Here is a 57,671-nt window from a genome sequence, read left to right on the forward strand (position 1 = left end):
TCATAAGTGCCTTTTAATGTACTTTTGTCACTATTAGGTTCGTCTTAATATATAAGTTCACTATAACTCACTTTTGTTGTGACTGTATAAGAAATTATCTATAAGTGCAATTTAAGTTACTTATGGTTGGTTTGCGAGTTCAATCCCTCTCTTTGTTCTCTATGAGAGAGTTTTATCAGCCAGAACGACATATTTGGCAACAGCGTAGTATTCGGATTAGTATTGGAAGAAGGCAGAGAAGAGTGCGTGATCGGGGCTTACCTGACCCATTACCTGACCCAAAATCGTCAGGTACAAAAAAAGGTTAGTAAACACTACGCTTACTAACCTTCTTGAATTTGGTGGCCCCTCCCAGACTTGAACTGGGGACCAATCGATTATGAGTCGACTGCTCTAACCACTGAGCTAAGGGGCCTTAATAGGTCAACGATTATAGGGGAAGCTTGGCTAGGTGTCTAGATACCAACTAGGGCAATTGCGCTTAGTTTTTATCCACTTAGCACGGTAGGCAATAAAAAAGTGACTTAGAGTCACCTTTTTGCGTTTTTTAGCGCTTGGTTTATTCGTCCAGGAAGCTGCGCAGAGTTTCTGAGCGGCTAGGGTGGCGAAGTTTACGCAGTGCTTTTGCTTCGATCTGACGGATACGTTCACGAGTAACGTCGAACTGCTTACCTACTTCTTCTAGAGTATGGTCAGTGTTCATGTCGATACCAAAGCGCATACGAAGTACTTTCGCTTCACGTGGCGTTAGGCCTGCAAGCACGTCTTTCGTCGCGCCTTTCAAGCTTGTCGCTGTGGCAGAATCTAAAGGCAATTCTAGCGTTGTATCTTCGATGAAATCACCTAGATGCGAATCTTCGTCGTCACCGATTGGTGTCTCCATTGAGATTGGCTCTTTAGCAATTTTCAGCACTTTACGAATTTTATCTTCTGGCATTTGCATGCGTTCTGCCAGTTCTTCCGGTAACGGTTCACGACCCATCTCTTGTAGCATCTGACGAGAGATACGGTTGAGTTTGTTGATCGTTTCGATCATGTGTACCGGAATGCGAATCGTACGAGCTTGGTCCGCGATTGAACGAGTGATTGCCTGACGGATCCACCACGTTGCGTAAGTCGAGAACTTGTAACCACGACGGTATTCAAATTTATCAACCGCTTTCATCAGACCGATGTTACCTTCTTGGATAAGATCCAAGAACTGTAGACCACGGTTGGTGTACTTCTTCGCGATAGAAATAACCAGACGTAAGTTCGCTTCAACCATCTCTTTCTTCGCACGGCGTGCTTTCGCTTCACCGATAGACATACGACGGCTGATGTCTTTGATGTTTTGAACGTCTAGAGAAGTCTCGTTTTCAATCATTTTTAGTTTCGCGATTGAACGACGGATTTCTTCTTCGTTACGTTTGATTTTCTCTGCGTACGGCTTATCAGACGCAAGCACTTCATCTAGCCAAGCTTCAGACGACTCGTTGCCGGTGAATAGGCTGATGAATGATTTCTTCGGCATTTTGCCGTATTCAACCACTGACTTCATGATCAGTCGTTCTTGAGTACGGACGCGATCCATAGCAGTACGCAGTTCATTCACTAAGTGATCGAACTGTTTTGGTGTTAGACGGAATTCTTTGAACACGTCTAGCATCATTTCGTTTGCGACGGTTGCTTTCGGGCTATTGAAGCCGTACTCGTTGATCGCTAACTGAAGATTTTGGTATGTGCTGCGTAGCTGATTGAATTTATCAAGCGCTAACTCAGGGTCGATACCTACATCTTCTTCAGAATCATCTGAATCGTCATCGTCTTTATCTTCGTCGTCGTCATCATCAACGTCTTCGTTATCTTCATCTTCTAGTTGAGATTCAGATAGCTCAGAGCCGATGTGCGTTGCTGTTGGTGCTGCAGTGTCGTCAGCGTCAGGGTCGACAAAACCTGAAATTAGGTCTGTAAGACGAAGCTCTTCTGCTTGAACTTTATCAAACTGTTCAAGAATGTATGGAATCGTGCCTGGGTATTCAGCAACGGACGATTGAACTTGGTTAATACCTTCTTCAATACGTTTTGCGATGTCGATTTCGCCTTCGCGGGTCAGTAGCTCTACAGTACCCATTTCACGCATGTACATGCGCACTGGGTCTGTTGTACGACCAATTTCACTTTCTACGCTAGAAAGTGCAGCGGCTGCGGCTTCGGCAGCATCTTCATCGGTAATATTTGTGTCATCATTGAGTGCTAAATCATCAGCATCAGGAGCAGTTTCTACTACCTTAATGCCCATGTCATTGATCATCTGAATGATGTCTTCTACCTGTTCTGAATCTACGATTTCAGCAGGTAGGTGGTCATTTACTTCGGCGTAGGTCAGATAGCTTGTTCCTTGCCTTTAATAACAAGTGACTTTAGCTGTGACTGCGGATTTTGATCCATAGACGGTATCCAACTTCGTAATCTGGTGAAGGAATCAGTATGCGAAATGCAAACCACTAACTATAACAAATTAAATTGTTGCTGACTAATTAAACAGGGTTACGCTTTTAAATCTAGCATCAATGCTAGCAGCTCCCTTTTCTCTTCGGCTGATAAACCGACACTTCTTGCTTTGGCCTGCAGGTTTTCAATTTGCTTTTCTACGCACTGGGCGATAATTTTGTCCAGTGAGTCTAAAAATATTTCTTCTTGGTTGTCTTCTGCGAGCGGAATGTTCCAACTCGCAAGACGAGACAGAAGTGCCTCATTCTGACTGTTTCGCCAGTGCTCTATCAATTGGCCTGTGTTGATATGGGGATGCGCCTGGCATTTATCAAGGACATCAACAAATAAACTTAGACCAGGAATGGATAAATCTCTAACGCTTGAGAGATCTGGAACCATACTTGCGTATTCTGGGTTTTGGATCAGTAACGCGATAACTTCTCGCATTGGCGTTCGTTTAATTTCTTTATGCGGCTGAAGCTTTTTGTCTTCTTGGCCTTGTTTAGAAATAAGCTGCTGTAACTGTCGTTCATCAACTAAACCTAGACGGCGACCCAGTAACTCTCTCAAGTATAGTCTTAATGTGCCGCCTGGCACTTTATCTATTAAAGGAACCGCGAGCGTGCTCAATTTTGCCATGCCTTCTTTCGAACTCATGTCCACTTGTTGTGTTAAAGAGCTAAACATAAACTCAGACAGTGGCATAGCTGTCGCAACTTGTTGCTCAAACGCTTGCTTGCCTTGCTGTCGAATGAAAGAGTCAGGGTCCTCACCATCAGGTAAGAACATGAACTTCAATTGTCGGCCATCGGTTAAATAGGGCAAGGCGTTTTCCATGGCTCGCCATGCGGCTTCTCGGCCTGCACGGTCACCATCGTAGCAACAAACAACCGTACTTGTCTGACGAAACAACACTTGCAGGTGGTCGCCAGTGGTTGAGGTGCCCAATGAAGCCACAGAATAGTCGACACCATATTGCGCGAGTGCGACGACGTCCATGTAACCTTCGACCACTAAAATTTGTGGTGGTTCGCGATACGCTTGTAACACTTCATATAGGCCATATAATTCTTTGCCTTTATGAAATATCGGCGTTTCTGGTGAGTTGAGGTATTTCGGGGTCCCGTCACCTAATACTCGGCCACCAAAACCAATCACTCGTCCTCGACGGTCGCGAATCGGGAACATGATGCGACCGCGAAAACGGTCATAACGGTTACCTTTATCGTTTTCAATCAGCATGCCGCCAGTGACGAGCATGTCTTGCGCTTCTTTTTGTTGGCCGAAATTTTTACGAACTAAATCCCATTCGTCAGCGACATAGCCGATGCCAAATTTCTGAACGACTTCACCGGATAGACCACGGTTTTTTAAGTACTCAATGGCAACCTTGCTCGCTGGTAACTTGAGCTGATTCCGGTAAAACTGACCAATGCTGCCCATCAAATCATACAGCTACGTTTTTCGCTGCTGCTGACTTGAGGCCCTGATTGAAAATTTCCGCTGCCACCACTGCGCTGCTCTCGGGGGACATCTAATCCTAAGTAAGAGGCAAGCTCTTCAATCGCTTCGACAAACTCTAGGCGATCGAACTCCATTAAAAAGTCGATTGCGTTGCCGTGCGCACCACAGCCAAAACAGTGATAAAACTGCTTTTCTTGACTGACGCTAAAAGAAGGGGTTTTCTCGTTATGAAAAGGACAGCAAGCGCCGTAGTTTTTGCCTTTTTTCTTAAGTTTTACACGCGCGTCGACGATGTCGACAATATCAAGTCGAGCGAGGAGATCATCAATAAAACTGCGAGGGATGTGTCCAGCCATAAAACCTAACAAAAAAAGAAAATCATGATTGGTGCGGATGAAGAGAAAATACGTGTATCAAGCTTTATGTAATTTCGTTCATCCAGATACAAACAAGCCGTGCGTTCCAAAGGATAGCACGGCTTGCTGCAATTGGGTGGGGTCGTTAAGCCAATTTAGCGCGAACTAAACCGCTCACTTTACCCATGTCTGCACGCCCTTGAATTTGCGGTTTCAGAACACCCATTACTTTGCCCATGTCTTGCATGCCAGCTGCACCAGATTCGGCAATTGCATTCTCAATAAGAACAGCAACTTCTTCATCGGTCAGTGGTTGAGGCATAAAGTCCTCAAGAACCGTAATTTCTGCTTGTTCCGCATCAGCAAGATCTTGTCGACCCGCTGCTTCATACTGCGATACAGAATCGCGACGTTGTTTAACCATTTTCGTTAATACCGCAATGATATCGTCGTCGTTCAGAGTGATCCGCTCGTCGACTTCACGTTGCTTTATTGCTGAAAGTGCTAAACGAATAGTACCAAGGCGCAATTTGTCCTTGGCTTTCATCGCTAATTTTTGCTCTTCTTTGAGTTGATCAATCAGAGCCATAACTAAATTCCTTCTGGAGCTCAGTTATTAGTACAGGCGAACGCGACGAGCGTTTTCGCGAGCTAGCTTCTTAGCGTGACGCTTTTGAGCTGCTGCTTTAGCGCGTTTGCGAACTGTAGTTGGTTTTTCGTAGTGCTCACGACGACGCACTTCAGAAAGGATACCTGCTTTTTCGCAAGAGCGCTTGAAACGACGTAGAGCAACGTCGAACGGTTCGTTTTCACGTACTTTAACTACTGGCATATGCCTTTCACCTCAGGGGTTATTCGTTAATGCTGGAATTCGACAGACCAAATCACAATTATTCGGCCATTTACCAGCTAATCAAAAATGGTGCGGAATTTTAATCCGATCATAACCGCTTTGTAAAGCCTTTTATCGATTATTGTCTGTACAAAATTTGTTTGCAGCACCAAGGCAAGGTAATATGACGCCCAAATTTCCTCTATACAGAAAGCATACTGAGAAAACCATGCGCATTATTGGTATTGAAACCTCTTGTGACGAGACTGGCATCGCGATTTATGACGATGAGAAGGGTCTATTGTCACACAAGCTTTATAGCCAAGTAAAACTCCACGCGGATTATGGTGGTGTCGTGCCTGAATTGGCTTCACGTGACCATGTAAAAAAAACCATACCTCTTATTAAAGAAGCGCTGAAAGAAGCACACCTTACCTCAAAAGACATTGATGGTGTGGCCTATACCGCAGGCCCAGGTTTGGTCGGTGCGCTCTTGGTTGGAGCCACCATTGGCCGCAGTATTGCTTACGCATGGGGTGTGCCTGCCGTACCTGTACACCATATGGAAGGTCATTTACTGGCTCCAATGTTAGAAGATAACCCACCGCCATTTCCGTTTGTCGCGGTATTGGTCTCTGGTGGTCATTCAATGATGGTGGAAGTAAAAGGCATTGGTGAGTACCAAATTCTGGGTGAGTCGATTGATGATGCCGCTGGAGAAGCGTTTGACAAGACGGCCAAGTTAATGGGGCTCGATTATCCTGGAGGGCCGCTGCTTTCCAAGTTAGCTGAAAAAGGCACACCAGGTCGTTTTAAGTTCCCACGTCCGATGACCGATCGTCCGGGTCTCGACATGAGCTTCTCTGGCCTAAAAACATTCACTGCCAATACCATTGCTGCTAATGGGGATGACGAGCAGACTCGTGCCGATATCGCATTAGCGTTTGAAGAAGCTGTGTGTGCGACCTTAGCGATCAAGTGTAAACGAGCACTAGAACAAACAGGCATGAAGCGCATTGTGATTGCGGGTGGTGTCAGTGCCAACCGTCGTTTGCGTGCAGAGCTAGAAAAGCTGGCACAAAAAATAGGTGGAGAAGTGTACTATCCACGCACTGAATTCTGCACTGATAATGGTGCAATGATCGCCTATGCTGGTATGCAACGTTTGAAAAATGGTGAAGTTTCGGATATGTCGGTAGAGGCAAGACCTCGTTGGCCGATCGATCAACTCACGCCAATTGCATAACCCACCGCATACCGTTCAGGGCCTCTATCGATAGAGGCCTTTGTTTTAACCGAGATGTTTTAGCTGAAATGTTCGGTACGAGAAACAGAATAAATGGATAGAACAATGAATACATTTGAAATTGAAGGTCAGCAACTTGCTTATTTAGATAAAGGTGAAGGCCCTGTTCTGCTCTTTGGTCACAGCTACTTGTGGGATAGCCAAATGTGGGCACCGCAAATCGAAGCGTTGAGCCAGAACTATCGTTGCATTGTGCCGGATCTGTGGGCGCATGGTGAGTCTGATATCGCACCTACTTCGATGTGCTCTTTGGTCGATTACGCAAAACACATGTTGGCGTTGATGGATCATCTACAGGTTGAGCAATTCTCTATCATTGGCTTATCGGTTGGCGGAATGTGGGGCGCAGAATTGACGGCTCAGGCGCCCGAGCGGGTTAAGTCATTAGTGCTCATGGATACGTTTATTGGTTGGGAGCCCGAAGTCACCCATAAAAAATACTTTGCGATGCTTGATACCATTAGCCAACTTCAAGCAGTGCCTGCTCCGATAGTTGAGACGGTTGTGCCGTTATTCTTTGCTAACAATGCTGAGCATGATAATCCAAACTTGGTGGCGTCTTTTAAGCGTCACTTAGAAACGCTGCAAGGAGAGCGCGCAGTAGAAGTCGCTCGTATTGGTCGTATGGTATTTGGTCGTCGTGATGTGATCGATGACTCGGAAAAGTTTGCCTTACCAACGTTGATTGCCGTGGGTTGTGAAGACAAACCTCGCCCGGTCTTTGAATCTTATCTGATGAAGGATTGCATTACGGGCAGCGAGTTGGTTGAAATTCCTGCTGCTGGCCATATCAGCTCATTAGAGCAACCAGAGTTTGTCAATCAGATGCTATTGAACTTTTTAAATAAAGTTTACTCTTAAGCTTAAATTAGGAAGAGACTCGGTATTATGCCGAGTTTTTTTCTGTCAGCTTTTTATCACCGATTTTCGGTTCTTCGCCGGCAACTAGGCGGCGAATGTTTTGGTGGTGTTTAAACACGATCAAACAGCACAGCATGGCAACTGGCAGGGTGTACTGCGGTTTGAACATCCAAGTATAAAAAGGGGTCATTAAGACAGTGACCAAGGCGGCTAGGGATGAGTAGCGGAAAATAACCGCAACTAAGAGCCAAGTGAACATGACGATCACGGTAAGGTCCAAGCCAATTGGAGCGATCGCGCCAAGGGCAGTGGCGACACCTTTTCCGCCTTTGAAGTGGAAGAAAATGGGGTACATGTGACCTAAGCAGGCGGCAATGGCAATAATACCAAGAATGATGGGTTCAATGCCTAAAAAGTATCCGCCCCAAACCGGAATCGTGCCTTTGAGCATGTCGCACAGCAAGACAGCGACTGCCGCTCCTTTTCCGCCAATGCGTAATACATTGGTTGCCCCAGGGTTATGAGACCCTACGTTGCGTGGGTCTGGCAGTTTTAACACGCGACAAATTAAGACAGCACTGGAAATAGAACCCAGTAAATAGGCGGCCATTGTCATTATTAGTGCCAGTGCGTCCATAGAAGTCCTTGGTGGATTGGAATTTCATGCTCAGATCCGGTGTGATTGTTATCATAGCCCGAATTGGGTTTAAGCAGAAATATTCTCTGCGTTTGAGCTTGCATTATGCGAGTTCCTGTATATAAAGGTGTTCGCAGTTTATTTACCTAAGTGCTCTGGTTCTCGCGATCGTTCGAGTGCTTAGGTAGAGAATATTACGATCAAATTACCCCTCACGGGTATCCGACCTCTGTTATAGAAGGACATAAGATGGCTCTGGATAAAGTCTTTATTGAACAGCTAGAAGTAATCACCACCATTGGTGTGTACGACTGGGAGCAACAAATTAAACAAAAGTTGGTGCTGGATATTGAAATGGCACACGACAATAAACCTGCTGGTAAAAGCGATGATGTACAAGATGCCCTTGATTACTCGCAAGTCAGTGATGCCGTTCTGAGTCATATTGAAAATGGTCGTTTTCTGTTAGTCGAACGCGTTGCAGAAGAAGTGGCTGAAATCATTATGCAGCGCTTCTCAGTGCCCTGGGTCAAAATCCGTTTGGCGAAACCTGGCGCGGTTCCTCAAGCGCGGGCGGTGGGTGTTGTGATCGAGCGAGGCCAGGCATGATCACCACGTATATCGGTGTTGGAACGAATATAGAGCGGGAGCGTCATTGCATGGCGGCTTATCAAGAGTTACAAAAGCTTGATGAAGACCTTGTTGTTTCTCCGATATACGAATGTGCACCTATTGGCTTTAATAGTCAGAACTTCTACAACTTTATCATTAGGTTACGTACAGGTTTATCAATAGAAGAATTGAGGTCTCATCTTCGTGGGATTGAATTTAAGTGGGGACGAGAGGAAAACGCACAAAAGTATCAGGATCGAACACTGGATCTCGATATAGTGTTGTTTGGTGAGTGCGTTTCAAAGCAAAGCCCAGAGTTACCTCGCAGCGATATCTATAAATATCCCTTTGTAACAAAGCCTCTCTATGATTTGGAGCCTAACTTGGTGATCCCCGGTGATGGCCGCACTGTTGCTGAAATTTGGCAAGCAATGCAGCCAGTTGATTCACTCAAACCTGTTTCTTTTTCACTTTAATTTGAGTTATTTACATGAGTTATTTTGAAGCCTTTATTTTGGCTCTTATTCAGGGACTGACTGAGTTCCTACCTATTTCGAGCTCTGCTCACTTGATTTTACCTTCTGCCATTTTTGGTTGGGCAGACCAAGGTTTAGCGTTTGATGTTGCGGTTCACGTTGGTACTTTGATGGCGGTGGTGATTTACTTCCGTAAAGAGGTCATTTCGTTGTTCAGCGCATTATTTGGCTCAATATTTAAAGGTGAACGAAGCAAAGAAGCGACGTTAGCATGGATGATTGTGATAGCGACGATCCCCGCTTGTTTCTTCGGCTTTTTCATGAAAGACCTTATTGAGGTTTACTTGCGCAGTGCTTACGTGATTGCTACCACTACAATTGTGTTTGGTCTGTTGTTATGGTGGGCAGATAAAAATGCTCAACAGAATGCCGATGAATACCAAACTGGTTGGAAAAAAGCGGTCTTTATCGGTGTCGCGCAAGCATTAGCAATGATTCCAGGGACGTCGCGTTCAGGGGCAACCATTACTGCGGCACTGTACCTTGGTTTTACTCGCGAAGCTGCGGCGCGTTTTTCATTCTTAATGTCGATTCCGATCATTGCACTTGCTGGTAGCTATCTAGGCATGAAGCTGGTCACCAGTGGTGAACCGATTCATATTGGCTTCCTTCTCACCGGAATTATCACTTCGTTTGTGAGTGCGTATATCTGTATTTTCTTCTTCCTTAAGATGATTTCACGTATGGGGATGACGCCATTTGTTATCTACCGCCTCATCTTGGGTGTGGGTCTGTTCGCCTTCTTGCTGAGCGCCTAACTTGCTCTTTTTCACGAAAAGATCATGATCGACCAAATAACGTCCGCTCAGTAGAGCGGGCGTTTTTATTGGATTAGAGGCTATCTATCGATTTAAGTTATCTATCGATTTAAGTTATTTATCTAGATTAAGCTATTTATCTAAAACGACTCTTACCGCTTCAATGCGGCGTTTTTCTTGCTCATCCCTAATCGAAGGGCCTTTGAATCCATCCCGAATGATTGCCTGAACATCAACGGCAGCAGCAGCCTGATAGGCCTTCCTGAATAAATCCGCTTGCGGATAAGGTTTATCGGCCAGTCCTTTACGTCCTGCATGATCTGCCTGGCAGCAAAGGAGAATGTCTTCCAGACGTTCAGCTTTACGCCACACATCAAACTTGTTGAGAATCTTAACCACGGTTTGCGGTTTTAACTCTGCTGCTCGATGAACATTTGAGTGTTGCTCGCACACCATTAAGGCGAGGTCTCGAAACTCGTTAGGGACACGAACTCGCGAACAAAGTTTTTTAATTAGGTTTAAGCCCGTATGGCAATGCATTTTATGGCTTGGCCATTCGCTTTTCGGTGTGACACCTTTACCAAGATCGTGGACTTGTGCTGCGAATCGGACAGGAAGAGAACGGCTGATCTTTGCGGCTTGCTCTGCGACCAATAATGTATGAATCCCTGTGTCGATCTCAGGATGCCACTGCTCTGGTTGTGGGACGCCAAACAGCGCATCAATTTCGGGTAGCACAACACTCAGAGCACCACAATCACGGAGTACAGATAAAAAGACATCTGGTCTTGGTGTTGAGAGAGACTTATGCCACTCTAACCAGACGCGTTCTGGCGTCAGCGTTTCGAGTTCTCCCGACTCCGCTATTTGGCGCATCAATTGTTGAGTTTCTTCTGCGACGGAAAATCCTAATGAGGCTAATTTCGCGGCAAAGCGGGCGACCCGTAACACTCGCAGAGGATCTTCGGTAAAGGCATCGGAGACATGTCGGAGTAGGCGATGATTAAGGTCGTGCTGGCCACCATAAGGGTCATAGATCTGGCCTTTATCGTCCATTGCCATTGCGTTGATAGTGAGATCACGACGGATGAGGTCTTCTTCTAATGTGACGCTTTGATCAAAGAAACATTCAAACCCAGTATAACCAGCACCGGATTTTCTTTCTGTTCTGGCAAGGGCGTGCTCTTCTTTCGTCTCAGGGTGGAGAAATACGGGAAAATCTTTCCCAACCGCGGTATACCCTTTAGCCAGCATCATTTCTGGTGTAGACCCGACCACTACCCAGTCTTTATCATAGCTATCAAGACCGAGCAATTGATCTCGGACCGCACCACCTACTAAGTAAACTTGCACGAATTACCTCTTAATTTATTCATATGCCGTTGGACATTGTAGCAAGCAATGGTACTTTTCTTTACTCCCAACAGCAGATGTATTTATGTTTAGATTGCAAATGAATCCTGTGTGTGGGGATTTTTAGCTGGAGAGCTTAATGTATAAAGATTTTTTCGGGTTTGTAGAGCAGCCGTTTTCGATTGTTCCAAATTCACGTTATTTATATCTGAGTCAACGTCATAAAGAGGCGATTACGCATCTCAAAGCTGGGTTGGGAGATGGGGGCGGGTTCGCGATGCTGACGGGAGAAGTTGGCACCGGGAAAACGACAGTCGCGAAGGCGATGCTGGCAAACTTGGATGACAGCACCAAAGCCGGATTGATCCTCAACCCTACTTTTTCGAGCCGTGACTTACTCGAGGCGATTTGTGATGAGTTTAATGTCGCCTACCCACAACAGGCGACATTGAAACAGCTCAATCAGGTGATTCATCAATACTTGCTGCACAACCACAGTTTTGGTTGGCAAACACTGTTGGTGATTGATGAAGCTCAGCACCTGAGTGCCGACGTGCTTGAGCAGTTACGTTTGCTCACTAATTTAGAAACTGACACCAGAAAGCTACTTAAAGTGTTGCTGGTGGGGCAGCCAGAACTTCAACGCTTGTTGCAAACCACACAGTTGCGCCAGCTCGCGCAGCGAATTACGGGCCGTTACCACCTGTTGCCACTTGATGAAAAAGAGACCACGGACTACATCGCATTTCGTTTGCATACGGCAGGGGGTGATCAGCAGTTATTTAATCACAGCTCGACTAAGCAGATTGCAAAGTACAGTCACGGCATTCCACGTCTTATCAACCTTATCTGTGATAAAGCACTGAACATGAGCTACCACCAGGGCAGTGTGGTGGTTGATAAGAAAACGGTTTTGCAAGCGTGTGAAGAGGTCATGCAATTTCAGGCAGAAATTTATCAGCAAGATGCTAAATCTGGCCAAAGAATAGCACGGCGATCATTTGTGTGGCCTGCGTGGGGAACCGTCATGCTCGGCGTCACCGCTGCATTGGGAATTGGCTGGGCAGCACCAATCATACGCTTGATTTACCCCAATTATCTGTCGCGCATTTTCCGGTGTTTCAGAAAGAAGACGCTCCGATTCATAAGCCCGTTGCTGCCATGGTTCAGGAACAACTCACCAATCAACAACGTGCGTCATTATTGGCTCAGAAACAATCCAACCTTGCTGTCAATGACTTGTACCGATTATGGGGATACCGAGCATCAGTGCGTGACAACCTCTGCTTGTCTGAGCCTCAGTCGACGATGGTTTGCGAAAGGAAAATGGCGACCTGGCCGTTATTGATACAACAAAACCGTCCTGTGATTTTAGAACTGAATTATCAGGGTGAAATCGGTTATGTGATTTTGTATGCCATTGGCAACGATAAAGTCGAGGTATTGAATGGTAAGCAGCGTCTACGTTTACCCGCATCTTGGCTTAAACCGCTATGGCAAGGTAATGTTATCGAATTATGGGAAGCGCCACTCAAAGGCACATTGCGTGTCGACATGGAGGGCCCCGCGATTGAAGTGTTAGATGAATTGCTGTCGAAAGCGGTGAGTGAGCCGCCTTTAGGAACGTCAACGTTTGATGGTGCGATGAAAGAGCGTGTGGAATTGTTCCAGCGTTGGCAAGGTATCGCGGTCGATGGTATAGCAGGGCAACGTACTCTCGAACGCTTGCAACAGAATGTGCAGCTCAACGCACCGACGCTCAATCGTATTGAAGAGGAAGAAGCATAATGTCGATAGCCAAACATCTCGGACTTTTTCTGATTCCCGTTAGTGTGTCTACGTTGGGAGCCGTTTGGTATCTCCAAACGGTAAACTCTGCAAATCATGTAGAACCTTCACCACCGTCATCCGCTGTCGTTGACGTTAAACAGCCATTTACCGTGCTTGAATACCCAGAGGTAACTCAGTTGGCTCAATTGTCGCGAGAGTGGCCTCAAGCAGAGCTGTCGCAAGAGATAGGCTCATACTTAGATTCCGCACAGTATAACAGCAGTACGGAAAGTGCAGACGCACCTGTGGCTCAAAATCAAGCGTCATCGTATTCTAGTGAAGATGATCTAGGGTTGTCTCTGGAGGGCCTTGACTTATCCTCTCTCTCTCCGGATTTAGCGAGAAAGGTCGAAAATGCTATGTCGCAAGGTGATTCACTAGAATCTCGCAACGCGCCAGTCAATGACTTAGAAAGAAATGCGAAGCAATGGCAGGGTCGTTTGCCTGCGCTTAATTTACAAACCCACATGTACACCAGTGATGCTAATCGTCGTTGGGTAAAAATTAATGATGTTGAGTATCATCAAGGGGATGTCGTGGATGGACAAGTGACGTTAAAAGAGATCCAACCGCAAGCCGTGGTCGTGGAGTTTCAAGGAGAGCAGATCCGAATTCCCGCCCTGTACGAGTGGAATGGATAAGTGCTGATCTGAGGCAGAGAATAGAAACACAAAAGGCCACATCGTTGTGGCCTTTTGTTTGTATCCGATGCTTTTGTTTGTATCAGATAATTTGCTGCGGCGGCAGTCTATTATGCCCAGCCAGCAGGTGAGCGTTTTCTACGCGGCACAATATGTGGCAGAATCAAACCGAATAACAGCCCAATCCCAGCAACACCGCCACCGTAAGTAAAGTACTTCAGTAGCATGTCATCTTTTTGTGTATCTAGTTTTGCACGCAATTCGCGGTTTTCTGTCTCAACTGAGGTAAGCTGATCGCTGATTTCAGAGTACTTATGTTCAAGATCTGAAATTTGTTGGTTGCGGGTTTCTAGTGATGTCACTAAGCCTGCTTTTTCGGTATCAGAAGTCTGACGAGCATTGGCCAGTTGTTCTTTCACTTCTTTCAGTTCTTTCTCGATACGAGGAAGACGAATCGCCATGCTTTCTTCATTTGTCACGAACTTACTCTGTACCCAACCAGTACGTCCACGTTCATCCCGAATCTGCGTGTAGCCCGTCTCTCGGTTGGCATTTAGCAGTTGTACTTTAGAGCCAGCATTCACACTACCGATAATGCGGTATGTGTTGTTTGGACCAGAGTGCATGAAAGTGAATAGTTCATCAGAAATATAACGGTCTGCTGCCAATGCTGCAGGGGCAGCAAGCAACGTAAATAGAACCGTGATGATTAGTTTTTTCACAGTAAATCCCTTAACGATCTTTTTGAATACAGCCTTGGCTTCGAATAATGGAAGCCGGAAATAGACGCATAGTATTCAGTTTCAAACTTCGGTGCAACAAAGAAGGGAGGCAAAGCCTCCCTTTCTGTGCGATCGAGTCAATAATGACAAAGCGCTTACATTCTATTGACGGCTCTCTTAAGCGAACATCGCTTGGATTCCGTAAAAGAATACCACTGCCAATAGAGCACCTGCTGGCAAGGTTACAATCCATGATGCCACGATGTTACGAACCACACCAAGGTTCAGGGCCGCAATACCACGAGCAAAACCAACCCCCAGCACTGCACCAACCAGAGTTTGTGTTGTTGAAATAGGTAGACCAGTACCTGACGCAAGAACAACGGTACAAGCGGTTGCCAACTGAGCGGCAAAACCACGGCTTGGCGTTAGCTCTGTAATGCCTGTGCCTACGGTTGCCATTACTTTGTGACCAAGGGTCGCAAGACCAACAACGATACCGATACCACCGAGAGGAAGAATCCACCATGCAATGCTGCTTTTCGCCGTGATCGTGCCCATGTGCTCTACCGTTGATACAACCGCAGAAAGTGGACCAATCGCATTAGCAACGTCGTTTGAACCGTGCGCAAATGCCATCGCACAAGCAGTGATAACCATGAGTACGCTGAAGATACCTTCTACACCTGAGAAGCTGTGGTCATCTTCACGGTTGGCAAATTTCTTCTGGATGTAGAAATAACCGCCGGCCATCACAAGAGCCGACACTGCAGCAGCCCACATCCAGGCTTCACCATTACTAAGGTGCAGACCGACGTGCTTAAGACCTTTCTTGATGGTAACAAGTGCAATGACCATCGTGGTAATAAACATGTACACCGGAACAAAACGCTTTGCATTGAATAAAGGGTTTTCGGTGTCAAATATTAGTCGCTGTGCACTGACAAAAATCACGTAGCAAAAAAGCCTGAAATGACTGGGGTGACGATCCAACTGCCAACAATACCTTGAACACTGCTCCAGTCTACCGCTTCTGTTCCGACCGAAACACAAGCAAAACCGATAATAGCACCGATGATTGAGTGAGTTGTCGATACTGGCCAACCCATGTAGGACGCAAGCAATAGCCAAGTACCCGCAGCAAGGAGCGCAGACATCATGCCATAGACAAGAACATCGGGTTGGCTGGCAAAGAGAGAGGTTTCAATTACCCCTTTTCGGATTGTGTCGGTAACTTCGCCACCTGCCAGGTATGCACCTGCAAATTCGAAAATCATCGCGATGATGATGGCTTGTTTTACGGTTAGCGCTTTTGAGCCTACAGATGTCCCCATTGCATTAGCTACATCATTTGCGCCAATACCAATCGCCATCAGTAAACCAAAAATCGCTGCAACAATAATCAGGACAGTGCCGTAGTTCGCAAGGATATCCATCGTAATACCTAGTTGTTTTATAACAAGCGGAACAAAATTCTACGCACGCCAAATCACAAGACGATGAAAATGGTCATCGTCCTTATGATACGTACAGATAATGCTCTTCGTTATTTTGTTAACTTATGTTTTAAGATCGAGATAGCATGACTTCCAAGCGAGCACCTACGCGCTGTGCTTGGTCGGCAATACCACCTACCCATTCAAAAATCTTATACAAGAACATGACATCGATAGGGTTCATGTCCGATTCAATCGCCATTAATTGTTGGCGCAGTTCAATCTGCATCGTATCGGTATCATCTTCTATGATATCTAACTGATTAATCATTTCTGCAACCAGAGTTACTTCACGGCCTTTAAAGCCCGTCTCAAGTAATTCATCAAGTTCGTTAATGACCTTTTGCGCTTGATTTGCAGCGTCAAGACAACGCTGAACGTAAGCGAGGAAGTTGGAGTGGAGTACCTCAGGAATGACAAGCTGTCGACCATATACACGGCCAGCAATGTCTTTTGCCAAGTTAGCAAGTTTATCCTGTTGAGTCAGGAGCTCAAGCATGTCGGTACGATCGACAGGCATGAACAAACCGCGAGGCAATTTTAGACGGATTTCACGTTTTAGCACATCCGCTTCTTTCTCTAGATGCGAGATTTGAGCACGGATTTCAGCGGCTTTTTCCCAGTCACCCTTTGAAGAAACTTCAAAGAATTTCACTAGGTGTGAGCAACATTCGTTGACACACACAACGTGGCGTTGCAAAGGCTTAATCGGGGACTTTGCAAATAACCCCATAATTGTATTTACTGGCATGGTCATTCAACCTAATAGCTATAACCTAAAAAAAACATACACCATTTCTTTACTCTTGGCGAAATGTTGAACGATGGCTATAAAGGCGCGCATGTTAACGCATTAAATCACTCATTAAAACTGTTTTAGATCATCAATCGGATGATATTTCTCTCTTGCCGTGTGAGAAATTACGCAATATCCTCTTTCTATCTGCGTTGAAAGGTATAGATATGGAAACCGAAATAGAACTGAAGTTTTTTGTTTCTCCCGAGTTTTCAGATATTTTACGGGAAAAAATCTCTGAAACAAAAGTTCTTCAGCATAGTTGTCGTGAATTAGGGAACACGTATTTTGATACGGCCGACAATTGGCTACGAAAGCATGACATAGGCTTAAGAATCCGCCGTTTTGATGATGTATTTGTGCAAACCGTTAAAACCGCAGGACGTGTCGTCGCGGGTTTACATCAACGACCAGAATATAATGCGGAGCACGATTGCAATGAGCCTGTGCTTGCGCTGCATCCTGAAGACATCTGGCCACCAGGCAAAGAGGTTGGAACGCTTCAAGCAGAATTGACGCCACTTTTCTCGACCAACTTTGTTCGTGAGCAATGGCTTATCGGTATGGCGGATGGTAGCCAAGTGGAAGTGGCTTTCGATCAGGGTAACGTCGTTGCGCAAGGGAAAGATGGAGAAGACGTTCAAGAGCCAATTTGCGAAGTTGAACTTGAACTCAAATCAGGCCAAACGGATGCGCTATTTACTTTAGCTCGCAGCTTTTGTGAGCATGGCGGGATGCGCCTTGGTAACTTGAGCAAAGCAGCGCGAGGTTACCGCTTAGCAACCAATCACACCGGTGATGAGGTTAAATCCCTCTCTTTGGTCGACACGAGTCCAACTGATACCGTCGAATATTGCCTGATTAATTCACTCGAACATGCCTTGTCTCATTGGCATTACCACGAACAAATCTATGCTGAGCGTGATTCCGTTCCAGCACTGCGCGAAATCAACAACGCGATTCGTTTTATTCGTCAAACCTTGACGATTTTTGGCGGTGTCGTTCCTCGACGAGCCAGCGCGATTCTTCGTCAAGAGCTTAAGTGGTTAGAAGAAGAGTTGAGTTGGCTGGACGAGCACGCTCACCTTGAAGAATTGCTTGATGATAAAGGCAATGTGCTGCGCAAGCTTGATGCTCGCAAGTTTTTGGTGTCTGAGCTCACGCAACAATTACAAGAACTGCCGAGCCGTGAAGACGTTCTAGAGTTGCTCAGCTCTGCGCGCTATACCGGTTTACTGCTGGATCTTAGCCGCTGGATTTTAGCACGTGGCTGGCAGCCCTTCTTGGATGAGAAAGCACGCGAAAAAATGGCAAGCAACATAATGCCATTCTCTATCAAGCAACTAGATCGTACTTGGGCGGAGCTCATTGAAGCTTTCCCAGCTGAGCGTGAGCTATCGGCACAGGATTATGTTGATCAACGTTACCGCTTGTTACGCAACCTCTATACGGGGATTGGTTTTGCCATTTTGTATAACAACGAAGAGCGCAACAGCTTTCGTCTCCCTTGGGCAGATCTAGTACATGGAATTGATGATCTTTTAATGTTGAATCATCTATTGCCATTAGTTGATATGTTAGAAGATGAAGAGAAAGAACAATTACAGCGTTGGTTGCACCGTCAAGAGCGGTCGATCCTACATGCTATGGATCAAACCCGAGCCATCAGTATTGAAGCGCAGCCTTACTGGCGAGAGTAATGTGGTCTGCAAAGCGTCATATGGCCTTTGCATATAAACAGCGTTAACGTATCTGGACACGATCAGAGCGCATCATCGAAATAGGACCAATGGGTCCTATTTTTTTATCAGAAATTGTTCAAATTGTGCTGTAGTTCAAAGCATTGATGATCCCAAAAAGAAAAAACTTCAGAATCTCCCCCTCTGACCGATAAGCATCTGATGAGCTTTGTTTTCGTTGGGAACGCTGTCAGTTTGGGTCACAAATTTTGCAGCCAATATCCGTGTTAATTATACCAGTACTAACCATACCAGTATTAACCATAACAATGTCTACAAAAACGTGCTCAATCATTTGCTGTTTTTGATATTAGTGTGTCATGCTTATACGTTAAGTGAATGGACAAACAGTAAGATTTTATTAGAACCCGGTGGAGAAAGGACGATGAAAAAGCTGACATTTAAACCATGGGAAAGGGTCATATCCGACATTCGATTGGTGCCTAAAATGATCATGCTAATGGTATTTAGTACGATTTTGATCGTGGTGAAACAATTTTGGGATGCTAATACCTTTTATGATGCCCTGTTGGCGGCAACAGAAAATACCGACGTTGCACAGCAACACTATGATGCGTATCTGGTTCAAGCAGCTTGGCAAACGGCCTTACTTATTGTGATTTTTGTGGTTCTTTTACTGGCGGCATCAAGAGTGATGTTGCGTCAGACTCATTATTTGAGTGACGCCATCAAGTTAATGGCCAGTAAAGATTTGTCTGTTCCATTTGGTATGAATTGTAAAGATGAGTATGGCGATCTGGCGCGTGAACTAGAAAAAACACGATCTCAGTTAAATGATGTCATTCAAATGCAGATCAATGCTTCCGATGAGTTGTCAACGCTCACAGAGGTGATGACAGTCAGCATGTTTGAAACCAAAGAATCTGCGCAAGAAGAGTTTAATGAAATTGATCAGCTTGCGACAGCAATGAGTGAGATGTCATCGACGGTACAGACGGTCGCCGAGCATGCGCAAAATGCCTCCTCTTTAACTGAACAAGCTTCTGCTCAGGCAATCTCTGGTCAACAGTTCCTGCAAAGTACAGTGTTGAAAATGAGTGAACTATCAACAGACATCGCTTCTTCGGCTCAGGCGGTGAATCAAGTGGAAGAGAGAGTTGAAGCGATTGGCAGTGTCGTTGGTACGATTCAGGGAATCTCAGAGCAAACCAACTTACTAGCATTGAATGCAGCCATTGAAGCTGCGCGTGCCGGTGAGGCAGGGCGTGGTTTCGCCGTGGTTGCTGATGAGGTGCGTAACCTGGCACAGCGTACTCAGCAGGCTACGGTTGAAATTCAGGATATGATCGGTCAGCTACAAACCAGTGCCGAGTCTGCCGTTGGCTTAATGGAGAAGAGCGTTGTAGAAGCTGCGGAAGGTAATGAATTGGTTGCGAATGCGGGCAGTGAGTTGGATGGCATTGTTGGTCAGGTAACGCAAATCAACGATATGAATTTCCAGATTGCAACCGCATCGGGTCAGCAAAGCAGCGTGGCAGAGGAAATGAACCAAAACTTAACCAATGTCAGAGAGCTTGTCGAAGCCTCGGTGGTGGTGGTGAGTGAATTACTGGAAACGTCTGAGTTGATGCAAAACAACGCATCAGAGTTGGATAAGAAAATTAAGTCATTCAGCGTTTAATTCGGTCAAGCTTTGATAATACGCCACAAACCTTTTGTGGGCGTTTTTATTTGTCCTAACTCTGGTATAACTTTAATCTCATCTATTCGTGCTTTTCACAAGGAAGAAAAATGCAGCTGCCTTCGTCTCTGATCTCTGTCTCCGAGTCTGCCGTTCAAAATGCTCAACAAGCGGGTTACTTTCAATCATGGCCGCAGGACGTCGCGGAACAATTTCGCTATGTCGCTGGCCTGAGTCAGTTCATCGTAGACGCGGTGCATCGAGATGAAACGCTCGCTCAAGAGCTACCGAATATGTTGGCCGATTCGAGCCGTCAGGAGTCTTACCGAAGCCGACTCGCTACTTTATTAGCAGAGTGCCCGGATGAAATGTCTGGTCATCGTGTGCTGCGTCAGTTTCGTAATCGAGAAATGGTTTATATCGCCTGGAAAGACTTTTTGCACGCTTGGACGTTGGAAGCCTCTTTGAGTCATCTTTCTCAGCTGGCTGAAGCGATGATTTTCGAAACCTATCAATGGCAATATCAAGCGTGTTGCCAAGAGTGGGGCACACCAATGAATGCCGAAGGCGAAGCACAACCGATGCTGATTATTGGGATGGGGAAGCTCGGTGGTGGTGAACTGAATTTCTCCTCGGATATCGACTTGATTTTTACTTACCCCGAAAATGGAGAAACGCAAGGTGCTCGCCGTAGCATCGCCAATGCCCAGTTTTTTACCCGTTTGGGGCAGCGGATCATCAAGGCGCTTGATCAACAAACGTTTGATGGCTTTTGCTATCGCGTCGATATGCGTTTGCGTCCATTTGGTGAAAGTGGCCCTTTAGTGATGAGCTATGCAGCCCTAGAAGATTACTATCAAGAGCAAGGCCGAGATTGGGAGCGCTATGCGATGGTCAAAGCTCGGGTGATGGGCTGTGAGATGTATCCTCAATACCAAGAGTTACGTCAGATGTTGCGCCCATTTGTGTTTCGCCGTTATATCGATTTCGGTGCGGTTCAAGCTCTGCGCCGCATGAAGTCGATGATCAGCAGCGAGGTGCGTCGTCGTGGGTTGACCAACAACATTAAGCTGGGAGCTGGGGGGATTCGTGAGATTGAATTTATCGCCCAAGTTTTCCAGTTGATTCGTGGGGGACGAGAGCCATCACTACGTGGTCGTGGATTACTAGAAACGCTGCAAGGCATCGAAGAGCTCGGGTTATTAACCCAACAAGAGGTTGAACACTTAGAAGCCGCCTACAAGTATTTGCGTCAACTTGAAAACTTGCTACAAGCGATGGCCGATAAACAGACGCAAACATTGCCAGATTGCGACATTGAGCGATTGAAACTGGCGACTGCTATGCGAATGCCATCATGGGATGCGTTGCTCACTCACACGCAGCAACATATGACCAATGTTCATCAAGTATTTGAACTGTTGATCGGTGATGATGAGGATGAGAGCGGCACTGTCGCTCGCCATTACCTAGAACTTTGGGACATGGCGAAAAAGAAAGATGTGTTGGAGAGCATTTTACAACAAGACGTTCAGGTTGAAGACTTTGCTGGCTGTGCCAAAACCATTATTGAGTTTAAAACCGATTTAGCCAAAAAGACCCTTGGCCCCCGCGGTCGTGAAGTGCTCAACAGGTTGATGCCCAAAGTCTTTGAAGCGGTCTTTTCTCATCCTGATGCGCAGTTTGGTCTGCCTAGAGTGCTGCATTTACTTCATAAAATTTGTACGCGCACGACTTATCTCGAGCTACTTGATGAGCACCCAGCTGCATTGGTGCAACTGGTAAGATTGTGTACAGCGAGCCCGATGATTTCAGAGCAGCTGTCGCGCTACCCGATTTTGCTGGATGAGTTAATCGATCCACAACACTTATATAACCCTACTCCGCTCGATAGCTACCGCACAGAGCTACGTGATTTTCTGGCGCGAATACCTGAGGATGACATGGAGCAGCAAATGGAGGCACTGCGTCAGTTTAAGCAAATCAGTATCTTGCGTATCGCTGCCGCCGATATCGCAGGTGCGCTTCCAGTAATGAAAGTGAGTGATCACTTAACTTATTTAGCTGAAGCAATTGTAGAGGCTGTAGTGCAACAAGCTTGGCTTCAGGTCTCTGAGAAGTTTGGTGAACCGACCCACATTAAAGATCGTGACGGTAAAGGATTTGCAGTCATTGGTTACGGCAAAGTCGGGGGATGGGAGCTCGGGTACAACTCTGATTTAGATATTGTCTTTATGCATGATTGTCCGGTCAATGTGTATACCGATGGCAAGAAAGAAATTGATGGTCGACAGTTTTACCTGCGTTTAGCTCAGCGCGTTATTCATATATTCTCAACCCGCACAGCTTCGGGCATTCTCTACGAAGTGGACACTCGCTTACGTCCATCAGGCGCATCGGGTTTATTAGTCAGCCCAACAGACGCGTTTGAAGAATATCAGCATCAAGAAGCGTGGACATGGGAGCACCAGGCACTGGTTCGAGCTCGGATGATTTATGGTGATGAGCCGTTAGCCACCGCGTTTTATAACACTCGCCATGCTGTGCTGTGTAAGAAAAGACAACAACAAGCATTAAAAGACGATGTGGTTAAGATGCGGGAAAAAATGCGCGACCATCTTGGCGGCAAAAAAACGGGTCGGTTTATGCTTAAACAAGATAGAGGCGGGATTACGGATATTGAATTTCTCGCTCAGTACTTAGTGCTTAACTATAGTCATGATAAGCCTAAGCTCACCCGTTGGTGCGATAATGTACGAATTTTTGAAACCTTGATTGCACAAGGGTAATAGAAGAAGAGCAAGCCATGCAATTGATTTTGGCGTATACCTCTATGCGTAATGAAATTCACCGTAGAAACCTGCTCAATTTAGAAGCCGACGTTGTCGAAGATAAGTTCGCAGCAGAAAGGGAATGGGTTAAACAGGCATGGAATCAATGGTTCAATTAGATGCATATATTTAGCCGCAATCAGGGCTGTGTTAAACTCGGTTCGATTTAATTTTTGGAGACCAACAATGAAACCAATTCTACCCGAATACAACAGCGCTGGTGTGCTTATCATCGGTGATGTCATGCTAGATCGCTACTGGTATGGCCCTACTGGACGCATCTCTCCTGAAGCGCCAGTACCTGTTGTTAAAGTAGAAAACAATGAAGAACGACCTGGTGGTGCTGCGAACGTTGCGATGAACATCGCGTCTTTAGGCGGTCATGCTCATATTGTTGGTCTTACCGGAGATGATGAGCCGGCAAAAGTGCTAACGGACACGCTCAGTTCACTCAATGTGAAATGTGACTTCGTGACGCTGCCTGATTACCCAACGATCACCAAATTACGAGTGATGAGCCGTGGTCAACAGCTTATCCGTTTAGACTTTGAGGATAAATTCGAAAATACACCTGCTGAGCCCGTGTTATCTCGTATGGACGCAGCACTGCCAAACGTCAAAGCAGTGATCATGTCGGATTACGCCAAAGGTTCTCTGGAGCATGTACAGGCTTATATCCAAAAGGCTCGAGCAGCGAACATTCCCGTTTTCATTGATCCAAAAGGCGCAGACTTTGAACGCTACCGTGGTGCAACGTTACTGACACCAAACATGAAAGAATTCGAAGATGTGGTTGGTAAAGTCAAATCAGACCAAGAGCTGGTGGAAAAAGCACTCACTTTGGTTGAAGAATTTGATTTTGAAGCTCTCTTAGTCACCCGCAGCGAGCACGGCATGACTTTGATTCGTCGCGGTCAGGAGCCGTTCCACTTACCGACTCAAGCCAAAGAAGTGTATGACGTAACAGGTGCAGGAGATACAGTTATTTCTGTGTTAGCAGCCTCGGTTGCCGCTGGTAAGTCGTTTGAAGAAGCGTGTGCATTGGCGAACGCAGCTGCTGGTGTGGTGGTTGGTAAACTGGGTACATCAACGCTGTCAGAAATTGAACTGGCTGAAGCGGTACATGGCAGTAAAGATACTGACTATGGCGTGATTTCAGAAAAAGCCCTGATTGAGGCGGTCAAGAAAGCGCGCGCTAAAGGCGAGAAGGTAGTGATGACCAATGGCTGTTTCGATATTCTTCACGCAGGCCATGTATCTTATCTCAATCATGCTGCTGAGCTAGGTGATCGCTTGATCGTCGCAGTGAATACCGATGAGTCTGTGAAGCGTCTTAAGGGGCCAGGTCGCCCGGTAAACCCAACGGATCGTCGTATGGCAGTATTAGCCGGCCTTGGCGCAGTAGATTGGGTTGTGCCATTCAGTGAGGATACGCCACAGCGTTTGATTTCTGAAGTCCTACCAAGTTTGCTAGTCAAAGGCGGAGACTACAAACCGGAAGAGATTGCGGGTGGCCAAGAGGTCATCGCTGCTGGCGGTGAGGTGCGAGTTCTTAACTTTGAAGACGGCTGTTCAACCAGCGAAATTATTAACGCCATCAAAGGCGGCAAAGGCTAAGTTATTTACCTAGCGTGTATTTCAAAGGTCACTGTCACTATGAAGTGGCCTTTTTTGATGCCAGCTAAAAACTAGCGTTCATAAAAAACGCCACTTGATCACTCAACTGGCGTTATGTTTACGGTTTGGGATTTCTCCCCGAACGTTTAAAACGAAAATCGTATTAGTTAACCGGCTTCAAACCTGCGTCCACATCCAAAATATCTTGCTCATTAAGCGTACCAACCGCTTGGCGTAACTGAAGACGACTTATAATGTAGTTGTAACGAGCATCAGACAGGTTTTTGTTTGCGTCGTATAGGCGACGAGTTGCGTCCAGTACGTCAACAATCGTACGCGTACCGACATCAAAACCGGCTTCAGTTGCTTCTAGTGCAGACTTCGCAGAAACCACAGATTGCTCATACGCTTTCAGTGCACCAATCGATGCATTGATGTTGTTATTTTGCGCACGAACATCTTTCACCACACTACGGTATTGTGCTTCAAGGTTTTCGCTTGCTGCAACGTAAGCGTATTCCGCTTGTTTGGTCTGAGAGGTCACATTACCACCTGTATATAGCGGTACTGCAAGGTTGACACCGACGTTAAAGTTATCCGTTGTGTTGTCTTGGATACTGTGTGACGTATCACCGTAATTATACCCACCATCGAGCGATAGCGTGGGTAAGTGACCAGAGCTTGCCAGTGAGATATTGTCACGCGCGATATCTTGAGAAATACGTGATGATAGTAAGTTTAGGTTTTTCTCCTTCGCTTCTTCGATCAACATTTCAGCCGGGCTGTTTGACGGACTTGCCGAGAAACGGTCAGTATCAAGGATATTGAGATCTTTATGTTCTTGACCAGTAATTTCGCGTAGCGATTCATAGCTATTGACCAGATTGTTTTGAGCTAATACTTCGTCCGCCAGTACAGCATCGTATTGTGCTTGTGCATCGTGAACATCAGTAATCGCAGAAAGGCCAACTTCAAAACGCTGTTTAGTTTGTTCTAGTTGACGGCCAACCGCGGCTTTTTCGGCACGAACGAAAACTAAATTGTCTTGAGCTCGTAACACTTCAAAATACGCTTGAGAAACGCGCAGGATCAAACTTTGCTGCGTTGCAGCATAAGTCGCGTCTGCTTGACGTGCTGATTTTTCAGCAGTGTCGAGCGCTATCCAAGAAGCTCGGTTATACAGCTCTTGCGAAAAGTTGACACCAGCGGAGAGCTCATTTTTATCATTGGATGTTTTTGGACCGGAATCTAGATCGGTATCTCCACGATTTAAGTTATAGCCAGCAGTTAAATTAATTTGCGGTAAAAGGGCACTGCGGCTTGAAGTGATTGCTTCAAAAGCTTGATCACGCTGCGCTGCTACACTAAGCAATTGTGGGTCATTTTGTTTTGCTAAGTCATAGATTTCTGCTAGCGAGTCTGCATAAGCTGAAACACTAATGCTACCTAGCGCTGCACTGATAAATAGTGGAAGCAATTTTTTCATTTTCTATTCCCGCGATCCATAGATTGGTTAATTCTCAATAGTTTAACTCAATTTGAACGATATTTACTCTAAACTTTGCATTTTTTTACACGTAATTATCCAATTGTGCAATAAAAAACACTGCAATGCTTAAAATAATTTGTAACTATTGTACAAAAAGTTGAGCCAAGTCCTTTGAGCAAGTGATAAACAATGAGTACACTACAAGATTCACTTAGAGAGGTGTTGAATGCAACAGCGCGATAAACAGCAAGCGGATTTCTCTTCGAAAGATATCGAAATCCTGTCAAAGGAGACTGTGTTTAACGGTTTTTTTAAGATGGTTAAATACCGTTTTAAGCATCGGCTGTTTGCTGGTGGCTGGAGTGATGTTGTTGAGCGAGAGATGTTTGAACGCGGGCATGCTGCAGCTATGCTGCCTTATGATCCAAAAGCGGATCAGGTTGTGATCATTGAACAAATCCGTGTCGGGGCGCTTGAGCATGAAAAGCCGTGGCAGCTTGAAATCGTGGCTGGCATGATCGATAGAGACGAGTCTGTCGAAGATGTTGTCCGCCGCGAAGCCGAAGAAGAAGCGGGAATAGAGGTTGGCCGAGTCATACCCGTTACCTCTTATTATCCATCTTCAGGCGGGTGCTCAGAAAAGTTGGATGTGTTTGTCGGAGAAGTCGATGCTTCTAAAGCGCACGGCATTCATGGTTTAGACTATGAGAATGAAGATATTCGTGTTCACGTCATCGATCGTGAAACAGCTTATCAATGGGTGAAAGAAGGAAAACTCGAAAATGGCGCATCAATCGTTGCATTGCAATGGTTACAGCTAAATCATCAAGAGTTAAGAACGCAATGGGGAAGCGCCCCTAAAGGTGGAGAGTAAGTCATGGCACAGGTGGCAGCCAAACAACGATATCATGTTGACTTAGCGGGTCTAATGAGAACTTATGAGACCAACTACGCTAAATTGAATGCCCTATTGCCTGCATCCGCCAAGGTTGGTGATGTACGCTGCTATCAAGCGGCAAGCATGATTTATCAACTGACCGTGAATGAAATCACAAAATACACCACAGTTGTTGAGATATGTCAGAGTGATGAAACTCCAGTGTTCCCATTACCGACAATGTCTGTCAGGCTTTATCATGACGCGAGAGTGGCGGAAGTATGTTCCAGCGGAGAGTTTTCTCGTATACAAGCTAAGTATGATTATCCCAATGACAAATTGATGCAAAAAGATGAAAAGCATCAGTTAAATACGTTCCTTGGTGAATGGCTGACGTTTTGTCTAAGAAGTGGCATCAGTAGAACGCCACTTGCCTTCAATTAACGGTAACGCCATTAGTGAACGATAACAAATAACGAAGGTCTGTTGACCAATAGAGTGGAAGAGTCAGGTTTTCATTTTGCAATCATCGAGTAGTGACAGCATTAAACTTTTACAGATTACAGATACTCATTTGTTTGCATCAGATGAGGGGAGTTTGCTGAGCGTAAAAACCGCCGACAGCTTTAACGCTGTTGTTGATGACATTTTGCGCCGCAAAGTAGAGTTTGATTTTATTTTGGCGACAGGCGATATTTCGCAAGATCATAGTGCTCAGTCTTATCAGCGTTTTGCTGACGGCATTATGCCACTGAGAAAGGACTGTTTCTGGCTGCCGGGTAATCATGATTACAAACCGAATATGGGAAGCGTTTTACCTTCGACCCAAATTCAAGCGTCTGAACATGTTTTACTGGGTGATCATTGGCAGTTGATTTTGCTTGATTCTCAGGTTGTCGGTGTGCCACATGGGCGTTTAAGTGATCAACAGCTAGCACTGCTTGAAGCGAAGCTCTCTGAGTATCCGCAACGTCATACACTGGTCTTATTGCACCACCACCCGTTGTTGGTTGGTAGTGCTTGGTTAGATCAACATACGTTGAAAGATCCTGACGAATTCTGGCAGGTTGTAGAACGTTTCAGTAACGTCAAAGCAGTGTTATGTGGGCATGTTCATCAAAATATGGACGTTTTGCATAATGGAGTAAGAGTGATGGCAACCCCGTCTACCTGTGTGCAATTTAAGCCGAATTCTGACGACTTTGCATTAGATTGCAAGTCGCCAGGTTGGCGAGAGTTAGAGCTGCACGCAACGGGTGATATTACGACGAATGTCAGTCGACTCCCTGACGGTCTCTTTCAACCGGATTTCTCTTCCAACGGTTATTAGACCAACCCAATTCAAGTTAGCCCGAGCCAGTCCTCGGGCTTGCTTTTTTAGGTGAGATATTTATGAGTAAACCTTCATTATTGTTGTATATCCATGGTTTTAATAGTTCGCCACTTTCACTCAAGGCCAATTTAATGAGAGCGTACTGTGAGCAGCATCGTCCAGATATTAAAGTGATTGTGCCGCAGATGCCGTGTTTCCCTCAGCAGGGCGCTCAACTGTTATTAGGCATTGTTGAGCGTTACAAAGATGATTACCAGATTGGCTTAGTCGGTAGCTCGTTGGGCGGTTTTATGTCAACGTGGCTAAATGATAAATTCGGATTTAAAGCTGTCGTGATAAACCCCGCAGTGAAACCTTATGAATTATTGGTAGACTATTTGGGCGAGCAAACGAATCCGTATACGCATGAAACCTATACACTTGAATCGTGTCATATTGACGAGTTGAAAGCTCTTGATGTACAAAGCATCGCATCGCCTCACTGTTTTTGGCTTTTACAGCAAACGGGAGATGAAGTTTTAGACTATCGTCAGGCCGTCAACAAGTTTGCAGCGGCAAAGCAAACCGTGGAGCAAGGTGGCGATCACAGTTTTGTAGGGTTTGAGCGTTATCCTGCAAAGATTATTGAGTTTTTAGAACTGTAATGAGTGAAGGGCATCGTGATTTCGGACTGAGCTCGTATCACAAACTCCCATCGCTGATAGGAATGATTGGAATGCGCTCATAGTTTTTATTGATTTATCCAACCGTTTCTTGACATAGGAAGAATGCTTTCCGACTATGTTTTGCCATAAAATTTTTAGGGCCTTATCTCCAAGCACCTTGGGGGTGACTTGGAAAGAGAAGACCCTCGCTACTTTGTTGAGCATCACTTTTATAAAAACTTAAAGGTGCAAGCAGAGTAGCTTTTTCGTTTTCTGAGGGCGAATACTCCGATTCGTACCACTCAGGCAACAAATAAACGTTGAGAACAATTCCGTATTATGACTGAACAATATAATGCTGGTGCCATTGAAGTACTGAATGGCTTAGAACCGGTGCGTCGCCGACCAGGGATGTATACGGATACAGCGCGCCCAAACCATTTGGGCCAAGAAGTTATCGACAACAGTGTCGATGAAGCGTTAGCCGGGCATGCCTCAAAAGTACAAGTCATCCTGCATGCCGACCAATCACTAGAAGTGATCGATGATGGTCGGGGCATGCCTGTCGATATTCACCCTGAAGAGAAAGTCTCGGGCGTTGAGCTGATTTTATGTAAGCTTCACGCGGGTGGTAAATTCTCCAATAAAAACTATCAATTTTCCGGTGGTCTACACGGGGTAGGTATTTCGGTTGTTAACGCGCTTTCAAAGCGAGTAGAAGTCACGGTTCGTCGTGATGGCCAAGTGTACGAAATTGCGTTTGAACACGGAGATAAAGTCTCTGATCTGACGGTAACTGGCACTTGTGGTCGCCGTAACCGTGGTACAAGTGTGCATTTTTGGCCAGATACAAAATACTTCGACTCAGGTAATTTCTCCGTCACTCGCTTGGTCAATAACTTACGTGCGAAAGCGGTACTTTGCCCTGGATTGGAAATCACTTTAACCGATAAAGTGAATGGCAAAGACTACAAGTGGTACTACGAAGATGGCCTGAAAGACTACTTGGCGGAAGGTGTAAAAGGATATCCTGTTATTCCAGAAGCGCCGTTTACTGGCGAGTTTTTGGCCGAGACCGAAGCGGCAAACTGGGCAGTTATTTGGCAACCTGAAGGCGGTGAAATGATCACCGAGAGCTACGTTAACCTGATACCGACCGCTCAAGGTGGTACGCACGTTAATGGATTGCGCCAAGGTTTGCTTGATGCTATGCGCGAGTTTTGTGAATTCCGTAATCTGTTACCTCGTGGTGTGAAGCTCACTGGTGATGACGTTTTCGACCGCTGTTCTTATGTGTTGTCAGTTAAAATTCAGGACCCGCAATTTGCAGGGCAGACAAAAGAACGTCTTTCGTCACGCCAAACCGCAGCCTTTGTTTCTGGTGTTGTAAAAGATGCGTTCAGCCTTTGGTTAAATGAAAAGCCTCAGCTTGCAGAACAACTGGCGGAAGTCTGTATTGCCAATGCGCACCGCCGTATGCGTGCTGCTAAAAAAGTAGTGCGTAAGAAAGTGGCATCTGGACCAGCGTTGCCAGGCAAGCTGACGGATTGCTCGGTACAAGACTTAAGCCGCACTGAAATCTTCTTTGTCGAGGGAGACTCGGCGGGCGGTTCTGCTAAGCAAGCGCGCGATCGTGAATTTCAGGCGGTGATGCCTTTACGAGGTAAGATCCTAAATACTTGGGAAGTGTCAGCGGATCAAGTGTTAGCTTCTCAAGAAGTGCATGATATCTCGGTTGCTTTGGGGATTGATCCGGACAACGATAACCTTGACGGACTTCGTTATGGCAAAATTTGTATCCTTGCCGATGCGGACTCGGATGGTTTGCATATCGCAACACTGCTTTGCGCTTTGTTCACGCGCCACTTCCGAGCATTGGTTGAAGCGGGTCATATCTATGTCGCCATGCCGCCACTGTACCGCATTGACTGTGGTAAAGAAGTGTTTTACGCACTCGATGATGACGAGAAAGATGGCATTTTAGAGCGTCTCTCGAAGAAAAAAGCCAAAATCAACGTGCAGCGATTTAAAGGCCTTGGTGAGATGAATCCGCTTCAACTGCGGGAAACAACCATGGATCCGAATACGCGTCGCCTGGTCCAATTAACCATTGATGATTCCGTTGCAACCATGGAAATGATGGATATGCTGCTGGGGAAAAAGCGCGCAGATGACCGCCGCTCTTGGTTGCAAAGTAACGGCGATTTGGCAGAGGTTTAACGAATGTCTACAGAAATTACCTACGATGGCGTTGAACAGTTGCCAATGCGCAAGTTCACAGAAGACGCTTATCTTAACTACTCAATGTACGTCATTATGGATCGTGCATTGCCATACATTGGCGACGGTTTAAAACCGGTTCAACGCCGCATCATTTATGCGATGTCGGAGCTAGGGCTTTCGGCTGCTGCAAAATATAAGAAATCCGCACGTACGGTCGGGGATGTGTTGGGTAAATACCACCCTCACGGAGACTCTGCGTGTTACGAGGCCATGGTATTAATGGCGCAACCGTTCTCATACCGCTACCCATTGGTCGACGGTCAAGGCAACTGGGGTGCGCCTGATGATCCAAAATCTTTTGCAGCAATGCGTTATACCGAAGCCAAACTGTCTAAGTTTGCCGAGGTTTTACTTGGTGAATTAGGTCAAGGGACAGTCGAATGGCAGCCTAACTTTGACGGCACGATGAAAGAGCCGCAAATGTTACCAGCACGCCTACCGCATATTTTGCTCAATGGTGTCACAGGTATTGCGGTTGGTATGGCGACCGATATTCCGCCACACAATGTTCGCGAAATTGCTGATGCGACCATTCACTTGATCGACAACCCGAAAGCGGAATTGCCGGATGTGATGCAATACGTCAAAGGTCCAGATTACCCGACTGAAGCGGAGATCATTTCACCTCAGGCGGATATTGAAAAGATCTATCGCAATGGCCGTGGCAGCATCAAGATGCGTGCAGCTTGGCATAAAGAAGGCTCAGACGTTGTTGTTACGTCGATACCACATCAAGTGTCGGGTTCTAAGTTGCTTGAGCAGATCGCTAACCAAATGCGTGCCAAAAAGCTACCAATGGTTGAGGATTTGCGTGATGAATCGGATCACGAAAACCCAACGCGTATCGTTATCGTGCCTCGTTCAAACCGAGTTGACTGTGATCTGCTGATGAACCATTTGTTCGCGTCTACCGATCTTGAACGCAGTTATCGCGTTAACTTGAATATGATTGGCTTGGATAACCGCCCTCAAGTGAAAGGTCTGGTGCAGATTCTCTCTGAGTGGATCGAGTTCCGCCGAACCACTGTTCGCCGTCGACTGCAACATCGACTCGATAAAGTGATGGCTCGTTTGCACATCTTGGAAGGTTTATTGGTTGCTTACCTAAACCTAGATGAGGTGATTGAGATCATCCGTACGGAAGACGATCCTAAAACGGTGTTGATGCAACGCTTTGGTATTACCGATATTCAGGCGGATGCGATTCTCGATACCAAACTTCGTCACTTAGCCAAACTTGAAGAAATGAAGCTTCGTGGTGAGCAAGATGAACTAGAAAAAGAGCGCGAGAAATTGGAGCAGCTATTGGGTTCTGAGCGTCGCCTCAATACGTTGCTTAAGAAAGAAATCAAAGCGGATGCAGACAAGTACGGTGATGATCGTCGTTCTCCATTAGTCGAGCGAGCAGAAGCGAAAGCACTCACGGAACGTGATTTGATTCCGAGTGAGCCAATCACAGTCGTTCTATCTGAAAAAGGTTGGATTCGTCATGCAAAAGGCCATGACGTTGAAGCTGAAGGATTGAATTACAAGTCAGGAGATAAATACCTCGCGCATGCTCGAGGTAAGAGCAATCAACCTGCCGTGTTCCTGGGCAGTGATGGACGAAGCTACTCGCTTGAATCTCATTCCTTACCTTCGGCTCGTAGCCAAGGTGAGCCAATCACGGGACGTCTGAATATTACTGCAGGTAGCAGTATTCGTCAGGTGATTATGAGTGAAGAAGATCAGCTATGGCTGGTGGGTTCTGATGCGGGTTATGGCTTCGTGTGTAAAGGGGCAGACTTGCTGTCGAAAAACCGCAGTGGTAAAGCACTGGTGACGTTACCTGCGAACGCAGAAGTGATGACGCCAAAAGAAGTTGATAATTTAGATGCGGATGAAATCTTGGCTATCACCAATCAAGGCCGCATGCTGTTGTTCCCAATTAAAGATCTACCGCAACTTGCGAAAGGCAAGGGCAACAAGATCATCAATATTCCAGCCGCAAAAGCGAAAGAACGTGAAGAAGTCTTGTCTCATCTTATGGCGTTGCCGCAAGGGGCATCTTTGACACTCTATGCTGGTAAGCGCAAATTGGGCTTAAAACCGGCGGATTTAGAGAACTTCCGTGGTGAGCGTGGACGTCGAGGCAGTTTACTGCCAAGAGGGTTGCAGCGAGTAACGCGCATTGAAGTTGAGCTTGGTGAGTCGAGCAATACGGACGAGTCAACGAGCAGCGAATAACTCGATGAGAAATAAAAAACCCAGCCACTGGCTGGGTTTTTTTATACTTCTTGCATATCTTCGGCAATAGTGACCTTGAGGGTGATCTCTTTGCCTTGACGAATGATACCAACATCGACCGTTGTACCAGGACGTAAGTCAGTGACAATATCCATCACACTTTGGCGTCCTTGAACTTTGTTACCGTCGATGCTGATAATGATATCCTGCTTTTCGAAGCCAGCTTTACTCGCCGGGCCATTCGGGTCAATGCCAAGAACGACAATACCGCCAATGTGTTCGTTACCCAGTAATCTTGCGGTGACAGCGTTGATATCTTGCCCATCAATACCGATATAACCGCGGATCACACGACCATCGGCAATGATTTTATGCATGATTTTATTGGCAAGAGGTGCCGGGATAGCAAATGAGATCCCGTAGGTTTCTAAATCGGTCGCTTGCTGAAAGGAAGCTGTATTGATACCCACTAGTTCGCCTTGACTGTTGACCAATGCTCCACCTGAGTTACCTTCATTGATCGCAGCGTCCGTTTGAATAAAAGCTTGGCGACCATCACTAATAGAAGAACGCCCGGTCGCAGAGATAATACCAAATGTCGTGGTTTGACCTAAGTTATAGGGGTTACCGATCGCGAGTACCACATCACCAACTTGAGGCTGATATTCTGAATTGAGAGGAATGACTGGCAAGTTTGAGCCTTCCACGCGTAAAACCGCAATGTCGGTACGTTTGTCCGTGCCAACAAGCTGAGCCGCCGCCGCTCTACCATCTTGCAATGCAACGACGATTTGGTCCGCTTGAGCAACCACATGATAGTTCGTAATGATGTAGCCCTTTTCACTGACAATCACGCCAGAGCCCAGTCCTTGCGTAGACAGTTTGCTGCGGTCACTCTCAACATACTTTCGACTGTAAATATTCACCACAGCAGGCGCTGCTTTTCTTACCGCTTGATTGAATGAGATTTCAACAGAAGCAAAATTGCTTGGTTGTGTATCGAGGGCGTCAGGGATAACGTTGTGACGTAAAGAAGGGACAGCCAGCAAGACTATGGCAGCGGTTGCTAAGCCTAAAAAGATAGAACGTAATAAAAAGCTAAGCATATCCTCTCCATACAAAAACGCCAAAAGGGCATCGAAAGGAGAAGAATAGCATTACATTGAAAAATAACAAAAGGGCAGTGCGTGATCGCGCTGCCCTTTTAATGAGGTATAAGCGACAAAGAAAATTATCTTTGAGTCTTATCACGCCCTAGCGTGTATTTCTTCATTGATGCTTCTAACGAATAACCAAGTAGATGGTACGGTCATCTCGTTGAATATTCAGTGCGAGTACGCCTTTTTGCTTATCAACGATCGCACGAAGTTCTGCGAGGTTTTTCACACGTTGGCGGTTAACACCAATGATAATATCGCCTTGTTTTAGCTGATACTGAGCCGCAGGTGAATTGTCTTGCACGCTGGTTACTTTAACACCTTGAATGTCATCGCTTGGTGTTGTATTGCTTAACTCCGCACCTTTTAGTCCCTTGTGTAACGATTCCGCTTTGGCTTTCATATTTGTCGATTCGCCAAGTGTCACATCAAAGGTTTTATTTTTGCCGTCTCGGACCACTCCTAAAGTGATTTCCTTGCCTGCACCTAACGTCGCCACTTTTGCGCGAAGCTCAGAGAAGGTACTGATCGGTTTACCATTGACGGATACAATAATATCGCCTGCTTTTAGGCCAGCTTTGTCTGCGGCACTGTCAGGGACTACTTGGCCAATAAAGGCACCTTTGCTTGACTCGTAACCCAGAGCGTCCGCAAGTTCAGATGTCACTTCACCACCTTGAACCCCAAGCATGCCGCGTTTTACTTCACCAAATTCAAGGATTTGATCCGTGAGATTTTTCATCATGTTTGATGGAATCGCAAAGCCGATACCGACGTTGCCACCGTTAGGGCCGAGAATCGCGGTATTAATACCAATCAGTTCCCCATTTAAGTTAACCAGCGCGCCACCAGAGTTCCCGCTGTTGATCGCGGCATCGGTCTGAATGAAGTTTTCAAAATTCTCAACATTCAAGCCACTACGGCCAAGGGCTGAGACAATGCCTGATGTCACGGTTTGACCCAAACCAAATGGATTACCTATCGCGACGGTAAAGTCACCCACTCGCAGTTTATCTGAATCTGCGATGTTAATTTGCGTGAGATTTTTCGCCTTCTCAAGTTTAATGAGTGCGACGTCTGCCATCTCGTCACCACCGATGAGTTCGGCATCGTATTCACGGCCATCATACAGACGTACGCGAATATCATCCGCCCCTTTAATTACGTGATAGTTTGTCACGATAAGGCCCTTTTTGGCGTCAATGATGACACCTGAACCTAAACCCCTAAATGGACGCTCGCGGGTTTGCTCCATTGGAAAGTCAGGGCCAAAGAAAAATTGAAATTGTTCGGGAATACGACTGGTTTGTACTTGTTTTCCTTCCACCGCGATACTGACAACGGCAGGGGTCACTTTATCCAGCATAGGGGCGAGGCTAGGTAGCTGTTGACCATCCATACTCAGTGGTAAAGCTGCGGTAGCCTGTATTGGCACCAGCATAGAACTTAAACTCAGAGATAAAGCGGTTAGTACAAGTAGTGGTTTTTTCATCCATTAACTCCTCTTGAAACATGTCTGCCTAAAAGAAATATCCGAACTGAACTGTTAGTTATTACTCGTTAGTCACATTAAGGTTAATGAGTAATATAAGGGCTAGTTTGGATAATCAAAGGGGAGGGCAGTCCACTTACAAAATTAGAACAACAATGTTCAAGAAAAGTTCAAAAAGGGTCGAAAAGAATGAAGACTTTTTATCGACCCTTCAGAAAGGAGGGGAGTTATGAGGCCTTAGCAGTTACGACTTCAGGAGCATTTATAATCTCCTTTTCTTGTGTTCTCAACAGACCTGTCGCACCGTTTGCATAGTCTTTGGGTTGCTCACTATATTCAGGCTGGGCTTCATTGATCTGCTCAGTCGACATCGCGGTTTTCTTATCAAACGGGTTATCTTGCTCTGGTAAGTTGGGCAAAAGCTCACATGATGTCTTCGCCATATGTTGGTAAAGCTTGGTGTAATCTTTGCCTAATGTATCGAGCATTTCTGCTGTTTGGGCAAAATGATCAACCAATTCCTGACGTTGCTGCTCGATTGAAAATTTAGCCGACTCTAACTCTTTTTGCACAGCTTTTTGTTTTTTGTACTCTGGGGTGGTTAGTCTACTAATGACTACGCCTACTATGGTACCGACCAGCAAACCCACTATGGCATAAATCCAAGGCATAACTGTTCCTCATCTTTGTTTTAACAACTTTTTTACTGCTTAGTTACACGTGGTGTTCCACCATGTTACTATGGGTTTAACAGCCAATAAAGAAAAATAGCAGTATGTCTGCAGGGACTGATAACTAACTCTCTATTCTTTGGTACCCTCTCGAGATTACGTTGTCTTAATATCCTTGCCAGACGTTTCGCCCTACACTCTAATACGACGTTAATGTAATGACACCACTAAAACGATACCAACAAGATATAGCGCAACATGGCTTTCAGCGTGATGAAGCCCAGTATAAAGCGGTCGTTGCACTGGATAAGCTCTACCATGCCATTATTGATTTTCAATCAACGCCTGTGCCGTCGCTTTCAAAATGGCAAAAATTGATGGGTAAAACGGTTGAATTGCCTCAGCCGCCGAAAGGGTTGTACTTCTGGGGCGGGGTGGGGCGTGGCAAAACCTATTTGATGGATGCCTTTTTTGACACCTTACCAACCTCGCGAAAAATGAGAGTACATTTTCATCGTTTTATGTATCGGGTTCATGACGAGTTGAAGCAGTTAGGTGATGTAGAGAACCCACTAGCCAAAGTCGCTGAAAAGTTTAAGCAAGAGGCAGACGTAGTTTGCTTTGATGAGTTTTTTGTATCGGATATAACCGATGCGATGATCCTAGCGACCTTATTGCAGGAAATGTTCAAGCGCCAAATGGTGCTCGTCGCAACGTCAAACATCGAGCCACAAAATTTGTATCGTAATGGCTTGCAGAGAGCTCGGTTTTTGCCTGCTATAGATATGATTTTAGAACGTTGTGATGTTTTGAATGTGGATAGCGGAGTGGACTATCGATTACGAACACTTGAGCAAGCTGAGATCTATCACTACCCTCTTGACGAGCAAGCGACGCTAAATCTCAATCGTTACTACCACCAACTAGTTGGAGAGAGAAAAGACGCTGCACAACAGATAGAGATTAATCATCGAAATATCGATGTAATCGAAGCCAGTGATGGCGTGTTGCATGCGACTTTTGCTCAGTTATGCCAAACCATGCGCAGCCAGAATGACTATATCGAGATCTCGCGTATTTACCACACAGTGTTGCTTGCGGATGTTGAACAAATGAGTGGTAGGATTGATGACGCAGCAAGACGTTTTATTGCATTAGTTGACGAGTTTTATGAACGCCATGTCAAACTGATCATTTCGGCGCAAGTGCCAATGGAAAGCTTATATATACAAGGACAGCTCGAATTTGAGTTTAGGCGGTGCCTGTCACGTTTGACTGAAATGCAAAGTCATGAGTACCTATCAAGGGAGCATTTAGCTTAATTTCCCCACCGCGAAAAAAATGAAGAAAAAATTAGTGATTTGGCGCAAAAAAAGGTGATTTTTTCTTCACTCTTCTCTATAATCCTGCGACCCACCGTTACTGCAGACCGGATTATCGAAGTTATTTCGAGATTGACGGTCGAGAGTACCAACGACTCGAAGGGGTGATGACTGGGCTCTTAGACAGTGTGGGAACACGAAAGGGTGTTCCTTAAAGTTTAAATTTTAATTAACGGGTTATTATTAGCATGAAAACTTTCGTTGCTAAACCAGAAACTGTAAAACGCGACTGGTACGTTGTAGACGCTGAAGGTAAAACTCTTGGTCGTCTAGCAAGTGAAATTGCATCTCGCCTACGTGGCAAACATAAAGCTGAATACACTCCTCACGTTGACGCTGGTGATTACATCATCGTTATCAACGCTGAGAAAGTTGCTGTAACTGGTAACAAAGCTAAGAACAAAGTGTACTACCGTCACTCTGAATTCCCAGGTGGTCTAAAATCTATCACTTTTGAAAAGTTGATCGATCGTAAACCTGAGATGGTTCTTGAGCTTGCAGTTAAAGGCATGCTTCCACGTGGTCCTCTAGGCCGTGCTATGTACCGTAAGCTTAAAGTTTACGCAGGCGCTGAGCACAACCATGTTGCTCAACAACCACAAGTACTAGACATCTAATTGGGGATTTCGAAAATGGCAGAGAATCAATACTACGGCACTGGCCGTCGCAAAAGCTCAGCTGCACGTGTTTTTATTAAACCAGGCAGCGGCAACATTGTAGTAAACAAGCGTAACCTTGACGAATACTTCGGTCGTCCAACAGCTCGTATGGTTGTACAGCAACCTCTAGAACTTGTTGAACTAACTGAGAAGCTAGACCTTTACGTAACAGTAAAAGGCGGCGGTATTTCTGGTCAAGCTGGTGCTATCCGTCACGGTATCACTCGCGCGCTTATGGAATACGATGAGTCTCTACGTCCTGCTCTACGTGCAGCTGGTTACGTTACTCGTGACGCTCGTTGCGTTGAACGTAAGAAAGTTGGTCTACGTAAAGCACGTCGTCGTCCACAGTTCTCTAAGCGTTAATTTCCTTTTATCGGAAATTATGCTTTCCAGAATTATTCTGGGAATCTGTGTACCAAAAGCTCGGCTCTATGCCGAGCTTTTTTGTTTTTAACCGTTAGTGTTTTTTCTCCACCGACAAGAGGATTTAAAGTCTTTTTTGTTTTCTCCTTTCCTCCTTCCTTATAGCAATCGTAGTAAATCACTGTTTATCGAAGATGTTCACCTCATTCCCGCCCATTTACCTACGCTATTTCTGCTCACTTATTTACGCTGATTGGTATTAATATCCCAGCAACATTTATCTTAATTATTGAAAACTTTTTGGTGTGTTTATTGTGCTACAAAAGTGATTAATTATCGGTTTTGACAATTATTAGGTTAGCAAAGGTCTAGCTGGCATAATTCGCTGAAAATAGCCGGGATAAAAGGTATTTGCGGCTTTTTTCCAGCGCGGGATACTGCGCTTTGTTGTTACAAATCACATCAATTTTTTATAATTCTACTGCTTTTGTGACGCCACGAGCGATTTACCTCACAAATGTTACAAAAAGGTAGCTTTATCTTGTCAAAAAGTAGGGTTTTCTTTATCATTTCCTTCCAATAAATAGAACTAAATTCATAACTTGTTAGCCATGCTCTTAGATGCGGAAGAATAACAATCCAAAGGGAGCAAATGGGAGAATGTTTGGATGAGCAACGCGCCTTTAAATAACGGTCGCAGGCGTTTTCTAACCGCTACAACGGCAGTTGTTGGTGGGTTAGGAGCAGCTGCCGTCGCCGTTCCTTTTATAAAATCATGGAATCCGAGTGCCAAAGCGAAAGCTGCTGGCGCACCGGTTGAAGTGGATATAAGTAAAATTGAACCAGGTCAACTGGTTCGTGTTGAGTGGCAGGGAAAACCTGTGTGGATTGTTCGTCGTACCCAAAGTGTGCTGGACAATCTGAAAACTATTCACGATAAACTTCGTGATCCGCAATCGGAGATGGAGCAGCAACCAGAGTACGCTCAAAATGAGTTCCGCTCGATTAAAGAAGAATTTTTCGTTGCGGTTGGCTTCTGTACGCACTTAGGATGTTCACCGACTTACCTACCTGACTCGTTCGCGGAGCAAGTTCAAGGTGTGAGATCGGGTTTCTTCTGTCCTTGCCACGGTTCTAAATTCGATATGGCTGGTCGCGTGTTCCAGGGAGTTCCTGCTCCGTTGAACCTTGTCGTTCCTAAGCACATGTACCTGAGTGACACGAAGCTCATTGTCGGTGTTGATGAGGGGGATGCATAATGCAAGCAATGTTAGACTGGGTAGAAAAACGTATTCCAGCCATGAATGCTTATAAGAAGCATTTATCTGAATACCCAATGCCGAAGAACTTCAACTTTTGGTACCTTTTCGGTTCTCTGGCGATGTTGGTTCTGGTTAACCAGATCCTAACGGGTATTTGGCTGACAATGAACTACGTTCCTTCTGGTGAAGGTGCATTCGCGTCGATCGAATACATCATGCGTGATGTTGAGTACGGTTGGTTACTACGCTATATGCACTCTACAGGCGCCTCGGCATTTTTCGTCGTGGTTTACCTGCACATGTTCCGTGGTTTGATTTACGGCTCTTATCAGAAACCTCGTGAATTACTGTGGATCTTCGGTATGTTGATCTTCTTAGTGTTAATGGCTGAAGCATTCATGGGTTACTTACTTCCATGGGGGCAAATGTCTTACTGGGGTGCACAGGTAATCATTTCTTTGTTTGGTGCGATTCCTGTTATCGGTGACGACTTAACGCTTTGGATCCGTGGTGACTACATCATCTCTGGTGCAACGTTGAACCGTTTCTTCGCACTTCACGTTATCGCGCTACCAATCGTATTGCTTCTTCTTATTGTTCTTCACGTATTGGCATTGCATGAAGTCGGCTCAAATAACCCGGACGGTATCGAAACAAAATTGCCAAAAGGCTCTATGGGCGACAATTACAAAACGCAATTCAAGTTCCACGATTACTACACGAAGAAATACGACATCATTGACTCTATCCCGTTCCACCCTTACGGCACGGTGAAAGACTTGGTGGGTGTAGCAGGTTTCTTGTTCTTATTCTGTTACGTGCTGTTCTTCAATCCAGAAATGGGAGGATACTTCCTTGAGCCACCTAACTTTGAAGCGGCAAACCCACTGAAGACGCCTGCGCACATTGCTCCTGTATGGTACTTCACTCCGTTCTACGCGATTTTACGCGCGGTTCCGGACAAGCTATTAGGGGTAATCTTAATGGGTGCCTCGATTGCAGTGCTGTTTGTTCTCCCTTGGTTAGACCGTTGTAAAGTGCGCTCATACCGTTACCGTAGCAAACTTCATCTGTTGAATATTATCCAATTCACTATTAGCTTCATTGCTCTGGGTATTTTGGGGGCACTACCTGCCACACCAACGTACACACTACTAGCACAGATCTTTAGTTTGGGTTACTTCATGTTCTTCGTATTACTGTTCTTCTACAGCAAAAATGAAGCAACCAAACCATTACCAGAGAGGGTGACATTCAAATGAAGAAGTGGATTGTAATTCTATTTGCTATGTTGCCATCTCTAGCGATGGCAGCGGGTGCCAACGTGCCGCTTGATAAAGCCCATGTGGACCTGACGGACAAAGCTTCGTTGCAAAATGGTGCGAAGCTATTCATGAACTATTGTTTCGCCTGTCACTCGACGCAATATCAGCGTTATGAGCGTGTCGCGACAGATTTAGACATTCCAGCTGACTTGATGAAAGAAAATCTGATTTTTAACCCAGAGGCAAAAATCGGTGATCTGATGGTGAACGCGATGCCACCTAAGCAAGCAGCAAACTGGTTCGGTGCGCCACCGCCAGACTTAACATTGGTTGCTCGCGTTCGTGGTGCGGATTGGCTATACACATACTTACGTTCTTTCTATGTAGACCCTTCGCGTCCATTTGGTGTCAATAACATCGTATTCCCAAGTGTGGGTATGCCACATGTGCTTGAAGAGCTGCAAGGCATTCCAACTCCAATTTACGATACGCATGTTGTTGATGGCGAAGAGGTTAAAGTCGTTATTGGTACTGAAACCGATGGTACTGGTGAGCTTAGCTCTGGTGAATACGACAAAGCTGTGGGTGATCTGGTGAACTTCCTGGTTTACTCTGGAGACCCGGTTCAACTCGAGCGCCATGCCTTAGGTTGGTGGGTTATGGGCTTCCTTGTATTGCTAACGATTGTTGTCATTATGCTCAAGAAAGAATATTGGCGTGATGTGCATTAATTGTGCTAAAATACCCTGCTAAATCCCGATTTTAATTGATCTACAATGGAGGCTTAGCTCCATTGTTTTTATTTGTAAGTGTACTGGAGGGCTCCATGGCTGTCGCTGCCAATAAACGTTCTGTGATGACTCTTTTTTCAAGTGCATCAGATTTGTATAGCCATCAGGTTCGCATTGTACTAGCTGAGAAAGGCGTAAGTGTTGAAGTGGAGCTGGTTGATGAAGCAAACCTTCCTGCTGAGCTTGTTGAACTAAACCCATATAAATCAGTGCCAACCCTTGTAGATCGCGAGCTTGCTCTTTACGATTCAAAAATTATCATGGAGTACTTGGACGAGCGTTTCCCTCATCCGCCTCTAATGCCAGTTTATCCTGTTGCCCGTGGTAACAGCCGCTTGATGATGTACCGAATTGAACGCAATTGGTATACGCTTGCGGAAAAAGTGATGAAAGGTAATGCAGAAGAATCAGAAAAAGCGCGCACAAAGCTACGTAATGACCTTTTAACTCTTGCCCCAATCTTTGCTGAATACGAATACTTTATGAGCGAAGAATTCAGCTTGATTGATTGTTACTTAGCACCGCTGTTGTGGCGTTTACCTCAACTTGGTATTGAGCTTGTTGGCCCTGGTTCAAAAGAAATTAAGATTTACATGAATCGTGTATTCGAGCGTGATTCATTCTTGGCTTCTTTGACAGAAGCTGAACGTGAAATGCGTCTCGTTCGTTAAGCTGTAAAACATTATGGATATTGCAAAAATGACGGCGCGCGACCATACATGCTTCGTGCATTTTATGATTGGCTTGTGGACAATGATTTGACGCCTCACCTCGTTGTAGACGCAACCATGCCTGGTGTTCGCGTACCCACCGAGTTCATTCAAGATGGCCAAATTATTTTGAATATCGCGCCACGTGCGGTTGGCAATCTAGAGTTGGGTAATGATGCAATTACTTTTCATGCCCGTTTTAGTGGTCGTCCGCATTCGGTAATTGTGCCTGTTTATGCTGTTCAAGCGATTTATGCCCGTGAAAATGGTGCGGGTACAATGTTTGAACCTGAAGAAGCTTACACAAATATCGAAGACGAAGCGCTGGTGGAAGAGGAACCGGCACCTACCTTTACCACGGTAAGTGACGAAAAGCCTGAGACCACCTCTGAGTCGAGTGTCGATGATGTTGACGAGTCTCGTCCAAAAGGTAAACCGAGCTTAAGAGTCATTAAGTGATTGGGTGTTGATATTAGATGTGCACGACTAGCACTGATCTTAACTAAAAAAAGCAGCGATATCGCTGCTTTTTTATTGGTTACCATTTTTATTTGTACCAGAGGAGCGGCGCTAGCTTTCGTTGCTATTGCGCTCCAGTGTTGCACTCTCAGTCGTTTCAGCCTCGTTTGGGATATCAACTTTAACAGGCTCTGCGACTCCGTATTGGAAACCTTTGATTACCTGCTTCACCCCAGAGACATTGCGAGCAATTTCTGTCGCGCGATTGCCCTGTGCGGGCGTTACATAGCCAAAAAGAAAGACTTCGCCGTCTTCGGTTATCACTTTGACTTTCACGCCATTTAATGCGGAGTCGGTCAGTAAGGACGACTTGATTTTAGTTGTGATCCAGCTGTCATTACTCATTTGAGTTACCGTCAGAGGTGCTTTTTGTTTTATTTGGTTATGTAAGGTTTTTACACCATTGATCTTACGTACTCTTGCTTCTAGCTCATCAATTAATTCTTGAGTCGGGACTTGCCCCATGAGAACTACGGAGCCGTTGTAAGAGCTAGCGACAATACGTACTTGACCACGAAATGGGTCTTTATTACCCATTGCTGCTACTTCAAACTCAATGTTGTTATCTTGCCAAATTTGCTTAGTCGAGCGTGTATCTGTAACGATGTTAGCAGTGGTTGCCGCCCCAGCGATAAATATCCCCGCACAGCCACTTAAACTCAGTACGGTCAACAGAATGCAAAGACTACGTATCATGATTCTTACTCCCAACAGGGTTACTCTTCGTGAGCAGGGAAAAGGACTTGGTCTATCAGATCACATAAGCAGTGAAGAGTGACCATATGAACTTCGTGTATGCGTGCCGTGCGATGGGATGGAATGCGAATTTCTACGTCATTCTCACCTAACAACCCCGCCATTTCACCACCATCTTTACCTGTAAGAGCAATAATAGTCATGTCTCGGGTAACGGCGGCTTCCATCGCTTTAATGATGTTTTTACTATTACCACTGGTGGAGAGCGCTAAAAGAATATCGCCAGGTTGCCCAAAGGCACGGACCTGCTTAGAAAAAATTTCCTGATAGTGGTAGTCGTTTGCGACAGCGGTCAGCGTTGTGTTGTCTGCTGTTAATGCCATGGCTGGAAGGCTAGGGCGTTCTGTTTCAAAGCGATTTAACAGGCAAGAAACAAATTGTTGCGCGTTTGACGCACTGCCACCATTTCCACAGCACAAAATTTTATTGCCGTTTAGCAAGCTTGATACCATCGCTTGAGCAGCGTGGGTAATCGCATCGGGCAACGCTTCCGCTGCGGCAATTTGAATTTGTATACTTTCTTTAAAGCTGTCTTTAATGCTTTCTAGCATTGATTATCCTTCAGATATTGCGTTTTGTATCCAGTTGATATCTCGACCATTATTGTGAATGGCGATGACATCGAAACGGTAGTCTATGGTGTGTATCGACTGTTTTTGTCTGCTTAACCAAATTTGCGCGGTTTTAACCAGTTTACGCATTTTGGAATAGGTCACCATTTCAGCGGCGGAACCATAGCGATCGTTGTTACGGTATTTGACTTCAACAAACACGATAGTTTCATCTTGTTGAAATATTAAGTCAATTTCTCCGACTTTTGTCAGAAAATTTTGTTCGAGAAAGCGTAAACCCTGGCGCTGCAGGAATTGCTTCGCCAGGGATTCATATTGGTTGCCAATTTGTCGCTTGCTAAAAAGACCCATACTCGGCCCAGCTGAGTTCACTCTGGACAACACAGTTACTATCAATGCTTAACACGCCAGTCTGGCCTCTAACGGATAACCCAGGAACGACCTTCATCTGAGGCAGCTCTCCAATCAATTTGTATGCATCCATACCTAGCGCAGTAAGACGTTTTGCCACGTTTGATTGATCTGACCAAAGCTCATTCATTTCTGAGATGACGGTGAGATCAGGTTCGATCAAAAGCGGGATGTCACTGTAGGTAATACCATTGAGATCAGAGTATGTCGCTCCACCACTGTTACTACGAGAGTTCGAAAACAGTTTCGGTGGCTTGTCATGTGGGTTAATTGCAACTTCGATAAATGGTTTGATTAATGTTAACTCTGTGTTTCTCGCTGCAATATACACCGCATCAACATCTCGTCGGCTGCGGGGTTGTGTTTCGAGTTTGACACCTGTTAACGATTCCATCTGAGCGATGCGCTGTTTGCTTTCTTGCAAGCCGAATACATCGTTGATATCTCGTTGCAGTTCGCGGGTATCGCCAAATAGTCGGCTGGCAACGTTCGTTGAGCTGTGTTTTTTCCATTCCTCTTTGAAGGCTTGTAGAACGCGTTCACCATAACTGCCTTTAGGGGCAAGGACCAGCGGAAAATTATATCCTTCATTGAAGATATGCTTTGCCGCTTGAGCCACTTCTTGTTCTGGTGACAAGGTCAGGTAACAAATGTTCGTTCCCGGTTGCACATCTTCCGGAATGTTTAACGCTAGTGCTGGAATAGCAGGACCTGTGCTCGAGCCGTCTATGGTTGTCTGCAATTCTTCTACATTTTCTTTTTGTAGTGGACCAACAATAAAATCAATATTCTCGCTGATCAGGCGTTGTTTGATTTGTTGTGGTGTATAGGCGTGCGTGTCAATGACGGTTACGGTCGCACTTGGATCGCGATTCTGATCATTCATCATTGCAAACATAAATCCGTCACGGATGAGTTGAGCTTGTGGGGCAAATTTACCCGTTAACGGCAAGAGTAGCGCAGTGTTATTTGGTTTGACGATCTCCAGCGTTAAGATCTTCTGGATCTCTTCAGGCGTGTAGGTAGCCGCAGGATGTGTTGGGTTTTCTTGTAACCAGCGCTCAATGGTATTTTTTAGCTGTGAGAGATTTCCTGACAAGGTTTTGGTGTAAATCGACAGTTGCAACCATCCGTCAAGCACATCTTCGCTTGGCTCAGTTTGCAGAGCGGTGAGCTCCTGCTCTGAATAGCTGCCAAAGTTCATCCAAATGCGGCTAGAAATGTCACGTTTCTCGGCCGATGAAGAATACTGACTCAACATCACTAACTCGCGGTTGGCTTCAAACGGTTGATTGAGGCTTTGGTAAGCTTCTGCACGAACAGAGTAGTAATCTTTCCACTGATCGCTTGGTAGCTTCCACCAAGGCTGAAAGTTAAGTAGTTGTATTACTTGAGCGTAGTCGCCCTGTTTCTGCTGCATGTTTGCACGCGCGAGCTGCCATTCTGCTTGTTGCACTTCCGACAACTGCTGACGAGCCAGACGGTTAATCAACAGTTCAGCTTCGTCAAACTGGTTGGCTTGGATGGCAGCCTTGGTTGCCATGATCAACCAGTCATTTTGCAAGCTACCTTCAGAGCTATCCGCTCGAATAATATAGCTCTGAACCGACTGGGTGGGCTCAAGTGTGACATCGACGCCATCAGGCTGTCTCGGGCCCGACGAACAGGCCGCAAGGGTAATTGCTAGTGCAACAGGAGTGAGTATGCGTGGTACACTGAGTCTCTTATGGTTAATCATTGCCGTGAGTTCTCTATAATTTTGTACAAAATTGTCTTTATATTAATCGTTGAAGTGATGGTAAACAAATGACAGATAAAAATAATTTGCCGAATGAGGGGCCAACTCTCTTTATTGTACCGACTCCAATCGGAAATTTAGCGGATATCACTCAACGTGCTATCGAAATTCTGTCAAGTGTGGACATGATTGCCGCTGAGGATACCCGACATACGGGTAAACTATTGTCTCACTTCAATATTCAAACCAAAACTTTTGCTTTGCATGATCATAACGAGCAACAAAAAGCACAGATTTTGGTGGAAAAGTTGCTGTCTGGTCAATCTATCGCATTGGTTTCCGACGCTGGTACGCCGCTCATCAGCGATCCAGGATACCATTTGGTGACAAAATGTCGTCAAGCGGGCGTAAGAGTTGTTCCTCTTCCAGGTGCTTGTGCGGTGATTACTGCGCTTAGTGCTTCCGGTTTGCCGTCTGATCGCTTTAGTTTCGAAGGTTTTCTTCCACCAAAAAGTAAAGGACGCAAAGACAAGTTCTTGGAAATTTCATCGGCAGAGCGCACGTGTATCTTTTATGAGTCTCCTCATCGTATTTTAGACTCCCTACAAGATATGTTAGACGTTCTTGGTCCAGAAAGAGAAGTTGTGTTGGCTCGTGAGCTAACCAAAACGTTTGAAACGATTCAGGGGATGCCTTTAGGGGAGTTAATGGAATGGGTGAAAAGTGACGGAAATCAGCAACGAGGTGAAATGGTTCTGTTGATTCACGGCCACCGGGAAACCGCAGACGATTCTCTACCGGATGACGCGTTACGCACACTGGGTATCTTGACCAAAGAGTTACCGTTAAAGAAAGCAGCAGCACTGGTTGCAGAAATCCATAATTTGAAGAAAAATGCGCTCTACAAATGGGGATTGGAGAACTTAGATTAATTTAGGGTTGGTGTTCATATTTGACATGCTGTTCGAGCGTAGTCGAGCGAAAAAACATCACTTGATTTCACTTGTTTCATCATATCTGTGATCGTACTAGACTCTGAGTAGATAACTCTATACAATCCGCCGTTGGAGTTGACTGGGTAGTCGCTGCTTTACTGCTGTCCTTCGGGAGACTGACGTTGAAGTCCTTTGGGAGACTGACGTTGACGTCCTTCGGGAGACTGGTAAAGGGGAGGAAAGTCCGGGCTCCGTAGAGCAGGGTGCCAGGTAACGCCTGGGAGGCGCAAGCCTACGACAAGTGCAGCAGAGAGAAGACCGCCGATGACCCTCTATCGTAAGAGAAAGGGCACAGGTAAGGGTGAAAGGGTGCGGTAAGAGCGCACCGGACGGCTAGCAATAGTTCGTTGCAAGGTAAACTCCACCCGGAGCAAGACCAAATAGGCCTCCACATTGCGTTGCTCGCGTAAGGAGGCGGGTAGGTTGCTTGAGCCAGTGAGTGATTGCTGGCCTAGACGAATGGCTACCGCCGCGCAAGCGGAACAGAACCCGGCTTATGTGTCGACTCCAACTATTCGAGACCCATCATTACTTTCAGTAATGATGGGTTTTTTGCATTTAGTTGACGAAAACCATGTCATTACCAATAAACTTAGCATTAAATCACATCTAACTTTAGACTTGTGGTGGCGATGATGTGGGAAATCAGTACACTAATGAATCGCTCCAAGATCATTCAACGAGAACGCTATGACCGAAACCTTCCAACATATTTCCGTGTTACTAAATGAATCTATCGATGGCTTAGCCATTAAACCTGATGGGATTTACATCGATGGCACATTTGGCCGAGGCGGTCACAGTCGAACGATCTTATCCAAGCTAGGTGAAAATGGTCGACTTTACAGTATTGATCGTGATCCCCAAGCGATTGCGGAAGCAGGTAAAATAGATGATGCTCGTTTTACCATCATTCATGGCCCCTTTTCTGGTATTGCCGAATACGCGAAAGAATACGGTTTAGACGGTAAAGTGGATGGTGTCTTACTCGACCTCGGGGTTTCCTCTCCTCAGTTGGATGATGCTGAACGTGGTTTTAGCTTTATGAAAGACGGACCGTTGGATATGCGTATGGACCCAACCACGGGGATTCCCGTATCGCAATGGTTGTTGGAAGCCGATTTGGATGACATCACATGGGTGATTCGTGAATTTGGTGAAGATAAGCACGCAAGACGCATCGCACGTGCGATTGTTGAATATCGCGATAATGAAGAAAATGAGCCCTTGGTACGAACGGGTCAACTAGCAAAACTCATTTCAGATGCTGCACCAAAAAGCTTTAAAGAGAAAAAACATCCGGCAACTCGTGCTTTTCAAGCATTTCGCATTTACATAAACAGTGAGCTTGAAGAGATCGATACCGCGTTAAAAGGCGCGGCAAGTATCCTTGCTCCTGAAGGCCGTTTATCGGTCATCAGTTTTCACTCACTTGAAGATCGCATGGTCAAACGCTTTATGCGCAAAGAAAGCAAAGGGCCAGAAGTTCCGCACGGCATTCCTCTGACAGAAGCACAAATCAACGAGCTTGGCAGTGCGAATATGAAAACCGTCAGTAAAGCGATAAAGCCAAGTAAACAAGAAATTGACATTAACCCTCGTTCTCGCAGCTCAGTGTTAAGAATTGCAGAAAAGCTTTAATTATTATGACGAAAGCCACACCTAACCTTGCTAAATTGATCGCAAGGGACTTAATCACCGTTGGTCATTGGCCATTACTATTGCTGATATTAATTTTGGCGTCAGCAATGGGCGTGGTGTTTGCGACTCATAACGTTCGCCAAGAAATCACGGAAAAAGACCATACATTGGTCGAGCGTGAGAGACTCGATAGTGAATGGCGCAACCTGATGTTAGAAGAAACGGCCTTGGCTGAGCACAGCCGAGTTCAAGACCTTGCAAAAACAGAACTTGATATGAAACGGCCTGATGGCGATAAAGAAGTGGTTATCACACTAAAATGATTAGAAAGAAAACCAACGCTAAACAAGGAAATAAGCGTAAACCTACGGTGAAAAAAAAAGCGGAAGCGAAAACCTCGAGTAACGTGGTGAAAGCAAAAGAGGCTGCTGAACCTTTTTTGATTCGCTGGCGTTTTCACCTGCTGTTGTTGTTTGTTTTACTTGCGTTCGGTCTTTTGGTCGCGCGCGTCGCGTATATTCAAATTATCGAACCCGATAACCTCATTAAGCAAGGCGACCTACGCTCAGTACGGGTAAAATCGATTCCTTCCGCGCGAGGCATTATTTCTGACCGTAATGGTGAACCGCTTGCTGTCAGTGTTCCTGTTGAGGCTGTTTGGGCCGATCCTGCCACGATTTTTAAAAATGATGCCTTAAGTCAAACCCAACGCTGGTACGCACTGGCGGATGTTCTTGGTGTCGACCGTCAAGGGCTTATCAATAAAATCAAACGCAACGAAAAGCGTCGTTTTATCTATTTGCAACGTCAAGTTAGCCCTGCAATGGCGAATTATATTCGCGAGTTAAAGTTGCCTGGTATCGGCTTGAAATCTGAATCTCGCCGCTACTATCCAACGGGTGAAGTAAGCGCTCATTTGGTTGGCGTTACAGGTATTGATGGTCATGGTCTCGAAGGCGTTGAGCGCAGCTATGATGAGTGGCTGACGGGGCAGGAAGGCAAGAAAACCATCCGAAAAGACCGTTATGGTCGAGTGGTAGAGAACATTGCCTGGCAAGACAAACAAGAAGGTAAATCCCTGACCTTAACCATCGACCAACGAATACAGGCGATTGCTTATCGTGCCATCAAACAGGCCGTTGCGGATCACCGAGCAACATCGGGATCTGTGGTCATTGTTGATGTGAAAACGGGCGCGGTTTTAGCGATGGTAAATGCGCCGTCTTACAACCCAAATAACCGCAGTGATTGGCAGAGTTATAAGATGCGTAACCGCGTGATTACGGACTCTATGGAACCTGGTTCCACGATCAAGCCTTTCGTTATTTTGGCGGCGTTAGAAAATGGCGTCGCCACCAAAGACACCATCGTCGATACCGGAAATGGTGTTCTTCGATTGGGTGGTAGCGAGTGAAAGACGTATCACCAGTCGGCAAAGCGAGTCTATCGATGATCTTGAAAAAATCGAGTAACGTTGGTGTGACGAAATTGGCGATGCAGATGCCAGTGGAGGCGTTGTTGGGGCTGTACAGTTCAGTTGGATTTGGTGAGCTCTCTGGTTTGAATCTCGTGGGGGAAGTGACGGGTATTTTCCCAAGCCGCAGCCGTTGGTCGCCAATAGAGCGAGCAACCATTGCGTTTGGTTACGGACTTTCTATTACGCCGATTCAGCTCGCACATGCGTATGCCACACTAGGTAACTTAGGCAAGTATGAGCCTATTCATATCATTAAAAGCAATGATCATGATGTGTCTCGTCAAGTCGTCAGTGCCAAGTATGCTCGCCAAGTATTAGATATGTTAGAAACCGTAACCCAGAAAGGTGGTTCTGCTCGGCGAGCTGCGGTGCCTGGTTATCGCCTTGGTGCAAAAACGGGGACATCGAGAAAAGCTTCTGCGGGGGGATACAGTGATGAATACATTACCTACACTGCTGGCTTGGCCCCGATAAGCGATCCGAAAATCGCGCTGGTTGTGATTGTTAACGAACCACAAGGTGATGATTATTACGGTGGCTCGGTCGCCTCTCCCGTTTTTTCTGAGATCATGAAAGGCGCGCTGCAAATACTGAATATCGCACCAGATGAAAACAAATTTCAGGAGTAGGTTTCAGCCTACTAATAACCAAATAAAGAAAACCTGAGCAGTTGCTCGGAGAACAATTATGACTAAAGCCATCAGTATAGACACGTTGCTTTCACGCTGGGTTGATTGCCCAAGTTTGTCGTCCGTTTTTGTCTCTGAACTGGAACTCGATAGTCGAAGAGTGAAGCATGGTACAACGTTCGTCGCGATTATTGGTCACGTTGTGGATGGGCGTCAGTTCATATCTACTGCCATCAAACAAGGCGCCAACGCAGTGATAGCCCAAGCCTGTGATAATAAACCTCACGGCACGTTAGAGATTGTGAATGATATTCCGGTTGTCTATATCCATGCATTAGACCAACAATTGTCTGAAATTGCAGGGATGCTGTACACCTATCCCGACATGAAGTTAATTGGCGTAACCGGGACGAATGGAAAAACAACCATTACACAACTGATCGCTCAGTGGCTAGAGTTGGTTGGATCCAAAGCTGCCGTCATGGGCACAACAGGCAACGGCTTTTTAAACGATCTGCAACAAGCAGCAAATACCACTGGTAATGCGGTTGAAATTCAACAAACCCTAGCATCATTAGCTGAGAAAAATGCCTTGTACACTGCACTGGAAGTGTCTTCTCACGGCCTGACGCAAGGTCGAGTTAAAGCCTTGTCATTTTCTGCTGGCGTATTTACTAACTTGAGCCGTGATCATCTCGATTATCATGCACGATGGAAGAATATGCCAATGCAAAACTTGCGTTGTTTACCTTGCACGATTGCAAGAAGGCAATCATCAATGCGGACGATAAAGTCGGTGCATGTTGGTTAAAGGTGCTTCCCAATGCCATTGCAGTATCGTTAACACCAAGCCCAAGCCTAGGCAATGCGCTTTGGGCAAATCACGTCACGTATGCAGAGTCAGGCATTACCATCGATTTTGATGGTAAGTATGGCGCTGGGCATTTTCACGCACCATTGATTGGTGAGTTTAATGCGACAAACTTGATGCTGGCGCTTGCGACGTTACTGAGTCTGGGCGTTGACAAGCAAGCGCTGTTAAACACTGCGGGTCAGTTGCAACCTGTTTTAGGCCGAATGGAGCTGTTTCAAACGCCAGCGAAGGCGAAGGTTGTGGTCGATTACGCACATACGCCTGATGCATTAGAAAAAGCGTTGCAAGCTCTGCGCGTGCACTGCCAAGGGCAGTTATGGGCAATTTTGGGCTGTGGTGGCGATCGAGATGCTGGTAAACGCCCGATGATGGCGGAAGTTGCTGAGCGCTTAGGGGATAAAGTGGTCTTAACTGACGACAACCCTCGTAGTGAAGACCCTGAGCTTATCGTCAAAGATATGTTGGCGGGCTTGTCTAAACCTTCCGATGCCATGGTTCAGCATGACCGTTTTTCTGCACTTTCTTTTGCACTGGAGCAGGCCTCTGAGCACGACATCATTTTAATCGCTGGCAAAGGTCATGAAGATTACCAGATACGTAATGGGGAAACCATTCATTACTCGGACCGTGAATCTGCGATACAGCTATTAGGACTTTAATTATGATCAAAGTAACGTTGTCTCAAATTGCTGATATCACCAATGGTGATTTGGTGGGAGAAGATAAGACCATCGAGAGTGTGTCAACGGATACTCGTGCCATCGAGGCAAACTCACTATTTATCGCTTTGGTTGGCGAACGCTTTGATGCGCACGACTTCTGCCAGCAAGCCGTTGATGCAGGTGTAGGGGCTTTGCTCGTGCAAAAACCTTTGGATGTGGACGTACCACAAGTCATTGTTGCAGATAGCAAAGCGGCGTTGGGTGAACTGGCCGCTTGGGTTCATCAGTGTTGCTCGACCCCAACTGTCGCGATTACAGGTAGCTGCGGTAAAACGACAGTAAAAGAGATGGTTGCGGGTATTCTCCAGCAAAAAGGCAAGGTGCTCTTTACTGCGGGTAACTTCAATAACGATATTGGCGTTCCTCTAACGTTATTACGATCTCAACCGTCAGACGATTATGCTGTCATTGAGCTAGGAGCTAACCATATCGGAGAAATTGGGTACACGACCCGGTTAGTTAAGCCCGACATTGCTTTGGTGAACAATGTTGCTGCTGCGCATTTAGAAGGTTTTGGCTCGATTGATGGCGTCAAACAAGCAAAAGGCGAAATTTACCAAGGGCTGAACAAGAATGGTGTCGCGATTGTTAATCTGGATAGCCAAGGCGAAGAGCAATGGCAAGCAGTATTAGCGGATAAAACCGTCATCACCTTTTCATCTTGCGATTCACGCGCAGATTTTTTCGCATCGGATATCTCCCTGAATAGTGAAGGTGAAGCGAACTTTACTTTACATCGCTCGCACGATGGACAACAAATTGAACTCTCGTTAGGGATCATTGGTCAACACAATGTTGCCAACGCGATTGCAGCATCGATCATTGCGTTGCACATGGGAGCGACGATCGAAGAAATTCAAATAGGATTAAAGCACTTAAATAAGGTCAAAGGTCGTGTTGAGGTTGAGCAACTGAGCGCGAACATCAAATTGATCGATGACAGTTACAATGCCAGTGTGCCAGCCATGTTAGCCGCGGTAGACTTATTAGCCTCGTTCAAAGGTCAGCGTTGGCTGATTTTAGGGAATATGGCGGAATTGGGAGATGAAAGTCTTGCACTTCACCGCCAAGTCGGAGAACATGCTGCCCCACAAAAATTTGAATATGTTCTCACATATGGTACAGATGCAAAGGTGATCAGTGATCTTTGTAACGGTATCCACTTTGAGACGCATCAAGAGATGATTGACTACATCAAGCAGCATCTAGACCAAGCCGTTCCTGAACACCACACTATTTTGGTAAAAGGAGCGAACGGTGCTCGTATGTTTGACGTCGCTGCTGCTTTGAAGGAGTATTTTTAATGATTATTTGGCTTGCCGAGCTGCTTCAGCCATACCTGTCTTTTTTCCGTTTGTTTGAATACTTGTCTTTTCGAGCAATTTTAAGCGTTCTTACCGCGTTAGGTCTCTCACTCTGGATGGGACCGATTATGATCAGACGATTGCAGATGCTGCAAATTGGTCAGGTTGTGCGTAACGAAGGTCCTGAATCCCATTTTAGTAAACGTGGTACGCCGACAATGGGCGGTATCATGATTTTGGCGGCGATCTCCATTACGATTTTGCTCTGGACCGACTTATCCAACCCTTACGTTTGGGCCGTGCTTACGGTGTTGCTTGGATATGGTACGGTGGGGTTTGTTGACGATTACCGCAAAGTAGTGCGTAAAAATACCGATGGTTTGGTGGCTCGCTGGAAATATTTTTGGCAATCATTGATCGCTTTTGTGGTGGCATTTGCCCTGTATGCGCATGGTAAAGATACCGCTGCGACGCAACTGGTGGTGCCATTTTTCAAAGATATCATGCCTCAGATGGGCATGTTGTACATCATCTTTACCTACTTTGTCATTGTTGGCACCAGTAATGCTGTCAACCTGACCGACGGTTTGGATGGGCTAGCGATAATGCCGACGGTTTTGGTCGCGGCTGGCTTTGCTGTGATTGCCTGGGCAACCGGTAACGTTAACTTTTCTGAATACTTACATATCCCATACCTACCTCATGCTTCTGAGTTGGTTGTGGTCTGTACCGCGATTGTCGGAGCTGGCCTTGGCTTTTTATGGTTTAACACCTATCCAGCACAAGTCTTTATGGGCGATGTGGGCTCTCTGGCTTTAGGCGGAGCACTGGGCACCATTGCAGTATTGGTTCGTCAAGAGTTCGTACTGGTTATTATGGGGGGGGTATTCGTCATGGAAACACTGTCCGTTATTCTGCAAGTTGGCTCATACAAGCTTCGTGGTCAGCGTATTTTCCGCATGGCTCCGATTCACCATCACTACGAATTAAAAGGTTGGCCAGAACCTCGCGTTATCGTGCGTTTCTGGATTATTTCTATGGTTCTTGTTCTGATTGGTCTAGCCACTTTGAAAGTGCGTTAAGTTTCCGTTTTTCAGACCAGATATACAGTGTGATCATATATGGAACGTTGGCAAAACATACATCAGGTCGTCGTTGTAGGGCTCGGTATTACCGGGCTCTCTGTCGTTAAGCATCTCATCAAAAATCAACCACACCTTGTGGTTAAGGTGATTGATACTAGACCGACACCTCCCGGGGCAGACCGCCTCCCAAAAGGTGTCGAATTACACAGCGGTGGCTGGAATATAGGTTGGTTAGAACGCGCTGATCTTGTAGTAACTAACCCAGGAATCGCACTCTCAACGCCAGAAATTCAAGGTGTTCAACGTCGTGGAACGCCAGTTATCGGTGACATCGAACTGTTCGCATGGGCGGTTAACAAACCCGTGGTGGCAATTACGGGCTCAAATGGCAAGAGCACCGTTACCGATTTGACCGGAGTGATGGCAAAAGCGGCGGGTTTACAAGTCGCTGTCGGCGGTAATATTGGCGTGCCTGCGTTGGATTTGCTGGAACAAGAAGCGGATTTGTATGTACTGGAACTATCAAGTTTCCAGTTGGAGACGACATCAAGCCTTAAATTGAAAGCGGCCGCGTTTCTTAACCTGTCTGAAGACCATATGGATCGCTATGACGATATGGCTGACTATCGCAAAGCTAAGTTGCGTATCTTCCAACACGCTGAACTTGCTGTCGTTAATCGTGACGATCTGGCGACATATCCAGAGGGAAATATCCCCACACAGACTTTTGGCGCGGATAATCATGCTTATGGTTTAGAAGTCGATGGCAATAGAACGTGGTTGCTTGACCATGGTCAAAGGATTGTAGCAAGTGATGAGCTTAAGCTAGTCGGTAAGCACAACTTATTAAATGCTTTGGTGGTATTGGCCTTACTGAAAGCGGCTGGCATCGATTATCACGACGCGTTGAGTGCACTGAAAAATTACACAGGACTGACACATCGGTGTCAGGTGGTTGCTGATAATCAGGGAGTTAAATGGGTCAATGACTCTAAAGCCACCAATATTGCAAGCACAATGGCTGCACTGTCAGGGCTCGAGTCGACGGGGAAACTTTTCCTTTTAGTCGGTGGCGTAGGCAAAGGCGCAGATTTCTCCCCTTTGAAGCCAGTATTTTCAACCTTAGACCTACAACTATGCTGTTTTGGTCAGGATGGGGATGACTTTATGACATTGCACGACTCTGCTTTACGTTTTGAACGAATGGAAGACGTTATTCATCATATCGCTCCGAAGCTAAAGTCGGGAGATATGGTGATGCTGTCGCCTGCATGTGCTAGCTTTGATCAATTCGACAACTTCATGGCAAGAGGTGATGCTTTCGCTGCTCTTGCTCAACAATACGCATAATTATAGGTTACGCATTCCGTGGTTTTAGGGAACATTAAACGCAGTATTGGCAATTGGCTCACTCATCCCGCGCCAGAGGCTCTGTTTGATCGTCAATTGGTGTGGATTGCACTGGGTTTGATGTTGACCGGTCTAGTCATGGTTACGTCGGCATCGTTTCCTATCAGTTCTCGGCTGACGGATGATCCCTTCCACTTTATGTTCCGTCATGCTTCGTTTTTGGTGCTGGCGATAGGGGCATCCGTGGTTATTCTTCAGATCCCTTTGAATGAATGGTTTAAAAGAAGCCATTATTTACTTTGGATCTCGTTTATTCTGCTTATTGTGGTGCTTGTCGCGGGTAAATCGGTCAACGGTGCATCTCGTTGGATTCCACTCGGTCTTTTTAACCTCCAACCTGCCGAGGTTGCAAAGCTTTCGCTGTTTATCTTTATGTCTGGTTATCTGGTAAGAAAGCAAGACGAGGTACGCGAAACCTTTTTTGGCG

At 45.8% G+C, this 57,671-nt stretch carries 43 protein-coding genes, 1 tRNA gene, 1 other RNA gene and 8 pseudogenes (1 of these 53 running past the window's edge); 35 read left to right on the forward strand and 18 right to left on the reverse strand.

The features are described from left to right. Positions 1-339 precede the first annotated feature (339 nt). The 5 genes and pseudogenes from SU60_RS18940 to rpsU all read right to left on the reverse strand — a co-directional run bounded on the left by SU60_RS18940 (position 340) and on the right by rpsU (position 5,127). Positions 340-415 (reverse strand) — tRNA-Ile (locus SU60_RS18940). Positions 416-559: 144 nt separating this feature from the next. Continuing rightward, a pseudogene (gene rpoD / locus SU60_RS18945) lies at positions 560-2,430 on the reverse strand (RNA polymerase sigma factor RpoD). Positions 2,431-2,529: 99 nt separating this feature from the next. After that, positions 2,530-4,295: pseudogene (gene dnaG, locus SU60_RS18950) on the reverse strand (DNA primase). A 145-nt stretch (positions 4,296-4,440) separates the two neighbouring features. After that, positions 4,441-4,884, reverse strand: coding sequence for a GatB/YqeY domain-containing protein (locus SU60_RS18955; protein ID WP_041156886.1), 444 nt, complete (start codon positions 4,882-4,884; stop codon positions 4,441-4,443). 27 nt (positions 4,885-4,911) lie between these two features. Then, on the reverse strand, positions 4,912-5,127 hold the full coding sequence (gene rpsU / locus SU60_RS18960) for a 30S ribosomal protein S21 (RefSeq protein ID WP_001145625.1): 216 nt from the start codon (positions 5,125-5,127) through the stop codon (positions 4,912-4,914). Positions 5,128-5,356: 229 nt separating this feature from the next. Between rpsU and tsaD the strand changes: the two genes are divergently transcribed. Beyond that, positions 5,357-6,373, forward strand: a complete 1,017-nt coding sequence (gene tsaD, locus SU60_RS18965) for a tRNA (adenosine(37)-N6)-threonylcarbamoyltransferase complex transferase subunit TsaD (RefSeq protein WP_041157006.1) — start codon at positions 5,357-5,359, stop codon at positions 6,371-6,373. 105 nt (positions 6,374-6,478) lie between these two features. After that, positions 6,479-7,294 carry an alpha/beta fold hydrolase gene (locus SU60_RS18970; RefSeq protein WP_041156887.1) on the forward strand — a complete coding sequence of 272 codons (816 nt, stop codon included), beginning with the start codon at positions 6,479-6,481 and terminating at the stop codon, positions 7,292-7,294. A gap of 25 nt (positions 7,295-7,319) precedes the next feature. Here SU60_RS18970 and plsY read toward each other — a convergent pair whose 3' ends face one another. Further along, positions 7,320-7,931, reverse strand: coding sequence for a glycerol-3-phosphate 1-O-acyltransferase PlsY (plsY, locus tag SU60_RS18975; protein WP_041156888.1), 612 nt, complete (start codon positions 7,929-7,931; stop codon positions 7,320-7,322). Between the two features lie 249 nt (positions 7,932-8,180). On the opposite strand from plsY, the gene folB reads away from it, so the two are divergent. The 3 genes from folB to SU60_RS18990 are packed head-to-tail and all read left to right on the forward strand — an operon-like array spanning position 8,181 to position 9,837. Further along, positions 8,181-8,540, forward strand: a complete 360-nt coding sequence (folB, locus tag SU60_RS18980; protein ID WP_041156889.1) for a bifunctional dihydroneopterin aldolase/7,8-dihydroneopterin epimerase — start codon at positions 8,181-8,183, stop codon at positions 8,538-8,540. Beyond that, the gene (gene folK, locus SU60_RS18985) at positions 8,537-9,019 is read left to right on the forward strand and encodes a 2-amino-4-hydroxy-6-hydroxymethyldihydropteridine diphosphokinase (RefSeq protein ID WP_041156890.1); all 483 of its coding nucleotides are present in this window, start codon (positions 8,537-8,539) and stop codon (positions 9,017-9,019) included. Before folB ends, folK begins: the two co-directional genes overlap by 4 nt. A 14-nt stretch (positions 9,020-9,033) precedes the next feature. Continuing rightward, positions 9,034-9,837, forward strand: a complete 804-nt coding sequence (locus SU60_RS18990) for an undecaprenyl-diphosphate phosphatase (RefSeq protein WP_041156891.1) — start codon at positions 9,034-9,036, stop codon at positions 9,835-9,837. 132 nt (positions 9,838-9,969) lie between these two features. Here the strand turns inward: SU60_RS18990 and SU60_RS18995 are convergent, their stop codons facing one another. Then, complete coding sequence (locus SU60_RS18995) at positions 9,970-11,190, reverse strand: multifunctional CCA addition/repair protein (RefSeq protein ID WP_041156892.1); 1,221 nt, start codon at positions 11,188-11,190, stop codon at positions 9,970-9,972. A gap of 139 nt (positions 11,191-11,329) precedes the next feature. Between SU60_RS18995 and SU60_RS21045 the strand changes: the two are divergent. Further along, positions 11,330-12,978: pseudogene (locus SU60_RS21045) on the forward strand (ExeA family protein). Continuing rightward, positions 12,978-13,661, forward strand: a complete 684-nt coding sequence (locus tag SU60_RS19010) for a general secretion pathway protein GspB (RefSeq protein WP_041156894.1) — start codon at positions 12,978-12,980, stop codon at positions 13,659-13,661. Before SU60_RS21045 ends, SU60_RS19010 begins: the two are co-directional and overlap by 1 nt. Before the next feature lie 110 nt (positions 13,662-13,771). Here SU60_RS19010 and SU60_RS19015 read toward each other — a convergent pair whose 3' ends face one another. The 3 genes and pseudogenes from SU60_RS19015 to SU60_RS19025 all read right to left on the reverse strand — a co-directional run bounded on the left by SU60_RS19015 (position 13,772) and on the right by SU60_RS19025 (position 16,630). After that, positions 13,772-14,383, reverse strand: coding sequence for a TIGR04211 family SH3 domain-containing protein (locus tag SU60_RS19015; protein WP_041156895.1), 612 nt, complete (start codon positions 14,381-14,383; stop codon positions 13,772-13,774). Positions 14,384-14,560: 177 nt separating this feature from the next. Continuing rightward, positions 14,561-15,819 (reverse strand): annotated as a pseudogene (locus SU60_RS19020) (inorganic phosphate transporter). 130 nt (positions 15,820-15,949) lie between these two features. Further along, complete coding sequence (locus tag SU60_RS19025) at positions 15,950-16,630, reverse strand: TIGR00153 family protein (RefSeq protein WP_041157008.1); 681 nt, start codon at positions 16,628-16,630, stop codon at positions 15,950-15,952. Positions 16,631-16,842: 212 nt separating this feature from the next. Between SU60_RS19025 and SU60_RS19030 the strand changes: the two genes are divergently transcribed. The 4 genes and pseudogenes from SU60_RS19030 (at position 16,843) to hldE (ending at position 24,504) form a co-directional block, all read left to right on the forward strand. Then, positions 16,843-18,375 carry a CYTH and CHAD domain-containing protein gene (locus SU60_RS19030; protein WP_041156896.1) on the forward strand — a complete coding sequence of 511 codons (1,533 nt, stop codon included), beginning with the start codon at positions 16,843-16,845 and terminating at the stop codon, positions 18,373-18,375. 424 nt (positions 18,376-18,799) lie between these two features. Next, positions 18,800-20,056, forward strand: coding sequence for a methyl-accepting chemotaxis protein (locus SU60_RS19035; protein ID WP_041156897.1), 1,257 nt, complete (start codon positions 18,800-18,802; stop codon positions 20,054-20,056). 215 nt (positions 20,057-20,271) lie between these two features. Next, positions 20,272-23,006, forward strand: a pseudogene (glnE, locus tag SU60_RS19040) (bifunctional [glutamate--ammonia ligase]-adenylyl-L-tyrosine phosphorylase/[glutamate--ammonia-ligase] adenylyltransferase); the annotation flags it as partial. Positions 23,007-23,073: 67 nt separating this feature from the next. After that, the gene (gene hldE / locus SU60_RS19045; RefSeq protein ID WP_041156898.1) at positions 23,074-24,504 is read left to right on the forward strand and encodes a bifunctional D-glycero-beta-D-manno-heptose-7-phosphate kinase/D-glycero-beta-D-manno-heptose 1-phosphate adenylyltransferase HldE; all 1,431 of its coding nucleotides are present in this window, start codon (positions 23,074-23,076) and stop codon (positions 24,502-24,504) included. Between the two features lie 163 nt (positions 24,505-24,667). Here hldE and tolC read toward each other — a convergent pair whose 3' ends face one another. Beyond that, positions 24,668-25,990, reverse strand: coding sequence for an outer membrane channel protein TolC (gene tolC, locus SU60_RS19050; RefSeq protein ID WP_041156899.1), 1,323 nt, complete (start codon positions 25,988-25,990; stop codon positions 24,668-24,670). A gap of 229 nt (positions 25,991-26,219) precedes the next feature. Between tolC and nudF the strand changes: the two genes are divergently transcribed. The 6 genes from nudF (at position 26,220) to parC (ending at position 33,356) form a co-directional block, all read left to right on the forward strand. Continuing rightward, entirely contained in the window at positions 26,220-26,867 is a 648-nt protein-coding gene (gene nudF / locus SU60_RS19055) for an ADP-ribose diphosphatase (RefSeq protein WP_041156900.1), read from the forward strand. 3 nt (positions 26,868-26,870) lie between these two features. After that, on the forward strand, positions 26,871-27,314 hold the full coding sequence (locus tag SU60_RS19060) for a DUF1249 family protein (protein WP_041156901.1): 444 nt from the start codon (positions 26,871-26,873) through the stop codon (positions 27,312-27,314). A gap of 76 nt (positions 27,315-27,390) precedes the next feature. After that, positions 27,391-28,200, forward strand: a complete 810-nt coding sequence (gene cpdA, locus SU60_RS19065; protein WP_128814726.1) for a 3',5'-cyclic-AMP phosphodiesterase — start codon at positions 27,391-27,393, stop codon at positions 28,198-28,200. A 62-nt stretch (positions 28,201-28,262) separates the two neighbouring features. Next, a complete protein-coding gene (gene yqiA, locus SU60_RS19070) occupies positions 28,263-28,847 on the forward strand; it encodes an esterase YqiA (RefSeq protein ID WP_041156903.1) in 585 nt (194 codons plus the stop codon). Between the two features lie 339 nt (positions 28,848-29,186). Next, positions 29,187-31,067: a DNA topoisomerase IV subunit B gene (gene parE, locus SU60_RS19075; RefSeq protein ID WP_041156904.1), complete on the forward strand. Its 1,881-nt coding sequence runs from the start codon at positions 29,187-29,189 to the stop codon at positions 31,065-31,067. A 3-nt stretch (positions 31,068-31,070) separates the two neighbouring features. Continuing rightward, on the forward strand, positions 31,071-33,356 hold the full coding sequence (parC, locus tag SU60_RS19080) for a DNA topoisomerase IV subunit A (RefSeq protein WP_041156905.1): 2,286 nt from the start codon (positions 31,071-31,073) through the stop codon (positions 33,354-33,356). Positions 33,357-33,397: 41 nt separating this feature from the next. Here parC and degS read toward each other — a convergent pair whose 3' ends face one another. The 3 genes from degS to zapG form a co-directional block, all read right to left on the reverse strand. Then, on the reverse strand, positions 33,398-34,462 hold the full coding sequence (gene degS, locus SU60_RS19085; RefSeq protein ID WP_041156906.1) for an outer membrane-stress sensor serine endopeptidase DegS: 1,065 nt from the start codon (positions 34,460-34,462) through the stop codon (positions 33,398-33,400). Positions 34,463-34,637: 175 nt separating this feature from the next. Then, complete coding sequence (locus SU60_RS19090; protein WP_041156907.1) at positions 34,638-36,005, reverse strand: Do family serine endopeptidase; 1,368 nt, start codon at positions 36,003-36,005, stop codon at positions 34,638-34,640. Between the two features lie 227 nt (positions 36,006-36,232). Continuing rightward, entirely contained in the window at positions 36,233-36,676 is a 444-nt protein-coding gene (gene zapG / locus SU60_RS19095) for a Z-ring associated protein ZapG (protein WP_041156908.1), read from the reverse strand. Between the two features lie 218 nt (positions 36,677-36,894). Between zapG and zapE the strand changes: the two genes are divergently transcribed. From zapE to sspB, 8 genes and pseudogenes are all read left to right on the forward strand, one after another. Further along, positions 36,895-37,998 carry a cell division protein ZapE gene (gene zapE, locus SU60_RS19100; protein WP_041156909.1) on the forward strand — a complete coding sequence of 368 codons (1,104 nt, stop codon included), beginning with the start codon at positions 36,895-36,897 and terminating at the stop codon, positions 37,996-37,998. 248 nt (positions 37,999-38,246) lie between these two features. Continuing rightward, complete coding sequence (gene rplM / locus SU60_RS19105) at positions 38,247-38,675, forward strand: 50S ribosomal protein L13 (RefSeq protein ID WP_012842158.1); 429 nt, start codon at positions 38,247-38,249, stop codon at positions 38,673-38,675. A gap of 15 nt (positions 38,676-38,690) precedes the next feature. Further along, a complete protein-coding gene (gene rpsI, locus SU60_RS19110) occupies positions 38,691-39,083 on the forward strand; it encodes a 30S ribosomal protein S9 (RefSeq protein ID WP_005372876.1) in 393 nt (130 codons plus the stop codon). A 668-nt stretch (positions 39,084-39,751) separates the two neighbouring features. Beyond that, on the forward strand, positions 39,752-40,342 hold the full coding sequence (petA, locus tag SU60_RS19115) for a ubiquinol-cytochrome c reductase iron-sulfur subunit (RefSeq protein ID WP_041156910.1): 591 nt from the start codon (positions 39,752-39,754) through the stop codon (positions 40,340-40,342). Further along, a complete protein-coding gene (locus SU60_RS19120) occupies positions 40,342-41,607 on the forward strand; it encodes a cytochrome b (RefSeq protein ID WP_041156911.1) in 1,266 nt (421 codons plus the stop codon). The genes petA and SU60_RS19120 overlap by 1 nt, the downstream gene beginning before the upstream one ends. Beyond that, positions 41,604-42,341 carry a cytochrome c1 gene (locus SU60_RS19125; protein WP_041156912.1) on the forward strand — a complete coding sequence of 246 codons (738 nt, stop codon included), beginning with the start codon at positions 41,604-41,606 and terminating at the stop codon, positions 42,339-42,341. The genes SU60_RS19120 and SU60_RS19125 overlap by 4 nt, the downstream gene beginning before the upstream one ends. Before the next feature lie 95 nt (positions 42,342-42,436). Next, positions 42,437-43,072, forward strand: a complete 636-nt coding sequence (sspA, locus tag SU60_RS19130) for a stringent starvation protein SspA (RefSeq protein WP_041156913.1) — start codon at positions 42,437-42,439, stop codon at positions 43,070-43,072. A 13-nt stretch (positions 43,073-43,085) separates the two neighbouring features. Beyond that, positions 43,086-43,570 (forward strand): annotated as a pseudogene (gene sspB, locus SU60_RS19135) (ClpXP protease specificity-enhancing factor). Between the two features lie 111 nt (positions 43,571-43,681). Here the strand turns inward: sspB and SU60_RS19140 are convergent. The 4 genes from SU60_RS19140 to SU60_RS19155 are packed head-to-tail and all read right to left on the reverse strand — an operon-like array spanning position 43,682 to position 47,107. Continuing rightward, the gene (locus tag SU60_RS19140) at positions 43,682-44,326 is read right to left on the reverse strand and encodes a BON domain-containing protein (RefSeq protein ID WP_041156915.1); all 645 of its coding nucleotides are present in this window, start codon (positions 44,324-44,326) and stop codon (positions 43,682-43,684) included. A 20-nt stretch (positions 44,327-44,346) separates the two neighbouring features. Next, on the reverse strand, positions 44,347-44,937 hold the full coding sequence (locus SU60_RS19145; protein ID WP_041156916.1) for a phosphoheptose isomerase: 591 nt from the start codon (positions 44,935-44,937) through the stop codon (positions 44,347-44,349). A gap of 3 nt (positions 44,938-44,940) precedes the next feature. Next, complete coding sequence (locus SU60_RS19150; protein ID WP_041156917.1) at positions 44,941-45,309, reverse strand: YraN family protein; 369 nt, start codon at positions 45,307-45,309, stop codon at positions 44,941-44,943. Next, positions 45,296-47,107: a penicillin-binding protein activator gene (locus SU60_RS19155; protein ID WP_041156918.1), complete on the reverse strand. Its 1,812-nt coding sequence runs from the start codon at positions 47,105-47,107 to the stop codon at positions 45,296-45,298. The genes SU60_RS19150 and SU60_RS19155 overlap by 14 nt, the downstream gene beginning before the upstream one ends. 68 nt (positions 47,108-47,175) lie before the next feature. Between SU60_RS19155 and rsmI the strand changes: the two genes are divergently transcribed. From rsmI to ftsW, 10 genes and pseudogenes are all read left to right on the forward strand, one after another. Then, positions 47,176-48,039: a 16S rRNA (cytidine(1402)-2'-O)-methyltransferase gene (rsmI, locus tag SU60_RS19160; protein WP_041156919.1), complete on the forward strand. Its 864-nt coding sequence runs from the start codon at positions 47,176-47,178 to the stop codon at positions 48,037-48,039. 134 nt (positions 48,040-48,173) lie between these two features. Beyond that, positions 48,174-48,615: RNase P RNA component class A (gene rnpB, locus SU60_RS21050), an RNA gene on the forward strand. 177 nt (positions 48,616-48,792) lie between these two features. Further along, entirely contained in the window at positions 48,793-49,743 is a 951-nt protein-coding gene (rsmH, locus tag SU60_RS19170) for a 16S rRNA (cytosine(1402)-N(4))-methyltransferase RsmH (protein WP_041156921.1), read from the forward strand. Between the two features lie 5 nt (positions 49,744-49,748). After that, on the forward strand, positions 49,749-50,066 hold the full coding sequence (ftsL, locus tag SU60_RS19175) for a cell division protein FtsL (RefSeq protein ID WP_041156922.1): 318 nt from the start codon (positions 49,749-49,751) through the stop codon (positions 50,064-50,066). Then, a pseudogene (locus SU60_RS19180) lies at positions 50,063-51,849 on the forward strand (penicillin-binding transpeptidase domain-containing protein). Before ftsL ends, SU60_RS19180 begins: the two are co-directional and overlap by 4 nt. Positions 51,850-51,907: 58 nt before the next feature. Then, positions 51,908-53,382, forward strand: a pseudogene (gene murE / locus SU60_RS19185) (UDP-N-acetylmuramoyl-L-alanyl-D-glutamate--2,6-diaminopimelate ligase). A 2-nt stretch (positions 53,383-53,384) separates the two neighbouring features. Next, on the forward strand, positions 53,385-54,749 hold the full coding sequence (locus SU60_RS19190; RefSeq protein ID WP_041156923.1) for a UDP-N-acetylmuramoyl-tripeptide--D-alanyl-D-alanine ligase: 1,365 nt from the start codon (positions 53,385-53,387) through the stop codon (positions 54,747-54,749). Then, the gene (gene mraY, locus SU60_RS19195) at positions 54,749-55,831 is read left to right on the forward strand and encodes a phospho-N-acetylmuramoyl-pentapeptide-transferase (protein ID WP_041156924.1); all 1,083 of its coding nucleotides are present in this window, start codon (positions 54,749-54,751) and stop codon (positions 55,829-55,831) included. Before SU60_RS19190 ends, mraY begins: the two co-directional genes overlap by 1 nt. Positions 55,832-55,870: 39 nt before the next feature. Then, positions 55,871-57,184: a UDP-N-acetylmuramoyl-L-alanine--D-glutamate ligase gene (gene murD / locus SU60_RS19200; RefSeq protein ID WP_041156925.1), complete on the forward strand. Its 1,314-nt coding sequence runs from the start codon at positions 55,871-55,873 to the stop codon at positions 57,182-57,184. A gap of 18 nt (positions 57,185-57,202) precedes the next feature. After that, a protein-coding gene (gene ftsW, locus SU60_RS19205) for a cell division protein FtsW (protein ID WP_041156926.1) crosses the window boundary here: on the forward strand, positions 57,203-57,671 show its beginning. Its footprint extends 743 nt past the window's final position; 469 of the gene's 1,212 nt are visible here — the first part of the coding sequence; the start codon lies at positions 57,203-57,205; the stop codon falls past the right edge of the window.

This window comes from Vibrio mytili (genome assembly GCF_000830505.1).
Lineage (GTDB): Bacteria > Pseudomonadota > Gammaproteobacteria > Enterobacterales > Vibrionaceae > Vibrio > Vibrio mytili.

Excerpts from the sequence above, each read along its gene's own strand:
- SU60_RS18955 (WP_041156886.1), bottom strand. The coding sequence starts at position 4,884 with ATGGCTCTGATTGATCAACTCAAAGAAGAGCAAAAATTAGCGATGAAA.
- rpsU (WP_001145625.1), bottom strand. The coding sequence starts at position 5,127 with ATGCCAGTAGTTAAAGTACGTGAAAACGAACCGTTCGACGTTGCTCTA.
- tsaD (WP_041157006.1), top strand. The coding sequence starts at position 5,357 with ATGCGCATTATTGGTATTGAAACCTCTTGTGACGAGACTGGCATCGCG.
- SU60_RS18970 (WP_041156887.1), top strand. The coding sequence starts at position 6,479 with ATGAATACATTTGAAATTGAAGGTCAGCAACTTGCTTATTTAGATAAA.
- plsY (WP_041156888.1), bottom strand. The coding sequence starts at position 7,931 with ATGGACGCACTGGCACTAATAATGACAATGGCCGCCTATTTACTGGGT.
- folB (WP_041156889.1), top strand. The coding sequence starts at position 8,181 with ATGGCTCTGGATAAAGTCTTTATTGAACAGCTAGAAGTAATCACCACC.
- folK (WP_041156890.1), top strand. The coding sequence starts at position 8,537 with ATGATCACCACGTATATCGGTGTTGGAACGAATATAGAGCGGGAGCGT.
- SU60_RS18990 (WP_041156891.1), top strand. The coding sequence starts at position 9,034 with ATGAGTTATTTTGAAGCCTTTATTTTGGCTCTTATTCAGGGACTGACT.
- SU60_RS19010 (WP_041156894.1), top strand. The coding sequence starts at position 12,978 with ATGTCGATAGCCAAACATCTCGGACTTTTTCTGATTCCCGTTAGTGTG.
- SU60_RS19025 (WP_041157008.1), bottom strand. The coding sequence starts at position 16,630 with ATGCCAGTAAATACAATTATGGGGTTATTTGCAAAGTCCCCGATTAAG.
- SU60_RS19030 (WP_041156896.1), top strand. The coding sequence starts at position 16,843 with ATGGAAACCGAAATAGAACTGAAGTTTTTTGTTTCTCCCGAGTTTTCA.
- SU60_RS19035 (WP_041156897.1), top strand. The coding sequence starts at position 18,800 with ATGAAAAAGCTGACATTTAAACCATGGGAAAGGGTCATATCCGACATT.
- hldE (WP_041156898.1), top strand. The coding sequence starts at position 23,074 with ATGAAACCAATTCTACCCGAATACAACAGCGCTGGTGTGCTTATCATC.
- tolC (WP_041156899.1), bottom strand. The coding sequence starts at position 25,990 with ATGAAAAAATTGCTTCCACTATTTATCAGTGCAGCGCTAGGTAGCATT.
- nudF (WP_041156900.1), top strand. The coding sequence starts at position 26,220 with ATGCAACAGCGCGATAAACAGCAAGCGGATTTCTCTTCGAAAGATATC.
- SU60_RS19060 (WP_041156901.1), top strand. The coding sequence starts at position 26,871 with ATGGCACAGGTGGCAGCCAAACAACGATATCATGTTGACTTAGCGGGT.
- yqiA (WP_041156903.1), top strand. The coding sequence starts at position 28,263 with ATGAGTAAACCTTCATTATTGTTGTATATCCATGGTTTTAATAGTTCG.
- parE (WP_041156904.1), top strand. The coding sequence starts at position 29,187 with ATGACTGAACAATATAATGCTGGTGCCATTGAAGTACTGAATGGCTTA.
- parC (WP_041156905.1), top strand. The coding sequence starts at position 31,071 with ATGTCTACAGAAATTACCTACGATGGCGTTGAACAGTTGCCAATGCGC.
- degS (WP_041156906.1), bottom strand. The coding sequence starts at position 34,462 with ATGCTTAGCTTTTTATTACGTTCTATCTTTTTAGGCTTAGCAACCGCT.
- SU60_RS19090 (WP_041156907.1), bottom strand. The coding sequence starts at position 36,005 with ATGAAAAAACCACTACTTGTACTAACCGCTTTATCTCTGAGTTTAAGT.
- zapG (WP_041156908.1), bottom strand. The coding sequence starts at position 36,676 with ATGCCTTGGATTTATGCCATAGTGGGTTTGCTGGTCGGTACCATAGTA.
- zapE (WP_041156909.1), top strand. The coding sequence starts at position 36,895 with ATGACACCACTAAAACGATACCAACAAGATATAGCGCAACATGGCTTT.
- rplM (WP_012842158.1), top strand. The coding sequence starts at position 38,247 with ATGAAAACTTTCGTTGCTAAACCAGAAACTGTAAAACGCGACTGGTAC.
- rpsI (WP_005372876.1), top strand. The coding sequence starts at position 38,691 with ATGGCAGAGAATCAATACTACGGCACTGGCCGTCGCAAAAGCTCAGCT.
- petA (WP_041156910.1), top strand. The coding sequence starts at position 39,752 with ATGAGCAACGCGCCTTTAAATAACGGTCGCAGGCGTTTTCTAACCGCT.
- SU60_RS19120 (WP_041156911.1), top strand. The coding sequence starts at position 40,342 with ATGCAAGCAATGTTAGACTGGGTAGAAAAACGTATTCCAGCCATGAAT.
- SU60_RS19125 (WP_041156912.1), top strand. The coding sequence starts at position 41,604 with ATGAAGAAGTGGATTGTAATTCTATTTGCTATGTTGCCATCTCTAGCG.
- sspA (WP_041156913.1), top strand. The coding sequence starts at position 42,437 with ATGGCTGTCGCTGCCAATAAACGTTCTGTGATGACTCTTTTTTCAAGT.
- SU60_RS19140 (WP_041156915.1), bottom strand. The coding sequence starts at position 44,326 with ATGATACGTAGTCTTTGCATTCTGTTGACCGTACTGAGTTTAAGTGGC.
- SU60_RS19145 (WP_041156916.1), bottom strand. The coding sequence starts at position 44,937 with ATGCTAGAAAGCATTAAAGACAGCTTTAAAGAAAGTATACAAATTCAA.
- SU60_RS19150 (WP_041156917.1), bottom strand. The coding sequence starts at position 45,309 with ATGGGTCTTTTTAGCAAGCGACAAATTGGCAACCAATATGAATCCCTG.
- SU60_RS19155 (WP_041156918.1), bottom strand. The coding sequence starts at position 47,107 with ATGATTAACCATAAGAGACTCAGTGTACCACGCATACTCACTCCTGTT.
- rsmI (WP_041156919.1), top strand. The coding sequence starts at position 47,176 with ATGACAGATAAAAATAATTTGCCGAATGAGGGGCCAACTCTCTTTATT.
- rsmH (WP_041156921.1), top strand. The coding sequence starts at position 48,793 with ATGACCGAAACCTTCCAACATATTTCCGTGTTACTAAATGAATCTATC.
- ftsL (WP_041156922.1), top strand. The coding sequence starts at position 49,749 with ATGACGAAAGCCACACCTAACCTTGCTAAATTGATCGCAAGGGACTTA.
- SU60_RS19190 (WP_041156923.1), top strand. The coding sequence starts at position 53,385 with ATGATCAAAGTAACGTTGTCTCAAATTGCTGATATCACCAATGGTGAT.
- mraY (WP_041156924.1), top strand. The coding sequence starts at position 54,749 with ATGATTATTTGGCTTGCCGAGCTGCTTCAGCCATACCTGTCTTTTTTC.
- murD (WP_041156925.1), top strand. The coding sequence starts at position 55,871 with ATGGAACGTTGGCAAAACATACATCAGGTCGTCGTTGTAGGGCTCGGT.